General features: G+C 74.2%; 52 protein-coding genes (1 of these 52 cut by a window edge). 36 read left to right on the top strand and 16 right to left on the bottom strand.

Annotated features, from left to right (window positions below):
* Together F9B16_RS11865 and F9B16_RS11860 are read right to left on the bottom strand one after the other, a co-directional pair.
* Positions 1-1,101, bottom strand: the 5' portion of a protein-coding gene (locus F9B16_RS11865; protein ID WP_151540073.1) for an alpha/beta hydrolase family protein. 63 nt of this gene lie to the left of the window's left edge; the window shows 1,101 of its 1,164 coding nt (coding positions 1-1,101); its start codon is at positions 1,099-1,101; its stop codon lies beyond the left edge, outside the window.
* On the bottom strand, positions 1,098-2,624 hold the full coding sequence (locus F9B16_RS11860) for an FAD-dependent oxidoreductase (protein ID WP_151540072.1): 1,527 nt from the start codon (positions 2,622-2,624) through the stop codon (positions 1,098-1,100). Before F9B16_RS11860 ends, F9B16_RS11865 begins: the two co-directional genes overlap by 4 nt.
* A 164-nt stretch (positions 2,625-2,788) precedes the next feature.
* Here F9B16_RS11860 and F9B16_RS11855 point away from each other — a divergent pair, with 164 nt between their 5' ends.
* From F9B16_RS11855 to F9B16_RS11845, 3 genes are all read left to right on the top strand, one after another.
* Positions 2,789-3,451: a TetR family transcriptional regulator gene (locus F9B16_RS11855; protein ID WP_151540071.1), complete on the top strand. Its 663-nt coding sequence runs from the start codon at positions 2,789-2,791 to the stop codon at positions 3,449-3,451.
* Between the two features lie 61 nt (positions 3,452-3,512).
* Positions 3,513-4,259: an SDR family NAD(P)-dependent oxidoreductase gene (locus F9B16_RS11850; RefSeq protein WP_151540070.1), complete on the top strand. Its 747-nt coding sequence runs from the start codon at positions 3,513-3,515 to the stop codon at positions 4,257-4,259.
* 56 nt (positions 4,260-4,315) lie between these two features.
* A complete protein-coding gene (locus F9B16_RS11845) occupies positions 4,316-5,092 on the top strand; it encodes an SDR family oxidoreductase (RefSeq protein WP_151540069.1) in 777 nt (258 codons plus the stop codon).
* A 93-nt stretch (positions 5,093-5,185) separates the two neighbouring features.
* On the opposite strand, the gene F9B16_RS11840 is transcribed toward F9B16_RS11845, so the two are convergent.
* A complete protein-coding gene (locus F9B16_RS11840; protein ID WP_151540068.1) occupies positions 5,186-6,106 on the bottom strand; it encodes a 3-oxoacyl-ACP reductase in 921 nt (306 codons plus the stop codon).
* Between the two features lie 172 nt (positions 6,107-6,278).
* On the opposite strand from F9B16_RS11840, the gene F9B16_RS11835 reads away from it, so the two are divergent.
* From F9B16_RS11835 to F9B16_RS11815, 5 genes are all read left to right on the top strand, one after another.
* On the top strand, positions 6,279-7,988 hold the full coding sequence (locus F9B16_RS11835; RefSeq protein ID WP_151540067.1) for an acyl-CoA synthetase: 1,710 nt from the start codon (positions 6,279-6,281) through the stop codon (positions 7,986-7,988).
* Between the two features lie 82 nt (positions 7,989-8,070).
* Positions 8,071-9,231 (top strand): steroid 3-ketoacyl-CoA thiolase, encoded by a 1,161-nt coding sequence (locus F9B16_RS11830; RefSeq protein WP_151540066.1) that lies wholly within the window; start codon positions 8,071-8,073, stop codon positions 9,229-9,231.
* A 12-nt stretch (positions 9,232-9,243) separates the two neighbouring features.
* Positions 9,244-11,526 (top strand): acyl-CoA dehydrogenase, encoded by a 2,283-nt coding sequence (locus tag F9B16_RS11825; protein WP_151540065.1) that lies wholly within the window; start codon positions 9,244-9,246, stop codon positions 11,524-11,526.
* Positions 11,526-12,137 carry a PaaI family thioesterase gene (locus F9B16_RS11820; protein ID WP_151540064.1) on the top strand — a complete coding sequence of 204 codons (612 nt, stop codon included), beginning with the start codon at positions 11,526-11,528 and terminating at the stop codon, positions 12,135-12,137. Before F9B16_RS11825 ends, F9B16_RS11820 begins: the two co-directional genes overlap by 1 nt.
* A gap of 70 nt (positions 12,138-12,207) precedes the next feature.
* Positions 12,208-13,635 (top strand): AAA family ATPase, encoded by a 1,428-nt coding sequence (locus F9B16_RS11815; protein ID WP_151540063.1) that lies wholly within the window; start codon positions 12,208-12,210, stop codon positions 13,633-13,635.
* A 7-nt stretch (positions 13,636-13,642) separates the two neighbouring features.
* Here the strand turns inward: F9B16_RS11815 and F9B16_RS11810 are convergent, their stop codons facing one another.
* The gene (locus F9B16_RS11810) at positions 13,643-15,271 is read right to left on the bottom strand and encodes a class I adenylate-forming enzyme family protein (protein WP_151540062.1); all 1,629 of its coding nucleotides are present in this window, start codon (positions 15,269-15,271) and stop codon (positions 13,643-13,645) included.
* A gap of 190 nt (positions 15,272-15,461) precedes the next feature.
* Here F9B16_RS11810 and F9B16_RS11805 point away from each other — a divergent pair, with 190 nt between their 5' ends.
* The 15 genes from F9B16_RS11805 (at position 15,462) to F9B16_RS11735 (ending at position 31,527) form a co-directional block, all read left to right on the top strand.
* The gene (locus F9B16_RS11805; RefSeq protein WP_151540061.1) at positions 15,462-16,223 is read left to right on the top strand and encodes an SDR family NAD(P)-dependent oxidoreductase; all 762 of its coding nucleotides are present in this window, start codon (positions 15,462-15,464) and stop codon (positions 16,221-16,223) included.
* A gap of 158 nt (positions 16,224-16,381) precedes the next feature.
* The gene (locus F9B16_RS11800; protein ID WP_151540060.1) at positions 16,382-17,800 is read left to right on the top strand and encodes an ABC transporter substrate-binding protein; all 1,419 of its coding nucleotides are present in this window, start codon (positions 16,382-16,384) and stop codon (positions 17,798-17,800) included.
* Between the two features lie 34 nt (positions 17,801-17,834).
* Entirely contained in the window at positions 17,835-20,087 is a 2,253-nt protein-coding gene (locus F9B16_RS11795) for a branched-chain amino acid ABC transporter permease (RefSeq protein WP_151540059.1), read from the top strand.
* A complete protein-coding gene (locus F9B16_RS11790; RefSeq protein ID WP_151540058.1) occupies positions 20,074-20,802 on the top strand; it encodes an ABC transporter ATP-binding protein in 729 nt (242 codons plus the stop codon). Before F9B16_RS11795 ends, F9B16_RS11790 begins: the two co-directional genes overlap by 14 nt.
* Positions 20,799-21,512 carry an ABC transporter ATP-binding protein gene (locus tag F9B16_RS11785; protein ID WP_151540057.1) on the top strand — a complete coding sequence of 238 codons (714 nt, stop codon included), beginning with the start codon at positions 20,799-20,801 and terminating at the stop codon, positions 21,510-21,512. Before F9B16_RS11790 ends, F9B16_RS11785 begins: the two co-directional genes overlap by 4 nt.
* 2 nt (positions 21,513-21,514) lie before the next feature.
* Positions 21,515-21,865, top strand: coding sequence for a hypothetical protein (locus tag F9B16_RS11780; RefSeq protein WP_192808736.1), 351 nt, complete (start codon positions 21,515-21,517; stop codon positions 21,863-21,865).
* A 117-nt stretch (positions 21,866-21,982) separates the two neighbouring features.
* Positions 21,983-23,182 carry an NADH:flavin oxidoreductase gene (locus F9B16_RS11775; RefSeq protein ID WP_151540055.1) on the top strand — a complete coding sequence of 400 codons (1,200 nt, stop codon included), beginning with the start codon at positions 21,983-21,985 and terminating at the stop codon, positions 23,180-23,182.
* Complete coding sequence (locus F9B16_RS11770; RefSeq protein ID WP_151540054.1) at positions 23,175-24,830, top strand: AMP-binding protein; 1,656 nt, start codon at positions 23,175-23,177, stop codon at positions 24,828-24,830. The genes F9B16_RS11775 and F9B16_RS11770 overlap by 8 nt, the downstream gene beginning before the upstream one ends.
* A gap of 73 nt (positions 24,831-24,903) precedes the next feature.
* On the top strand, positions 24,904-26,067 hold the full coding sequence (locus F9B16_RS11765) for an acyl-CoA dehydrogenase family protein (protein ID WP_151540053.1): 1,164 nt from the start codon (positions 24,904-24,906) through the stop codon (positions 26,065-26,067).
* Complete coding sequence (locus F9B16_RS11760; protein ID WP_151540052.1) at positions 26,064-27,059, top strand: bifunctional MaoC family dehydratase N-terminal/OB-fold nucleic acid binding domain-containing protein; 996 nt, start codon at positions 26,064-26,066, stop codon at positions 27,057-27,059. The genes F9B16_RS11765 and F9B16_RS11760 overlap by 4 nt, the downstream gene beginning before the upstream one ends.
* Positions 27,059-28,129, top strand: a complete 1,071-nt coding sequence (locus F9B16_RS11755; RefSeq protein WP_151540051.1) for an acyl-CoA dehydrogenase family protein — start codon at positions 27,059-27,061, stop codon at positions 28,127-28,129. The genes F9B16_RS11760 and F9B16_RS11755 overlap by 1 nt, the downstream gene beginning before the upstream one ends.
* Entirely contained in the window at positions 28,126-28,560 is a 435-nt protein-coding gene (locus F9B16_RS11750; protein WP_225991565.1) for a MaoC family dehydratase, read from the top strand. The genes F9B16_RS11755 and F9B16_RS11750 overlap by 4 nt, the downstream gene beginning before the upstream one ends.
* Positions 28,557-29,732: a lipid-transfer protein gene (locus tag F9B16_RS11745; RefSeq protein WP_151540050.1), complete on the top strand. Its 1,176-nt coding sequence runs from the start codon at positions 28,557-28,559 to the stop codon at positions 29,730-29,732. Before F9B16_RS11750 ends, F9B16_RS11745 begins: the two co-directional genes overlap by 4 nt.
* A complete protein-coding gene (locus F9B16_RS11740) occupies positions 29,729-30,529 on the top strand; it encodes a MaoC/PaaZ C-terminal domain-containing protein (RefSeq protein WP_151540049.1) in 801 nt (266 codons plus the stop codon). Before F9B16_RS11745 ends, F9B16_RS11740 begins: the two co-directional genes overlap by 4 nt.
* A gap of 11 nt (positions 30,530-30,540) precedes the next feature.
* Positions 30,541-31,527: a threonine ammonia-lyase gene (locus F9B16_RS11735; RefSeq protein ID WP_151540048.1), complete on the top strand. Its 987-nt coding sequence runs from the start codon at positions 30,541-30,543 to the stop codon at positions 31,525-31,527.
* 54 nt (positions 31,528-31,581) lie between these two features.
* Here the strand turns inward: F9B16_RS11735 and F9B16_RS11730 are convergent, their stop codons facing one another.
* A complete protein-coding gene (locus tag F9B16_RS11730) occupies positions 31,582-32,337 on the bottom strand; it encodes an SDR family NAD(P)-dependent oxidoreductase (protein ID WP_151540047.1) in 756 nt (251 codons plus the stop codon).
* Positions 32,338-32,419: 82 nt separating this feature from the next.
* On the opposite strand from F9B16_RS11730, the gene F9B16_RS11725 reads away from it, so the two are divergent.
* Positions 32,420-33,034: a TetR/AcrR family transcriptional regulator gene (locus F9B16_RS11725; RefSeq protein ID WP_151540046.1), complete on the top strand. Its 615-nt coding sequence runs from the start codon at positions 32,420-32,422 to the stop codon at positions 33,032-33,034.
* A gap of 6 nt (positions 33,035-33,040) precedes the next feature.
* Here F9B16_RS11725 and F9B16_RS11720 read toward each other — a convergent pair whose 3' ends face one another.
* A complete protein-coding gene (locus F9B16_RS11720) occupies positions 33,041-33,757 on the bottom strand; it encodes a MerR family transcriptional regulator (protein ID WP_151540045.1) in 717 nt (238 codons plus the stop codon).
* A 63-nt stretch (positions 33,758-33,820) separates the two neighbouring features.
* On the opposite strand from F9B16_RS11720, the gene F9B16_RS11715 reads away from it, so the two are divergent.
* Positions 33,821-34,270 (top strand): DUF6194 family protein, encoded by a 450-nt coding sequence (locus F9B16_RS11715; protein WP_151540044.1) that lies wholly within the window; start codon positions 33,821-33,823, stop codon positions 34,268-34,270.
* Between the two features lie 19 nt (positions 34,271-34,289).
* Here F9B16_RS11715 and F9B16_RS11710 read toward each other — a convergent pair whose 3' ends face one another.
* Genes F9B16_RS11710 through F9B16_RS11700 form a run of 3 tightly spaced genes read right to left on the bottom strand, consistent with a single transcriptional unit; the run spans position 34,290 to position 36,767 of the window.
* Entirely contained in the window at positions 34,290-35,501 is a 1,212-nt protein-coding gene (locus F9B16_RS11710) for an MFS transporter (RefSeq protein ID WP_151540043.1), read from the bottom strand.
* Between the two features lie 53 nt (positions 35,502-35,554).
* Positions 35,555-36,031, bottom strand: a complete 477-nt coding sequence (locus F9B16_RS11705) for an RrF2 family transcriptional regulator (protein WP_151540042.1) — start codon at positions 36,029-36,031, stop codon at positions 35,555-35,557.
* Between the two features lie 25 nt (positions 36,032-36,056).
* Positions 36,057-36,767, bottom strand: a complete 711-nt coding sequence (locus F9B16_RS11700) for a TetR/AcrR family transcriptional regulator (protein ID WP_225991564.1) — start codon at positions 36,765-36,767, stop codon at positions 36,057-36,059.
* A gap of 85 nt (positions 36,768-36,852) precedes the next feature.
* Between F9B16_RS11700 and F9B16_RS11695 the strand changes: the two genes are divergently transcribed.
* Genes F9B16_RS11695 through F9B16_RS11685 form a run of 4 tightly spaced genes read left to right on the top strand, consistent with a single transcriptional unit; the run spans position 36,853 to position 39,735 of the window.
* Entirely contained in the window at positions 36,853-37,968 is a 1,116-nt protein-coding gene (locus F9B16_RS11695) for an MFS transporter (protein ID WP_225991563.1), read from the top strand.
* A complete protein-coding gene (locus F9B16_RS52610; protein ID WP_225991562.1) occupies positions 37,965-38,246 on the top strand; it encodes a hypothetical protein in 282 nt (93 codons plus the stop codon). The genes F9B16_RS11695 and F9B16_RS52610 overlap by 4 nt, the downstream gene beginning before the upstream one ends.
* Complete coding sequence (locus F9B16_RS11690; RefSeq protein WP_192808735.1) at positions 38,243-38,575, top strand: nuclear transport factor 2 family protein; 333 nt, start codon at positions 38,243-38,245, stop codon at positions 38,573-38,575. Before F9B16_RS52610 ends, F9B16_RS11690 begins: the two co-directional genes overlap by 4 nt.
* Positions 38,572-39,735: a GDSL-type esterase/lipase family protein gene (locus F9B16_RS11685; protein WP_151540041.1), complete on the top strand. Its 1,164-nt coding sequence runs from the start codon at positions 38,572-38,574 to the stop codon at positions 39,733-39,735. The genes F9B16_RS11690 and F9B16_RS11685 overlap by 4 nt, the downstream gene beginning before the upstream one ends.
* A 49-nt stretch (positions 39,736-39,784) precedes the next feature.
* On the opposite strand, the gene F9B16_RS11680 is transcribed toward F9B16_RS11685, so the two are convergent.
* The gene (locus F9B16_RS11680) at positions 39,785-41,644 is read right to left on the bottom strand and encodes a CocE/NonD family hydrolase (protein WP_151540040.1); all 1,860 of its coding nucleotides are present in this window, start codon (positions 41,642-41,644) and stop codon (positions 39,785-39,787) included.
* A gap of 175 nt (positions 41,645-41,819) precedes the next feature.
* On the opposite strand from F9B16_RS11680, the gene F9B16_RS11675 reads away from it, so the two are divergent.
* Positions 41,820-43,388, top strand: coding sequence for a FadD3 family acyl-CoA ligase (locus tag F9B16_RS11675; protein ID WP_151540039.1), 1,569 nt, complete (start codon positions 41,820-41,822; stop codon positions 43,386-43,388).
* Between the two features lie 105 nt (positions 43,389-43,493).
* Here F9B16_RS11675 and F9B16_RS11670 read toward each other — a convergent pair whose 3' ends face one another.
* The 3 genes from F9B16_RS11670 to F9B16_RS11660 all read right to left on the bottom strand — a co-directional run bounded on the left by F9B16_RS11670 (position 43,494) and on the right by F9B16_RS11660 (position 46,168).
* On the bottom strand, positions 43,494-44,396 hold the full coding sequence (locus F9B16_RS11670; protein WP_151540038.1) for an acyl-CoA dehydrogenase family protein: 903 nt from the start codon (positions 44,394-44,396) through the stop codon (positions 43,494-43,496).
* On the bottom strand, positions 44,393-45,523 hold the full coding sequence (locus F9B16_RS11665) for an acyl-CoA dehydrogenase family protein (protein WP_151540037.1): 1,131 nt from the start codon (positions 45,521-45,523) through the stop codon (positions 44,393-44,395). The genes F9B16_RS11670 and F9B16_RS11665 overlap by 4 nt, the downstream gene beginning before the upstream one ends.
* Before the next feature lie 183 nt (positions 45,524-45,706).
* A complete protein-coding gene (locus F9B16_RS11660; RefSeq protein ID WP_151540036.1) occupies positions 45,707-46,168 on the bottom strand; it encodes an SAM-dependent methyltransferase in 462 nt (153 codons plus the stop codon).
* A gap of 63 nt (positions 46,169-46,231) precedes the next feature.
* Between F9B16_RS11660 and F9B16_RS11655 the strand changes: the two genes are divergently transcribed.
* A complete protein-coding gene (locus F9B16_RS11655) occupies positions 46,232-47,398 on the top strand; it encodes an acyl-CoA dehydrogenase family protein (RefSeq protein ID WP_151540035.1) in 1,167 nt (388 codons plus the stop codon).
* Positions 47,395-48,411, top strand: a complete 1,017-nt coding sequence (locus F9B16_RS11650; protein ID WP_151540034.1) for an acyl-CoA dehydrogenase family protein — start codon at positions 47,395-47,397, stop codon at positions 48,409-48,411. The genes F9B16_RS11655 and F9B16_RS11650 overlap by 4 nt, the downstream gene beginning before the upstream one ends.
* Here the strand turns inward: F9B16_RS11650 and F9B16_RS11645 are convergent.
* Entirely contained in the window at positions 48,408-49,121 is a 714-nt protein-coding gene (locus tag F9B16_RS11645) for a TetR/AcrR family transcriptional regulator (RefSeq protein ID WP_151540033.1), read from the bottom strand. The genes F9B16_RS11650 and F9B16_RS11645 overlap by 4 nt on opposite strands.
* 76 nt (positions 49,122-49,197) lie before the next feature.
* Here F9B16_RS11645 and F9B16_RS11640 point away from each other — a divergent pair, with 76 nt between their 5' ends.
* Together F9B16_RS11640 and F9B16_RS11635 are read left to right on the top strand one after the other, a co-directional pair.
* Positions 49,198-51,036 (top strand): ABC transporter ATP-binding protein, encoded by a 1,839-nt coding sequence (locus tag F9B16_RS11640; RefSeq protein WP_151540032.1) that lies wholly within the window; start codon positions 49,198-49,200, stop codon positions 51,034-51,036.
* The gene (locus F9B16_RS11635) at positions 51,033-52,811 is read left to right on the top strand and encodes an ABC transporter ATP-binding protein (RefSeq protein WP_151540031.1); all 1,779 of its coding nucleotides are present in this window, start codon (positions 51,033-51,035) and stop codon (positions 52,809-52,811) included. The genes F9B16_RS11640 and F9B16_RS11635 overlap by 4 nt, the downstream gene beginning before the upstream one ends.
* 21 nt (positions 52,812-52,832) lie before the next feature.
* Here the strand turns inward: F9B16_RS11635 and F9B16_RS11630 are convergent, their stop codons facing one another.
* On the bottom strand, positions 52,833-53,441 hold the full coding sequence (locus tag F9B16_RS11630; protein WP_151540030.1) for a TetR/AcrR family transcriptional regulator: 609 nt from the start codon (positions 53,439-53,441) through the stop codon (positions 52,833-52,835).
* Between the two features lie 73 nt (positions 53,442-53,514).
* On the opposite strand from F9B16_RS11630, the gene F9B16_RS11625 reads away from it, so the two are divergent.
* Complete coding sequence (locus F9B16_RS11625) at positions 53,515-54,966, top strand: MFS transporter (RefSeq protein WP_151540029.1); 1,452 nt, start codon at positions 53,515-53,517, stop codon at positions 54,964-54,966.
* Here F9B16_RS11625 and F9B16_RS11620 read toward each other — a convergent pair.
* Entirely contained in the window at positions 54,961-55,980 is a 1,020-nt protein-coding gene (locus F9B16_RS11620; protein WP_151540028.1) for a DUF5954 family protein, read from the bottom strand. The two genes, F9B16_RS11625 and F9B16_RS11620, sit on opposite strands and share 6 nt — an antisense overlap.
* Positions 55,981-56,198: 218 nt before the next feature.
* Here F9B16_RS11620 and F9B16_RS11615 point away from each other — a divergent pair.
* Positions 56,199-56,590: PAS domain-containing protein (locus tag F9B16_RS11615; RefSeq protein WP_151540027.1), on the top strand; the 392-nt coding region annotated here is incomplete at its 3' end.

Here is a 56,590-nt window from a genome sequence, read left to right as displayed (position 1 = left end):
GAAGGACGCGTTGATGGAGGCACGGTGGTCGGCGCCCGCGTATTCGCGGTACGCGATGGCCGGGGACCGCTTGCACAGGTCGGCGACCAGGGCCTTCGTCGCGGCGGGGGAGACCGACGTGTCGGCGGTGCCCTGCGCGACGAGGGTCGGGACGCGCAGGTCGAGGCCGGTGGCCTCCTGCGCGTTGAAGTAGGTCTCGAACGCGGTCAGGTCGGCGTCCGGGCGGAAGACCTGGTCCAGCGGGATCGCCGACCCGGCCTCCCTCAGCTGGGCGAGGCACGCGTCGCGCTGCCCGGATTCGAGGACCTTCGCGGCCGCCGGGGTCAGCAGGTCCTCCGGGTGGAACGACGGGTTCGCCGCCTTCGCCCCGTTGAGCAGCACGAACAGGAACGGCACCGCCAGTTCGGCACCGGGGTACTGCGCCTGGACGTACGTCGCCGTCTCCGCCATGTGCGACCCGGGCGCGATCGCCACGGCGCCCTTCAGCCGGACGTCGCGGGTCTTCTCGGCGGCCGTGAACAGCGTCGCGTGGCCGCCCTGGCTGTGCCCGGCGACGTAGAAGGTCCGCCCGATGTGCGGGTCGACGCCGTGCGCGGCCCGGACGATGTCGATGACGGTGTTCGCCTCGCTCGCCCCGTTCATGTACGGGTGCCCGCCCGGCGTGCCCATGCCCTCGTAGTCGGTCTGGACGACGGCGAAGCCGCGCGCCACCCACTTGTCGAGGTAGCCCTCGGTGATCGACAGGTAGTCGTGCGCCGGGCCGGTGGCGGTGTCGCGGGACGGCGCGCACGCGTCGGCGGTGCCGGTGGTGCCGTGCGCCCAGCTGAGCACGGGCCAGCCGCCGCGCGGCGCCTTGCCCTTCGGGACGGCGACGGTGCCCGTCACCGCGATCCGCCTGCCGCCCACGCCCTCCGAGACGTACCGGATCGCGCGGGTGAAGGAGGCGGACGGCAGCGCGGCGGCGGTGTGCAGCGGCGCGCTCGCCAGCAGCGTCCCGCGATGCCCGGGATCGGCGTGCGCGGGCACGGCGGTGCCGGCGAGCCCGGCGGCGGCCACGGCGGCCGTGGCGGCGGCGGTCAGGCGCCCCCTGGCGAATCTCACGTGCGGTTCCTCCTCATGTCCTGGACGGCGCGGTAGGCGAAGGCCATCGCCGATCCGATCGGGATGCCCGGCCCGGGGTAGACGGGGCCGGTGAACGATGCGCTGGTGTTGCCCGCGGCGTACAGCCCGGGGATGGGGCGGTCGGCGCCGTCGAGGACGCGGCCGTCGGGGTCGGTGCGCAGCCCGCCCTTCGTCCCGAGGTCGCTGAGCACGATCTCCGCGGCGTAGTACGGCGGCTCATCGACCGGGACGAGGCCGGGCTTCCCGCCGGTGAAGAACAGGTCGTACGGGTCCTCACCGCGGTGGAAGTCCTCGTCGGCGCCCTTGGCGGCGAGACCGTTGAAGCGTTCCACGGTCGCGGCGAGCGTGCCGGCGGGCAGGCCGGTCTTCGCGGCGAGGTCGGCGAGCGAACCCGCCTCGACCCACGTGCCGGACGCCACCTGCTCCTCCAGCGCCACGGGCGGGACGGAGATCGCCGGCAGGCCCTTCGAGCGGGCGTCGAAGATCAGGTGGAACGGTCCCTCGGCCGCCGCGAGCCGCCGCCCCATCTGGTCGTACGGGAGGGACTCGTTGGCGAACCGGCGGCCCGAGCCGTCCACGACGAGCCCGCCGCGGAACCCGAGCGTGAACGCGGGCAGGCCGTCCGGGGTCAGCACGCCGGGGCAGAACCACGCCTGGTCCAGCAGGCCGGTGGACGCGCCCGCCGCGACGGCGGCGGTGATCGCGTCGCCGGTGTTGGCGCCGTCCGGGGCCATCGTCCAGGCGGCGCCGCCGGGGACGCCGCGCTCGCCGCGCAGCGCGGCCGACGACTCGAAGCCCCCGGCCGCGAGCAGCACGCCGTGCCGGGCGCGGAGCCGGCGCGGGCCGTCCGGCGTCGCCGCGACGACGCCGGTGACCTCGCCGTCCTCGACGACCAGGTCCGTCAGCGCGGTGCCGGTGCGGACGTCGCCGTTGCCCGTCGCGGTGATCGCCAGCAGCAGCCGGCCGATCAGCGCGCGGCCCTGCACGAGCGGCTTGGACGCGGAGTGCCCGCGCCCCGCCCGGTCCCGGTCGACCGGCGGCCGGACGAGCCCGGCCAGGTCGCCGAGCCGCTCGGCGGGCAGCGGCAGCGGGACGAACGACCGGCCCATGTCCATGCGGCCGGGCGCGTCGTAGTAGTCGGGGAACGGCTGGAACTCGAACTCGATCGCGGGGTCCTGCTCCAGGAAGTCCACCAGCTCCGGCGCCGTCTCCAGGAACGCCTCCCGGTGCGCGGCGGTGCCGTCGCCGATCAGCGCCCGCAGGTAGGTGCGCGCCGACTCGGCCGAGTCGCCGATCCCGGCCCGCTCCTGCACCTTCGTGCCGGGCAGCCAGATCGCCGACCCCGAGTACGCCGACGTCCCGCCGAGCACCCCCGTCTTCTCCAGGACCGCCGTCCGCAGCCCGGCGGAGGCCGCGGCGAGCGCCCCCGCCATCGCGCCGGCCCCCGAACCGGCCACCACCACGTCGTATTCGTCGTCCCACGATTCCCCGGCGTTTCCCACGTGACGTCCCCTCCGAGCCTCGGGTGCTGGCGCGGCCACAAGGTAAGCGGGGGCGCGGCGCACCGGGACGCCCGGTCCCACTGACCGGTATCGACGATCGCGGGACGTGCCGGGACTCCGGATATTGTTCCTTGTCAGCACCGGAAAGGACGTGGGGGAGGATCGTGGCGAGGATCGCGTCGGCGAGGCTGTCCGCCGAGCCGAGCTCACCCGAGCAGCACGACCGCCGCCAGCGCATACTGCGCGCGGCGGCGCGCATCGGCGCGGAGAAGTCCCTCGAGCGCGTCCAGATGCACGAGGTGGCGAAGGCCGCCGGCGTGGCGATCGGCACCCTCTACCGGTACTTCCCGTCGAAGGTCCACCTGTTCACCGGCGTGATGGCCGCGCAGGTCGACCGGCTCCGCGACCAGGTCACCGAGCCCGACCCGGACACCGCGCCCGAGGAGGCCGTCGCCGACCTGCTGGTGCAGGCCAGCCGGTACCTGATGGCGCAGCCGGTGCTGTCGACGTCGATGCTGCACGCGTCCAACACCGCGCACGTCGCGACCGTCGCCGACACCGTCCACATCGACAACACCTTCCGCGAGATCCTGCTGCGCGCCGTGGGCATCGAGGTGCCGACCGCGCAGGACGTCACGCTCGTCCGGCTGCTGATGCAGTGCTGGTACGGCGTGCTCCAGTCGAGCCTGAACGGGCGCGCGTCCATGGCGGACGTGGAGAGCGACATCCGGCTGGCCTGCAAGCTCCTCCTCGCGCCGCGCTCGAACGCCCCCGGGAACGCGCCTGGGAACGCCGCGGGGAACACCTCCGGGAAGGCCCCCGAGTAGGCGCTCCCGTTCATCGGGATCGTCCCGGCGGGGCGTACCGGGCCGCGGTTAGCGTTCCGGCATGAATCGCTACGACGGCGTGAAAGTGCTCCTCACCGGGGCCGCGTCGGGCATCGGACGGGCCACCGCGCACCGGCTCGCCGCCGAGGGCGCCGCGGTCTACGCCGTGGACCGGTCCGCGGACGGGCTCGCCGAGACCGCCGCCGGCGCCCCCGGCCCGGGGACGGTCGCCACGCGCGTCGCCGACGTCACCGACGAGCCCGCCGTGATCGCCGCGGTCGCCGACGCCGCGGACACGCTCGGCGGCATCGACGTCCTCGTCAACGTCGCGGGCGTGCACAAGACCACCCCGATCGGGACGCTGTCGGTCGCCGACCTGACGTGGATCTTCAACGTGAACCTCGTCGGCACCGCGCTGTTCTGCCGGGAGGCCCTCAAGCACCTCCCGGACGGCACCGGCGTCATCATCACCACCTCGTCGCTGTCGGCGACGCAGGGCAACCCGTACATGACGGCCTACTCGGCGTCCAAGGGCGCCGTGCTGGCGTTCTCGCTGAGCCTCGCGGCCGAGCTGTCCGCGCGCCGCATCCGCGTCGTGCCGATCTCCCCCGGAACCGTCGACACCCCGCTGACCAGGGCCGACATGTTCCCCAAGGGGACCGACCTCAGCTACTTCGCGCGGATCGTGGCGCCGTTCGGGGTCGCCGATCCCGCGCAGATCGCGTCCGTCATCGCGTTCGCCGGGTCGTCCGACGCCGGCTACCTGACCGGCGCCGAGCTGCGCGTCGACGGCGGCTCGCACCTGTAGCCCCCGGCACGTCCGGCCTCGCGGCCCTCGTCCGGGACATCGAAAGGAAGACGTACATGGGACGCACCATCGCCGTGAGCGGGTCGGCCTCCGGCATCGGGAAGACGCTGGCGGAGCTGCTGCGCAAGCAGGGCGACGAGGTCGTCGGGGTCGATCTGCGCGACGCCGAGGTGTGCGCCGACCTGAGCACGGCCGAGGGCCGGATGCAGGCCGTCGCGGAGGTGCTGGAACGCTCCGGCGGCGCGCTCGACGGCGCCGTCGCCTGCGCCGGGGTGACCGGCCCGACGCCGCTGACCGTCCAGGTCAACTACTTCGGCGCGGTCGCGCTGCTGGACGGGCTGCGCCCGGCGCTCGCCGAGGCGGAGGCGCCGCGCGCCGCGGTGGTCGGCTCGATCTCCGGGACGCAGCCGGTGGACGACGCGGTGCTGCGCGCCTGCCTGGAGGGCGACGAGCCCGCCGCGCTCGCGGCGGCGGACCGGGTGCTGGCGGCGAAGCAGGGCAACCGGCTCTACCCGTCGTCGAAGTCGGCGCTCGCGCAGTGGCTGCGGCGCGTGTCGGTGACGCCGGAGTGGGCGGGCGCCGGGATCCCGCTGAACGCGGTCGCGCCCGGCGTCGTCCGGACCCCGATGAGCGCGCCGCTGTTCGAGGACGAGAAGATGTTCAAGATCATGAACGAGGCGGTGCCGATGCCGCTGAACGGCTACGCCGACGCGATCGTCATCGCCGAGGCGCTGGCCTGGCTGGTATCGCCCGCGAACTCGCACATGGCGGGCCAGGTCATCTACGTGGACGGCGGCGCCGAGGCGACCCTCCGGGGCCCGTCCGTCTTCTGACCTGTACCGTCTTCCGAGCTGTACGGTCGTGTGACCGGCAGACGCCGAAGGCCGCCCCTCCGCGCCGGGGGCGGCCTTCGGGCGTCCGCGGGGTCAGCCGGCGTTGGTGCCGGTGGTGTCCAGCTTCGCCACGCTGTAGGCGGCGTAGGTCCGGTGCGGGTCGCGCTCCGCGAAGTACGGGGTGACCTGCGCGCCGAACTCCTCGACGGAGAACACGCCGTCCGCGGCGGTGAACTTCTGCTCGACGGTCGGCGCGGCCATCAGCGCGACCATGTCGCCGTACACGATGAACACCTGGCCGCTGATCTTCTCCGCGGCGGGCGAGGCGAGGTAGCCGACGAACGTGCCGACGCGCTCGGGCGCCATCGCGTCCAGGCCGCCGGGGGAGGTGCCCTCGCCGAAGGTCGCCTCGGTCATCGAGGTGCGCGCGCGCGGGCAGATCGCGTTGGCGCGGACCCCGTAGCGGCCGAGCCCGGCGGACGTGGACAGGGTGAGCGCGACGATGCCGGCCTTGGCGGCGGAGTAGTTCGGCTGGCCCGCCGACCCGAACAGGAACGCCTCGGACGCGGTGTTGACCACGCGGCCGTAGACGGGGCCGCCCGCGGCCTTGCTCGCCGCCCGCCAGTACACGGCCGCGGCGCGCGACACCGCCGCGTGCCCCTTCAGGTGGACGTGGATCACGTCGTCCCAGTCCGGCTCGGACAGGTTGAACAGCATCTTGTCGCGCAGCACGCCGGCGTTGTTGACCAGCACGTCCAGCGAGCCGTAGGTGTCGACGGCGGCGGAGACGAGGGTGTCGCCCATGGACCAGTCGCCGACGTCCCCGGTGACCGCGATCGCGCTGCCGCCCGCCCCGGTGATCTCGGCGACGACCTTCTCGGCGGCCGGGCCCACGTCGTTGACGACGACGTTGGCGCCCTGCGCGGCCAGCGCGAGGGCCTCGGCGCGCCCCAGCCCGGCGCCCGCGCCGGTGACGATGGCGGTGCGGCCCGCCAGGGAGAGGTCAGCGTTCATCGGTGCTCCCGGTATGTCCGTGCGTTTCGGCCGGACCGGAGACTAGTACGTATTCTAGTTGGCCTGCGGCGACGGTCCCGCTCAGCGGGCCCAGCCCGTCCTCGTGGTCAGCGCGGACCGGTGAGTGGGACGGCGTTTGCCAGCAACGAGAACGAATTCTAGTCTCGCCGCCATGACACTTCAGCTGGCGACCCTGTTCGAGGCGGTGGCCGCGGCCGTGCCGGACCGCCTCGCCGTGGTCTGCGGCGCGCGAAGGCTGACCTTCGAGCAGCTCGACGCGCGCGCTGACACCGTGGCGCGCGCGCTGCGCGCCGCGGGCATCGGCCCAGGGGAGCACGTCGGCGTCCACATGCCGAACGGCACCGAGTACGTCGAGACGATGCTCGGCTGCCTGAAGGCCAGGGCCGTCCCGGTCAACATCAACTACCGGTACACCGACCGCGAGCTGCACCACCTCTACACCGACGCGGGGCTCGCCGCCCTCGTCGTCGACGAGGAGTACGCGCCGGCCGCCGCGCGCGTCGCGCACGACTGCCCCGCCCTCCGCCACGTCCAGATCGTCCGCCCGGACACGACCGCCGGGAACGAGGCCGCCGGAAACGAAACCGCCGGAAACGCGGCCGCCGGAAACGAGGCCGCAGGCAGCACGGCGGGCGCGGCGACGGACGACGTGGCAGGCGGCGCTGCAGGTGGCGGGCTGGAGTGGCCGTCGCGGATCAGCGTTCGCGACTACGACGCCGAACCGGGCGAAGCCGACCCGTCCCTCCGCGAGGGCCGCAGCCCCGACGACCACTACGTGCTCTACACCGGCGGGACGACCGGGCTGCCCAAGGGCGTCGTGTGGCGGCACGAGGACTTCTACATGGCCGCCGTCAGCGGCGGGAACCCGTACGGCGACCCGCACCTCACCGCCGAGGACCTGGCCGCCGCCGCGAAGGCCGGCACCGGGTTCGGCTACCTGCTGACGATGCCGCTGATGCACGGCGCCGCCGCGTACACGCTGCTCATCGCCCTGTTCACCGGCTCCCACGTGATCCTGGCGCGCCGCTTCGACCTGGTCGCGACGCTGCGCCGGATCGAGCGTGAGAAGCCGATGATCGTCACGGTGGTCGGCGACGCGATCGCCCGCCCGCTCGCCGACGCGATCCGCGCGCACGGCGCCGGGTACGACCTGTCCTCGGTGAAGGTCGTCGGCTCGGGCGGCGCGATCTTCTCGCGCAGCGTCCAGGAGGAGATCGCCGAGCTCATCCCCGGCGTGTACATCAACAACGGGTTCGGCGCGTCCGAGTCCGGGGTGGACGGCAGCATCCAGGTCGGCGCGGACGGGCTGATGCGGATCGCCCCGACCCCGCGCCTCACCGTCGTCGACGATGCGATGAACCCGATCCCGCCCGGCTCGGACGAGATCGGCGTCGTCGCCCGGTCCGGGCACGTCCCGCTCGGCTACCACAACGACCCGGAGAAGACCGCCCGCACGTTCCCGGTGATCGGCGGGACGCGGTGGGCGATCCTCGGCGACATGGCCCGTGTCGAGGCCGACGGCACCACCGTCGTGCTCGGCCGCGGCTCCGGCTGTATCAACACCGGCGGCGAGAAGGTCTTCCCCGAGGAGGTCGAGCAGGCCCTCAAGGCGCACCCCGCCGTCATGGACGCGCTGGTCGCGGGCGTCCCGGACGACCGGTTCGGCGAGCGGGTCGCCGCCGTCGTCGAGCTGCGGGCCGGCGCGTCCGCCACCGCCGAGGACCTGCGGGCGCACTGCCGCGCGCACCTCGCCGGCTACAAGATCCCGGCGCTGGTCGCGTTCACGGACGCGGTCGTCCGCTCGCCGAGCGGCAAGGCCGACTACCGCTGGGCCAAGCGCTTCCTCACCACCTCCCGTTGAGTTGCGGCGTGCCGCCCTCGTTCAGGCGCGGGCGAGGGCGGCGCGCCGCAGCTCGACGACGAACCTCGAGAAGGAGATCCTCATGGCCGAGGCCGTGATCGTCGACGCCGTCCGGACGCCGGTCGGCAAGCGCTACGGCGCGCTGTCCGGGCTGCATCCGGCGCAGCTGCTCGGCCTGGCGCAGAAGGGGCTGCTGGAGCGCGCGGGCGTCGACCCGGCCGCGGTCGGGCAGGTCGTCGGCGGCTGCGTGACGCAGGTCGGCGAGCAGTCCAACAACGTCACCCGCAACGCCTGGCTGTACGCGGGCCTGCCGTACGCGACGGCCTGCACGACGATCGACTGCGCGTGCGGGTCGTCGCAGCAGGCGGTGCACCTGGTCGCGGGGCTGATCGCGGCCGGCGCGATCGACGCCGGGATCGGCTGCGGCGTCGAGGCGATGAGCCGGGTGTTCCTCGGCCAGGCCCTCGCGCCCGGCACCGGCAGCCCGGCGCCCGACGGCTGGGAGATCGACTACCCGGACCAGTTCACCGCCGCGGAGCGGATCGCGAAGAAGCGCGGCATCACCCGCGCGGACGCCGACGCGCTCGGCGTCGCGTCGCAGGCCAGGGCGCGGCGCGCGTGGGACGAGGACCGGTTCGCCGGGCAGATCGTCGAGATCGAGGCGCCCGTCATGACCAAGGAGGGCCCGACCGGCGAGACCGCCGTCGTGTCCCGCGACCAGGGACTGCGCGACACCACCGCCGAGGCGCTGGCGAAGCTGAACCCGGTCATCCCGGACGGCATCCACACCGCCGGGAACTCCTCGCAGATCAGCGACGGCGCCGCCGCGGTGCTGCTGATGTCGGCGGAGAAGGCCGCCGCGCTCGGGCTCCGGCCGCGCGCCCGGATCGTCGCGTCCGGCATGGTCGGCTCCGACCCGTACTACCACCTGGACGGCCCGGTCGAGGCGACCTCGCACGTGCTCGACCGCGCCGGGATGAAGCTCTCCGACATCGACCTCGTCGAGATCAACGAGGCGTTCGCGTCGGTCGTGCTGTCGTGGGCGTCGGTACACGAGCCGGACATGGACAAGGTCAACGTCAACGGCGGCGCCATCGCCCTCGGCCACGCCGTCGGCTCCACCGGCGCCCGCCTGATCACCCAGGCCGTGAACGAGCTGGAGCGCGCGGACAAGTCCACCGCGCTCGTCACGATGTGCGCCGGCGGCGCGCACTCCACGGCCACCATCATCGAACGGATCTGAGGACTCACGCACATGACCATCGGGCTGACCGAGGAGCACCGCGACCTGCGCGACGCGGTGCGGGCCTTCACGTCCCGGCAGGTGACGCAGGCCGCCGTCCGCGCGGCCGTCGACGCCGGGGCCGAGAAGGCGCCGGAGTTCTGGGCCGACCTCGCCGGGCAGGGACTGCTCGGCCTGCACCTGCCGGAGGACGCGGGCGGCGCCGGGTACGGGCTGGTCGAGCTGGCCGTCGTGGTCGAGGAGCTCGGCCGCGCGATGACCCCCGGGCCGTTCCTGCCGACCGTCCTCGCGAGCGCGGTGCTGCACCGGGCCGGGCACTCCGCGCACCTGGAAGGGCTCGCGTCCGGCGCGACGCTCGGCGCGGTCGGGCTGGAGGCGGGCGGGCTGACGCTGTCGCGCTCCGGCGGCGTCGTCACGCTGACCGGCGTCTCCGCGCCGGTGCTCGGCGGGCAGCTCGCCGACGTGTTCGTCCTGCCCGCCGCCGACGGCGACGCGACGGCGTGGGTCGTCCTGCCGCGCGACGCCGTCACCGTGGAGGCGCTGCCGAGCCACGACCTCACCCGGCGCCTGGCCAGGGTCGGGTTGGAGAACGCAACCGTCCCCGCGGAGTCGGTTGTGAATCTGGACTCGCAGGACGTCCTCGACCTCGCCGCCACGCTGTTCGCCGCCGAGGCGTCCGGCCTCGCCGACTGGGCGACCACCACCGCCGCCGAGTACGCCAAGGTCCGCGAGCAGTTCGGCCGCCCCATCGGCCAGTTCCAGGGCGTCAAGCACCGCTGCGCCCGGATGCTCGCCCACGCCGAGCAGGCCCGCGCCTGCGCCTGGGACGCCGCCCGCGCCCAGGACGAAGCCGGCACCCAGGGCGAAGCCGGTGCCCAGGGCGAAGCCGGTGCCCAGGGCGAAGCCGGTGCCCAGGACGAAGCCGGTGCCGAGGACGAATCGGGCGCCAAGTCCGGCGAGGCGTCCCTCGCCGCCGCCGTCGCCGGCGCCACCAGCGTCCAGGCCGCATTCCAGACCGCCAAGGACTGCATCCAGACCCTCGGCGGCATCGGCTTCACCTGGGAGCACGACGCGAGCCTCTATCTGCGCCGCACCCAGACCCTGCGCGTCCTGCTCGGCTCCACCGCGTCCTGGCGGCGCCGCGTCGCGTCCCTCACCCTCGCCGGCGTCCGCCGCGAACTCGGCGTCGACCTGCCGCCCGAGGCCGAGGCCGTCCGCGCCGAGATACGCGCCGAACTCGAACCCGCGAAGGCCCTCACCGGCAAGGAACGCACCCGCTACCTCGCCGACCGCGGCTACACCGCCCCGCACCTCCCCGCCCCCTGGGGCAAGGGCGCCGACGCCGTCACCCAGCTCGTCATCTCCGAGGAGATGCGCGCCGCCAACCTGCGCGCCCACGACATGATCATCGGCAACTGGGTCGTCCCGACGCTGATCGCGCACGGCTCGCCCGCCCAGCACGAGCGCTTCCTGCCCGCCTCGCTGCGCGGCGACATCCGCTGGTGCCAGCTGTTCTCCGAGCCCGGCGCCGGCTCCGACCTCGCCGCCCTGTCCACCCGCGCCGAGAAGGCCGACGGCGGTTGGAAGATCACCGGGCAGAAGGTCTGGACGTCCATGGCCCGCCAGGCCGACTGGGGCATCCTGCTCGCCCGCACCGACCCGTCCGTCCCCAAGCACAAGGGCCTGTCCTACTTCCTGCTGGACATGACGTCGCCCGGGATCGACATCCGCCCGCTGCGCGAGCTGACCGGCGACGAGCTGTTCAACGAGGTGTTCCTCGACGGCGTCTTCATCCCCGACGACCTGCTCGTCGCAGGGCCCGGCGACGGCTGGAAGCTCGCCCGCACCACGCTCGCCAACGAGCGCGTCTCGCTGTCCAACGACTCGTCCCTCGGCAGCGGCGGCGAGGCCCTCCTCGAACTCGCCGCCGGGAACGCCGACGACGAGCGCCTCACCACCCTCGGCGGCATCCTCTGCGACGCCCAGTCCAGCAGCCTGTTCGGACTGCGCACCACGCTGCGCTCCCTCGCCGGCGGCCAGCCCGGCGCCGAGTCCAGCATCGGCAAGCTGATCGGCGTCGAGCACATCCAGCAGGTGTGGGAGACCGCCGTCGACTGGATCGGCGCGGACGCGCTCACCGGCGAGGGCCCCGGCGGCATGGGGGACCCGACCTGGATGTTCCTCAACTCCCGCAACATGTCGATCGCGGGCGGCACCACCGACGTCCAGCTCAACATCATCGGCGAGCGGCTCCTCGGGCTGCCCCGCGACCCGCAGCCCGCCGGGAGGGCCTGATGCCGATGGACCTGCAGGCCGGCCGCCGCTCCTGCGGCGTGGACGGCGCCGCCGCGGCGGCCCGCCGGGTGATCGGCGCGCTCGTCCGGGCCGGGGACATCTCCGGCGCCGACATGGCCGACATCGCCGACCGGCTCAACGCCGTCGCCGACGACCTCGAGGCCCAGGCCCCGCCCCTGCGCGACCGCCTGGTGAACATGTGGCGCGGCGACGGCAACACCCGCCACGACCCGGCGACCGGCCCGGAGAACCCGATCGCGCCGCCGCTCGCCTACGTCGGCCGCCCCGACGGATCCATCGAGAGCACCGTCACGCTGGACCTGCCCTACCAGGGCCCGCCGTCCAGCGTCCACGGCGGCGTCTCCGCGCTCATGCTCGACCACACCCTCGGCGTCGCGAACGGGTGGGCCGGCACGTCCGGCATGACGGCGGAGCTGACCCTCCGCTACCACCACCTGACGCCGCTGTTCGAGCCCCTGACGGTCACCGCCCGCCAGGTCTCCGTCGACGGCCGCAAGATCCGCACCACCGGCGCCATCAGCGCGAACGGCCGCCCCTGCGTCACCGCCGAAGGCCTGTTCATCGCCAAGTACCCGCCCCGCCCCCGCTGACCGGCGGCCCGTCCTCATGCGGGTATTGGGCTAATCTATGTAGATGCCATCTACGTAGAGTGGAGCTACCTTGGCGGGGTTCATCGGGCGGGACGCGGAGCTCGCCGTCCTGCGCAAGCGGCTGGAACGGGTCGCCAGGACCGGGACGGGAGCGGCGCTCGCGCTGCGCGGGCGGCGGCAGGTGGGCAAGTCCCGGCTCGTCCAGGAGTTCTGCGACCGCGCCGGTGTGCCGTACGTGTTCTCCACCGCCACCAAGGGCGCCTCTCCGATCGAGGCGGTGGACGCCTTCCTCCGGGACGTCCGGGAGTCGGCGCTGCCGGCGGACTCCGAACTCGTCCCGACGCTGCAGAACGGCAGCTGGCCGGACGCCTTCCGGGTGCTGGCCTCGGTGCTGCCGGACGCACCGTCCATCCTCGTCCTGGACGAGCTGCCCTGGCTGGCCGAGCAGGACGCGCTGTTCGACGGCGCGCTGCAGACGGGCTGGGACCGGCTCCTGTCGTCCAAGCCCGTGCTGCTCCTGCTGCTCGGCAGCGACGTGCACATGATGGAGCGGCTCACGGCCTACGACCGGCCGTTCTACGGGCGCGCCGACACCATGGCCCTCGGCCCGCTGAACCCGGCGGACCTGAGCGATGCCCTCGGGCTGGGGGCGGCGGACGCCATCGACGCGCACCTGGTGTCGGGCGGGCTGCCCGGGATCGTCCGCACCTGGCCGCACGGGACGCCCGCGCTGGAGTTCCTCGAGGAGGAGTGCGCCGACCCCGCGGCGGCGCTGTTCGGCGTCCCGGAGGCGTCGCTGCTCGCCGAGTTCCCCAACCCCGACGTCTCCCGCCGCGTCATCGAGGCGGTCGGGTCCGGCGACCGCACGCACGCCAACATCGCGGCGTCCGCCGGCAGCCGCGACGGCGCGCTCCCGTCGGGGACCCTCTCGCCCCTCCTGCGGCGCCTCACCGAGGAGAAGCGGATCATCGCGGTGGACGAGCCGCTGTCGGCGCGGCCCGGCAAGCCCGCCCTCTACCGCATCGCCGACAGCAACCTGCGGCTGTACCTGGCGGCGCTGCGGGCGGCGCACGAGCAGGCGCGACGGGGCCGCCCGGAGGCGGGCTTCCGGATCGTCCGGCGGCGCTGGACCTCGTGGCGCGGGCGCGCCGTCGAGCCGCTGGTGCGGCAGGCCCTCGAGCGCGCGGACCTGCCCTGGCCGGAGGTGGAGGCGGTCGGCGGGTGGTGGAACCGGCGGTTCGATCCCGAGGTCGACCTGGTCGGGGCCGACCGCGCGCCCGTCGCGGGCCGCATCGCGTTCGCCGGGTCGGTCAAGTGGCTCGCCGGCCCCTTCGACGACCACGACCTCGCCGGGCTGCGGCGCGCGGCCGTCCAGGTCCCGGGGCTCGACCCGGCCACGGCCGGGCTCGTGGTGGTGTCCCTGTCCGGCGTCCAGGCGCGCGACGGCGTCGACCTCGTCTGGACGCCGGAGGACGTGGTGGCCGCCTGGCGCTCCTGATCCCGGGTCAGCCGAGCGCCTTCTCCACCTCGCGGCGGATGACCTTGCCGGTGGCGTTGCGGGGGAGGGGGTCGGTGGTGATCTTCCAGCGGGACGGGACCTTGAAGTAGGCGAGGCGGTCGCGGGCGAACGCGGCCAGGTCCGCCTCGGCGGCGGGGGTGCCGCCGAAGACGACGACGGCGAGGACCTCCTGGCCCAGGTCGGGGTGCGGGACGCCGAGGACGATGCACTCGCGGACGCCCGGGTACTCGGCGAGGGCGTTCTCGATCTCGGCCGGGTAGACGTTCTCGCCGCCGCGGATGATCAGGTCGGAGCGGCGGGCGGTGAGGCGGAGGCGGCCCTGCTCGACCGTGCCGATGTCGCCGGTGCGCAGCCAGCGGTCCGGGCCGATGGCGCGGGCGGTGGCCTCCTCGTCGCGCCAGTACCCGAGCATGTTGTAGGCGCTGCGGACGCAGACCTCGCCCTCCTCGCCCTCGGGCAGCGGCTTGCCGTCGGCGTCGCGGATCTCCAGCGCGACGCCGGCGACGGGGCGGCCGAGCGTGCCCGGCGCCTCGGCGAGGTCCATGGGGGACGCGACGGCGACGCCGGTGCAGGTCTCGGTGAGGCCGTAGCTGTCGACGAGGGCGTTCGCGGCGGGCGGGAACGCGGCGCGCAGCTTCTCCTTGAACGCCGGGGAGGACGGCGCGGACGCCAGCGCGAACCCGGTGAGCGACGACGTGTCGTAGCGGGACAGGTCGCCGTGCTCGATCATCCGGTTCGCCATCGTGGGGACGGCGCCCCAGTTCGTCACGCGCTCCTTCTCGATCAGCCGCAGGACCTTGTCGACGTCGAACGCGCCCTCGTGCATGACGACGGCGGTGCCGGTGGCGAGCCGGGGGACGGCGAGGTTGTGCAGGCTGGCGATGTGGAAGAGGGGGAGCGCGAGGAGGTAGCGGCGGGACGCGGGGTCGGCGGGGTCGCCGAACGCGGTCAGCAGCGCGTCGTTCAGCCGGTGGTACTCGATCACCGAGGTCAGGTTGCGGTGCGAGTGCACCGCCCCCTTCGGGCGCCCTGACGTGCCGCTGGTGTAGAGGATGACCGCGGGGTCGTCCTCGGCGACGTCCGGCAGGTCGAAACCGGCGGACGGGTACCGGGCGGCGAGCGCCGGGACGTCCTCCTCGACCGTCAGCACGCGGGTGCCTGCCGGCATCTGCGCGGCGCGCTTGGCGTCGGCGATGACGAGCTTCGGCTCGGTGTGGCCGAGGGCGTACTCGATCTCGCGGGGCGCCCACCAGGCGTTGTAGCCGACGGCGATGGCGCCCGCCGCGATCGCGCCCCAGAACGCGACGATCCATTCCGGGGTGTTGGCGGCGTCGATGGCGACCCGGTCGCCGGGCCGCACGCCGTGCTCGTCGCGCAGCGCCTTCGCCAGCGACGCGGCCTGCGCCGCGTGCTCGGCGAAGCTCAGCCGCCGGGCCGCGGTGACGATGTAGTCGCGGTCGCCGAGGGCGGCGGACCGGGCGAGCACCTCGCCGAGGCTCCGGGCCCGTCCGGCGAACACCGGCAGCCGGGTGCCGAGCACCTCCTCCTCGCGCAGTTCGAACTCGCCGCCGGGGCCGGTCAGCCGCTGCATGATCTCCATCGCCGTCGTGGGCATCAAGCCTCCTCCTCGCGTGGCCGAAGGCTCTCACCCCGGCCGCGGGGACCAGCGGGTCTTTCCGCTGAGCGAGACCGGACCGCAGGGTACCCGGCCTGCTTGGAGCGTTCCCGGTGAGCGGGACTGCGGCTATTGCGTGGGCCGCGTCACATCACCATGACCGCACCAGGACGGATGCAGGGGGGATGACATGGGAAGCCTCGACGGCAAGGTCGCGATCGTCACCGGTGCGGGCCAGGGCGTCGGCCAGGGCATCGCGCTGGCGCTGGCGTCGGAGGGCGCCGCGATCGCCGTGCTCGGCCGGACGCCCGCGAAGCTGGAGACGACGTGCGCCCTGGTCCGGGAGCGGGGCGCGGACGCCGAGCCGTTCGCCTGCGACGTGGCCGACACCGGGGCGATCCCCCGCGTGGTGGACGCGGTCGCGGCCCGGTTCGGCGGCGTCGACATCCTCGTCAACAACGCCTATTCGGGCGGGTACGGGCCGCTGCTGGAGATGAGCGACGAGAAGTTCCAGCGGGGCTTCGTGTCCGGCCCGTTCGCGGCGTTCGCGTTCATGAAGGCGTGCCATCCGCTGATGAAGGCGCGGGGCGGCGGCAACATCGTCAACCTCGTGACGTCGGCGATGGTGCGCTGGGACCCGACGACGTACGGCGCGTACGCGGCGGCCAAGCAGGCGCTGCGGTCGCTGACCCGGACGGCCGCCGCCGAGTGGGGGCCGGACGGGATCCGCGCCAACTCGATCGCCCCGCATGCCCTCTCACCTGGGCTGAAGCGGTGGACGGAGGCGTTCCCCGAGGCGGCGGAGGAGTTCCGCAAGACGATCCCGCTCGGCTACATCGGCGACTGCGAGGCCGACATCGGCAACGCCGTCGTCGCCCTCGTCCAGCCGGGCCTGCGCTACCTGACCGGCGCGACCGTCCCCCTGGACGGCGGCCAGGCCTATTTCGGCTGAGAGAGCGTCTTTTCCCGGCTGAGAGAGCGTCTTTCGGCCCGGCACGGCCGGCTCCGGCCGGTGCGCCGTCCCGTTCCTGGTGAACCGGGACCACGCCCCCCGCCGCACAACCCCACCCCACTCGCCGCCCGTGCGGCCGGTGAAAGGAGACCGACCGAATGAAGGTCGAGAAGATCGGGCGCCTCGCTGCGGGCGCCCTCGCGGTGACGCTGCTGGCGTCCTGCGCCAGCTCGCGTTCCGGTTCGGACGCGACGTCCGGCGGCGGCGGTTCGCGGGACGGCGGTTCGACCGCCGGCGCGAGCGCCACGTCGTTCGGGACGCTGCCGTCCCCGTGCGGCAAGGGCGACGCCAAGGGCTCCACGGACCAGGGCGTCACGGACAACGAGATCCGCATCGGGTTCGGCGACGACCGCGGGTCGACGACCGCGCCGGGCCTGTCCAAGGAGATGGGCGACGCGGTCAGCGCCATGATCGACTGGTGCAACCAGCAGGGCGGCATCAACGGCCGCAAGATCAGGGGCGACCAGTACGACGCCGCCTACACCCAGTCCGTGAAGGTGGTGCAGCAGGCCTGCAAGCAGGACTTCATGCTGGTCGGCCAGGGCTTCGCCATGGACGACGCCGCCGAGCAGTACCGGGTCGGCTGCAAGCTGCCGACGGTCGCCGGCTACACCGTCGGCCCGAACGCGGCGATGGGCCCGATGAAGTTCGAGGCGGTCCCGTACCCGGTGGACCTGTACAACATCGGGGCGCTGCGGATCGCGGAGAAGGAGTTCCCGAACTTCAAGGACAAGACGGACCTGCTGCACACGACGTCGCCGGCGGTCGAGACCGGCAACGCCAAGGTCGAGGCCGCGATGAAGCAGATCGGCGTGAAGCCGCTGGACTGCGGCGTCAAGACCAACACCGCCGGTGAGAGCAGCTACACGCCGTTCGCGCTGAAGCTGAAGGACTGCGGCGCGCGGAACCTGTGGACGTCGGGTTCGCCGACCCCGGCGGCGCTCGGGCTGCTGGAGGCCGACGACCGGGCGGGGCTGAAGCCGACGTACCTGTTCGAGGCGACCTGGTACAGCTCGCTCGTCTCGCAGTGGAACAAGGCCGGTATCGGCGACGACATCAACATCGGCATGATCTTCCAGCCGTTCGAGAACGCGGCCAAGGTGCCCGCGGTCAAGCAGTACATGGACATCGTCAACGCCCACAAGGGCAAGATCGCGCTGCTGGGCATGCAGGCGACGTCGTCGTTCCTGCTGTGGGCGCAGTCGGCCAAGGCGTGCGGGTCCGACCTGACCCGCCAGTGCATGGTCAACGAACTGGCGAAGGTCCACGAGTGGACGGGCGGCGGGCTGCACGCGCCGACCGACCCGGGCGCCAACAAGCCCGCGTCGTGCGCGCTGATGGTGCGCCTGCACGGCGACAAGTACGAGCAGGTCTTCCCGAAGAACGTCGGCGAGTTCGAGTGCGGCGGCGACTTCGTCATCAAGACCGACCCGAAGACCTGGGGCACCACGCTCGACGGCGACCGCACGTCGACCAAGTTCCTGACCGGCGACGTCATCAAGCCCCAGTCCTCCTGATTCCGCCGGAGGCGCGACACATGGCGGTGAATCAATGACGACGTTCCTGACCTACACCATCCTGGGCCTCGTCCTCGGCGCGGTGTACTCCATCGCGGCGTCCGGGCTGGTGCTGACGTACAACACCTCGGGGATCTTCAACTTCGCGCACGGCGCGCAGGCCATGTTCGGCACGTTCCTGTACTGGCAGTTCCAGCAGTGGGGCTGGCCGGTGTGGCTGGCGCTGGTCGCGGTGATCGGGGTGGTCGGCCCGGCGATGGGCGCCGCCCTGCACGCGGTGATCATGAAGGGCCTGCGCGGCACCGCGGACGTCACGAAGATCATCGTGACGGTGTCGGTGCTGCTCGGCACGGTGTACCTCGCCCAGTGGGTGTGGGACCCGGACCAGGCCCGCACCGTGGACATGTTCTTCGGCACCGGCGCCAAGGTCTCGCTCGGCGGGGTGGAGGTCCGGTACCACGAGATCGTCTGCCTGGTCGCCGCCGTGGCCATCGCCGCCGGGCTGCGGGTGCTGTTCACCCGCACCCGCGCGGGCGTGGTGATGCGCGGCTCGGTCGACGACCCGGACCTGCTGCGCCTGAACGGGCACGACCCGGAGCGCGCCGCGATGCTGTCGTGGGCGCTCGGCTCCACCCTCGCGGTGACCGCGGGCGTGCTGATCGTGCCGATCAGCGGCGGCGCGCTGGACGCCAACCACCTGACGCTGCTGGTCATCGACGCGTTCGCGGCGGCGATGTTCGGCCGGCTGCGCAGCATCCCCCGCACCTTCGCGGGCGCGATGGTGCTGGGGCTCGCGGCGAACTACGTGCTGGCCTACCTGCCGTCCGCCGGGACCTTCACCGGCAACCTGCGGGTCTCGCTGCCGATGATCATCCTGTTCGTGGTGCTGGTGGTGCTGCCGCAGGACCGGCTGCGCGGCGCCGCCGTCCGCACCCGCGAGCGGTACCGGCCGCCGACCGTCCGGTCGGCGGCGGTGTGGGGCGCGGTCCTGGTCGCCGGCGTGTACCTGTACAGCCTGCTGCTGTCGGACGCGGGCGTCACCACGCTCGCGCTCGGCATGACGTTCGCGATCATCGCGCTGTCGCTGACCGTCCTCACCGGCTACGCGGGCGAGCTGAACCTCGCGCCGCTGGCGTTCGGGGCGGTCGCGACGGTCGTCGCGTTCCACTTCGGGGTGCAGGGCAGCGGCCTCGCGGCGCGGCTGAACGTGCAGGGCGTGCTGCTGGCCGTCGTCGCGGCGGCGCTGGCCGGCGGGCTCGTCGCGCTCCCGGCGCTGCGGCTGCGCGGCCTGTACCTGGCGCTCGCCACGCTGGCGTTCGGGGAGTTCCTGTCGAACATGGTGCTGCGCGACACCACCGAGCACGAGCTGCTCGGGATGAGGTTCACGCTGTTCCCGGACGGGTCGCTGGTCGTCCCGCCGCTGAAGGCCGGCCCGCTCGACCTGCGGAACGGGACGTCCTCGTTGATGACCGCGACGGTGCTGTTCGCGCTGATCGGCATCGGGCTCGCCGCGCTGCGGGGCAGCGGGTACGGGCGGCGGCTCGCGGCGATGAAGGACAGCCCGGCCGCGACGGCGATGCTCGGCCAGAACCTCGTCCGGCTGAAGCTGAGCGTCTTCATGATCTCGGCGGCGATCGCCGGGCTCGGCGGCGTGCTGATGGCGTCGGCCAGCGGCACCGTCTCGCAGGAGAACTTCACCTTCGTCGGCAGCCTCGGCCTGCTGATGCTCGTCGTCGTCGCCGGCATCGGCTACATCAGCGGCGCGCTGGTCGGCGGGCTGATGGCGGGCGCCGGGTCCGCGGTGCTGGTCGCCACGTTCAACGACCTGGCGCTGGCGCACGAGGGGATGGCGAACGTCTACACCCTGCTCGGCCACCTCGTCCTGGTCCTGACCGCGCTGGTCGGGATGGGCGTCGGACGCAACCCGAGCGGGTTCGTGCACGACATCGCCGACGGCTACCGGCGGATGCGCGACGGCGCCAGGCCCGTCCTGTACGGGGGCGGCGCGGTGGGCGCGGTGCTGTACGTCCTGGCGGTCACCGGCGTGATCGGCGCCTGGACGTTCGGGATCGCCGCGCTCTGCGTCGCGATGTTCCTGCCGCTCGCCGGCGACATGTACCGGGCGGAGGGACGCGTCCGGCGGACGCCGCCGGAGCTGGCCGGTGTGGACGAGCCGTACACCGACGAGCTGCGGACCGAGCTCGACCGCGCGCTCGGGCTGCCGGCCGCGCACCGGCCCGCCCGTCTCGCGCCCGCCCTGAGGGGAGAAGCGAATGCCCCTGCTTGAAACCCGGGACATCACCGTCCGGTTCGGCGGCAACACCGCGGTCGACGGCGTCGGCCTCACCATGGACGAAGGGCAGATCACCGGCCTCATCGGCCCGAACGGCGCCGGCAAGACGACGATGTTCAACACCATCACCGGGCTCCAGAAGCCCGCGTCCGGGCAGGTGCTGCTGGACGGCGCCGACATCACCGGGCTGTCCCCGGCCAAGCGCGCGCGGCGCGGCATGGCGCGCACCTTCCAGCGGCTGGAGCTGTTCCTGTCGCTGTCGGTGCGCGACAACGTCCGCGTCGCGGGCGACGTCCTGCGCAAGGGGTCCCGCAAGCAGCTCGACGAGGCCACCGACGCGGTCCTCGAACGGACGGGCCTGACCGACATCGCCGGCCGCGACGTGTCGGACGTCCCGATCGGGCGGGCCCGCGTCGTCGAGGTGGCGCGGGCGCTGATGACCTCGCCGCGCGTCCTGCTGCTCGACGAGCCCGCGTCCGGGCAGACCGAGCGGGAGACCGAGGCGTTCGCGGAGATGCTCACCGGCCTGGCCGCCGAGGGTCTCGCGATCTGCCTGGTCGAGCACGACCTGCCGCTGGTCATGCGGCTGTGCTCGGCGATCCACGTGCTGGACTACGGCGAGCTGATCGCGTCCGGGACGCCGCGGGAGATCCGCGAGTCGCCGAAGGTCATCGCCGCCTACATCGGCACCGAGGAGGCGGCGTCATGACGGGGACGGAGGCGGAGCCGCTGCTGGAGCTGGCCGGGGTCCGCGCCGGGTACGGTGCGATCGAGGTGCTGCACGGCGTCGACCTCGCCCTCAGGCCGGGCTCGCTGCTGGCGCTGCTCGGCCCGAACGGCGGCGGCAAGTCCACCACGATGCGTGTGTGCGCGGGCCTGCATCCGGCGACGGGCGGGGAACTGCGGCTCGCCGGACGGAAGGTGAACGGCATCTCCGCGCAGGACGCCGCGAAGCTCGGCGTCTGCTCGATCCCGGAGGGCCGGGGCGTGTTCCCGAACCTGACCGTCCGGGAGAACCTGTGGGCCGCCACCGGAACTGGCGCCCGGCTCGCCGACCTGGAGGAGAAGGCGTACGGCCGCTTCCCGATCCTCGGGAAGCGGCGGGACCAGCTCGCCGGGTCGATGTCCGGCGGCGAGCAGCAGATGCTCGCGCTGTCGCGGGCGCTCGGCACCGACCCCGCGGTGCTGCTGCTCGACGAGCTGTCCATGGGCCTCGCGCCCATGATCGTGACGCGGATGTACGACACGGTCGCCGGACTGGTCGAGGAGGGCCTGTCGGTGCTGGTGGCCGAGCAGTTCGCGCGCGCCGTGCTGCCGATCGCCGACACCGCGGCGCTGATGCTGAACGGGCGGGTCGTGGCGACCGGCGCGCCCGCCGAGATCGAGGGCCGGATGGCCGGCGACTACCTGGGAGGTTGACGATGCTCACCGAGGAACGACGCGAGAAGTTCAAGGACGACGTGGCCCGGCAGAGGCTGAGGGCCGACGGCCCACGCTTCGACGGGGCGCTCCGCATCGCCGGCGCGCTCGCGATGGTCGTCGGGGTGGTCGGTGCGTTCGTCGCCTACAACGTCTCGCTCACGCGGGACGACATGCGCGACGTCGGGTCGCTGCAGACGCTCGCCACCGGCTTCCTGGCGGTGACGGTGCTCGGCGCCGCGCTGTACCTGGCGTCCGCCGTCACCCGCGTCCTGCGGCTGTGGCTCCTGCGCCAGCTCATGGAGCAGCAGTCCCACACCGACCAGATCACCGCGGCGCTCGAATCGCGCTGAGGCCCATCGCTCCCAGTCAGCGGGATGTCCGGAACGTCCGGGCATCCCGCTGATTAACGTCGAGTGGCCACCCACCTCGGGCCCGCGGCGACCCGCAAGACTCACCCAGGGAACTCGATGACCAAGGAAACCCCCGATGTGTTCACCCCGGCGAAGCTGGGGCCGATCACGCTGCGCAACCGCACCATCAAGGCGGCCACCTACGAGGGGCTGACCAGGAAGGGGCAGGTCACCGACGCGCTGATCGACTTCCACGTCCGGCACGCGCGCGGCGGCGTCGGGATGACGACCGTCGCGTACTGCGCGGTGGCGCCGGAGGGCCGGACCGACAGCCGGCAGATCCACTGGCGGGACGAGGCGATGCCCGGCCTGCGCAAGCTGACCGACGCCGTGCACGCCGAGGGCGCGGCCGTCCAGGCGCAGATCGGGCACGCGGGCCCGGTCGCCAACCCGAAGAGCAACAGGCTGCCCTCGCTCGCGCCGAGCCGCCACTTCCACCTGACGACGCAGACCGTCGCGCGGGCCGCCACGCACGCGGACATCGCGCGGGTCGTCGACGCGCACGCCCGCGCGGGCCGGATGGCGATCGAGGCGGGGTTCGACTCGATCGAGATCCACATGGGGCACAACTACCTGACCAGCTCGTTCCTCAGCCCCAAGGTCAACCACCGCAAGGACGAGTACGGCGGCTCGCTGGAGAACCGGGCCCGGCTGGCGCGCGACATCGGCCGCGCCGTCCGCGACGCCGTCGGCGACCGCATCGCGATCACCGCGAAGCTGAACATGGACGACGGCGTGCCCGGCGGCTTCTGGATCGACGAGGCCATCCAGGTCGCGCGGTGGCTGGAGGAGGACGGCTCCGTCGACGCCCTCCAGATGACCGCGGGCAGCTCGCTGCTCAACCCGATGTACCTGTTCAAGGGCGACGCGCCGCTGCACGAGTTCGCCGCCGTGATGAAGCAGCCGACGAAGCTCGGCATCAAGCTGATCGGCAAGCACTTCCTGAAGTCGTACCCGTACCAGGACCTCTACCTGCTGAAGGACGCCCGGCAGATCCGCGCCGCGGTGAAGCTGCCGATGATCCTGCTCGGCGGCGTCACCGACCGGGCCGGGATGGACACGGCGATGGCGGAGGGCTTCCAGTTCGTCGCGATGGCCCGCGCGCTGCTCCGCGAGCCCGACCTGATCAACCGGATCAAGGACGAGCCCGCCACCGGGTCGCTGTGCATCCACTGCAACAAGTGCATGACGGCGATCTACGGCGGCACGCACTGCGTCCTGTCCACCGAGCCGGCCTGGGGTGCCGCGCGTGCGTGACGAGACGATCGCGGACCTGCTGCTGGAGAAGCTCGGCGACGAGCGGCCCGGCCTGCGCAGCCGCGAGCGGACGTCGACGTGGGACGAGGTCGTCCGGGAGAGCGCCGCACGGGCCTCGCTGGCCCGGGAGCTGCGCCGGGACGGACCGTTCCACATCGGCGTGCTGCTCGACAACGTGCCCGAGTACGTGCTGTGGCTGGGCGCGGCGGCGCTGAGCGGCGCGACGATCGTCGGGATCAACCCGACCCGGACCGGCGCGTACCTGGAGCAGGAGGTCCGGCACACCGACCTCCAGCTCCTGATCACCGACGCGGCCGGCGCGAAGCTGCTGGACGGCCTGGACATCGGCGTCCCCCGCGACCGCTTCCTCCTGATCGACGACCCCGGCTACGCGCCGCTGGTCGAGGACCACGCCTGCGAGCCCGAGCGCGACCCGTCGATCACCCCGAAGACGCAGATGCTGCTGCTGTTCACGTCCGGGACGACCGGCGCGTCCAAGGCGGCGCGCTGCTCGCAGGGACGGCTCGCCGAGCTGGGCCGCAACAACAGCGCCAAGTACGACATCAAGCGCGACGACATCAGCTACTGCCCGATGCCGCTGTTCCACGGCAACGCGCTGATGGCGCTGTGGGCGCCGTCGCTGGCCGCCGGCGCGTGCGTCGTGCTCACGCCGAAGTTCTCCGCGTCCGGGTTCCTGCCGGACGTCCGCTTCTATGGCGCGACGTTCTTCACCTACGTCGGCAAGGCGATCGGCTACATCCTCACCACGCCCGAGCGGCCCGACGACGCCGACAACACGCTCACGCACGGGTTCGGCACCGAGGCGTCCCCGGAGGACAAGGCCGCGTTCCTGCGCCGCTTCGGCGCGCGGCTCGTCGAGGGGTACGGGTCCAGCGAGGGCGCCGGGATGATCAAGCGGGTGCCGGACACGCCGCCGACCGCGTTCGGCGTCCCGATGCACGGCGGCGTCCGCATCGTGAACCCCGAGACCCGCGAGACGTGCGCCCGCGCCGTCCTCGACGGCTTCGGCCGCGTCGTCAACCCGGAGGAGGCGGTCGGCGAGATCGTCGACGTCGACGGCGCCGAGAAGTTCGAGGGGTACTACAAGAACCCCGAGGCGGACGCCGAGCGCGTCCGGCACGGCTGGTACTGGACGGGCGACCTCGGCTACATCGACGAGGCCGGGTTCCTGTACTTCGCGGGACGGTCCGGCGACTGGATCCGCGTCGACTCCGAGAACATCTCCGCGCTGCTCACCCAGACCGTGATCCGCCGCCACCCGAAGATCGTCGACGCGGTCGCGTTCGGCGTCCCGGACCCGCGCTCCGGCGACCAGGTGATGGCCGCGATCGAACTGCCGGACGGCGTGGAGTTCGAGGACCTGGACTTCGCCGCGTTCCTCACCGCCCAGGACGACCTCGGCAGCAAGGGCGCGCCGCGCTTCGTCCGCGTCTCGCACGCGCTGCCGACGACCGGCTCCGGCAAGCTCAGCAAGAAGCAGCTGCAGCTCGAAGGCTGGCGCACCACCGACCCCGTCTACCGCTGGGCGGGCCGGGGCGCGCCCGATTACCGTCCGATGACCGAGGCCGACAAGGCGGCGCTCCGCGAGGAGTTCACCGCCAGCGGCCGCGAACGCTTCCTGCCCTGACCCGCCCGACCAGCCCCGACCCGCCCGACCCCCGGACACGGCCGAACCGACCCGACGACCACGAGAGGCGTACATGGATCTGCGTGAGTCCGCAGCGCACCAGGAACTGCGCGCGGAACTGAGGGCCTACTTCGCGGGCCTGCTGCCCCCGGACGTCCGCCGCCGGGCCGGCGAGGAGGGCGTCGGCGGCGGCACGTTCCGCGAGATCGTCAAGATGCTCGGCCAGGACGGCTGGCTCGGCTACGGCTGGCCCGCCGAGTACGGCGGGCAGGGCAAGTCGATCGCCGAGCAGTACGTGTTCTTCGACGAGGTGCAGCGCGCGGGCCTGCCGTTCCCGTTCGTCACCGTGAACACCGTCGGGCCGACGCTGATGCGGTACGGGACCGAGGAGCAGAAGAAGAAGTTCCTGCCCGGCATCCTCGCCGGCGACATCGTCTTCGCGATCGGCTACTCCGAGCCCGACGCCGGCACCGACCTCGCGTCGCTGCGCACCAAGGCCGTCCTGGACGGCGACCACTACGTGGTCGACGGCAACAAGGTGTTCACCAGCGGCGCCAACACCGCCGACTACGTGTGGCTCGCCGCGCGCACGAACCCGGACGTGCCGAAGCACAGGGGCATCTCGATCATCATCGTCCCGACCAGCGCGGACGGGTTCTCCTGGAGCCCGATCCAGACGGTCGGCGGGATGGTCGTGACCGCCACCTACTACAACGGCATCCGCGTCCCGGCGACCGAGGTCGTCGGGGAGGTCGACGGCGGCTGGCGGCTCATCACCACCCAGCTCAACCATGAGCGGATCGGGCTCGCCGCGCTCGGCGGCCGGATGATCCGGCTGTGGGAGGACGTCCGGGACTGGGCCCGCGAGAACGGCGTCATCGACCTGCCGTGGGTCCGCGCCGACCTCGCCCGCACCTACGCCCGGCTGGAGGCGATGCGGCTGATGAACTGGAAGATGACGATGGCGGTCGAGGCCGGGGAGCTGACCGGCGCGCAGGCGGGCGCGGCGAAGTCCTACGGCACCGAGACGCACATCTTCGTGCAGCGGACGCTGACCGGGATCCTCGGCGCGGCGGGCCGGATCCGCCCCGAGTCGCCGGGCGCGGTGCTGTACGGGCAGATCGAGCAGCTGTCCCGGCAGGGCATCGTCAACACCTTCGGCGGCGGCGTCAACGAGGTGCTGCGCGACATGGTCGCCGTCCAGGGGCTCGGGCTGCCGAGGGTGAAGCGGGCATGAGCGGCGCCGGCGTGAGCGACGACTACGAGGAGCGCCTCCAGGCGTGGGTCGGGCGCGAGCTGGTCGCGCGGCGCCCCGGCCAGGACCCGGTGAACGTCCCGATGATCCGGCACTGGGTCGAGGCGATGGAGGACGCCAACCCCGTCTACCTGGACGAGGACGCCGCGAAGGCCACCGGGCGCGACGGCGTCGTGGCGCCCGCGTCGATGATCCAGGCGTGGACGATGCGGGGGTACGCCGCGACCGTCCGCCCGCCCGCCGAGCGCAGCGGGTTCGACGAGCTGGTGGCGCTGCTCGCCGAGGGCGGCTACACCTCCGTCGTCGCGACGGACTCCGAGTTGGAGTTCGAGCGGGAGCTCGTCCCCGGCGACCACGTGTCCGTCGAGGAGCACGTCGAGTCGATCTCGCCGGAGAAGAAGACCGGGCTCGGCGCGGGCCGGTTCGTCAGCACGGTGAAGACGTACCGGGACGCGTCCGGCGAGGTCGTCGCGACGCAGCGGTGGCGGACGCTCCGCTTCCGCCCCGCCGAGAAGCCCGCGCCCGACAAGGCCGCGCCCGAGAAGCCGGCGGAGGAGAAGCCGAAGGCGCTGCGGCCGCGGCCCGCGATCAACCCGGACAACGCGTTCTGGTTCGAGGCCGCCCGCGAGCACCGCCTCGTCATCCAGCGGTGCGCCGACTGCAAGTCGCTGCGGCACCCGCCCGGCCCCTGCTGCCCCCAGTGCGGCTCGTTCGCCTGGGACACCGTCGAGTCGTCCGGCCGGGGCCACGTCTACACCTTCACGGTCAACCACCACCCGCGGCACCCCGCGTTCGACTACCCCCTCGTCGTCGCGGTGATCGAGCTGGCCGAGGGCACCCGGCTGATCGCGAACATGGCCGGCGTCGAGCCGGCGGACGTCGAGGTCGGCCTGCCCGTCGTCCTCGACTGGATCGACCCCGACCCTGACCTTTCGCTGCCGGTGTTCCGCCCGGCCGCACACGAGGAGCGCTGATGGACTTCACCCTGGGCGAGGAGCTGGAAGCGGTCAGGGACCTGGCCCGGCAGATCTTCACCGACCACGCCACGCAGGAGCGGATCCGCGCCGCCGAGCAGTCCGGCACCGGCACCGACCAGGCCCTGTGGGCCGAGCTCGCGTCCGCCGGCCTGCTCGGCGTCGCGCTGCCCGAGGACGCGGGCGGCGCCGGCCTCGGCGTCGAGGCGATGTGCGTCCTGCTGGAGGAGCAGGGACGCACCGTCGCGCCCGTCCCGCTGTGGCCGTCGCTCGCCGCCGCGCTCACCCTCGCCGCGCACAACACCTCCGGCCTGCTGGTGTCCGGCGTCGCCGACGGGACGGCCCGGCTGACGCTCGCGCTGGAGGAGTTCGCGCCCGCCGACCCCGCGCACCCGCGCTGCGAGGCCGTCCGCGACGGCGACGGATGGCGGCTCACCGGCACCAAGGCCTGCGTCCCGTACGCCGACGGCGCCGACTTCATGCTCGTCGCCGCCGGCACCCCGGGCGGCCCCGGCCTGTTCCTGCTCGGCACCGGCGTCGACGGGACGAGCTGGGAGCACATCGGCACCACCGCGCACGACGGCGCCGGAACCCTCGTCCTCGACGGCGCGCCCGCGCAGCAGCTCCCCGCAGGGTCCCTGGACACCGCGCTGCGGCTGGCGCGCGTCGCGCTCGCCGCCGTCCAGACCGGCGTGGCCGACGGCGCGCTCCGGCTCGCCGCCGACTACCTCTCCACCCGCGAGCAGTTCGGCCGCCCGCTCGGCACCTTCCAGGCCGCCCAGCACCAGCTCGCCGACTGCTACATCGAGATCGACGCGCTGCGCGTCTGCGTCTGGCACGCTGCCTCGCTGATCGCCGCGGGCGAGGACGCCGACACCGCCGTCCTCGTCGCCAAGTGGTGGTCGGACGAGGGCGGGCTCAACGTCGTCCACCGCGTCCAGCACCTGCACGGCGGCATCGGCGTCGACGTCGACTACCCCGTCCACCGGCACTTCCTGTGGGGCAAGCAGATCTCCGGGATGCTCGGCGGCGCGTCCGCCGGCCTCGAGACCCTGGGCGCCGCCCTGTGAGCCGCGCCTTCGACCAGGTCGCCGTCGGGGAGGAGCTCCCCGAGCTGCCGATCCCGCTGACCCGCACGATGATCGTCGCGACCGCCCTCGCGAGCCGCGACTACCAGGACGTCCACCACGACCCGGCGCTCGCCGCGGACCGCGGCTCCAAGGACGTCTTCATGAACATCCTGACCACCAACGGGCTCGTCGACCGGTACGTCACCTCCTGGGCGGGACCCGCCGCCCGGGTCAAGGCGATCAGGATCCGGCTCGGCGCCCCCAACTACCCGGGCGACACCATGGTCCTCACCGGCACCGTCTCCGGAAAGCACGACGACGGCCACCGCGTCGAGATCGCCGTCCGCGGCGTCAACGCGATCGGCCCGCACGTCACCGGGACCGTCGTCGTCCAGCTCCCGGCCGGCCACGAGCAGGAGGGCGGGGAATGAGCGTGCTGCCGGGCGCCGCCGCGATCGCCGGCATCGGCGCCACCGAGTTCTCCAAGGAGTCCGGCCGCAGCGAGCTGCAGCTCGCCTGCGAGGCCGTGCTCGCCGCCATCACCGACGCCGGGCTGGAACCGTCCGACGTCGACGGCCTGGTCACCTTCACCGCCGACACCAGCAGCGAGATCCACATCGCCCGCAACCTCGGCATCGGCGAGCTGACGTTCTTCTCCCGCGTCGGGTACGGCGGCGGCGCCGCCTGCGGCACCGTCCAGCAGGCCGCGATGGCCGTCGCGACCGGCGTCGCCGACGTCGTCGTCTGCTACCGCGCGTTCAACGAGCGGTCCGGCGAGCGCTACGGCCTCGGCCAGGCGAACCGCCCGATGGACGTCAGCGCCGACCGCGCCGCCTACTCGTGGATGACCCCGTTCGGGCTGTCGACCCCCGCCCAGTGGGTCGCCATGTTCGCCACCCGCTACATGCACGAGTACGGCGCGACCAGCGAGGACTTCGGACGCGTCGCCGTCGTCGACCGCGCGCACGCCGCCACCAACCCCAAAGCGTGGTTCTACGAGCGCCCGATCACCCTCGAAGAGCACCAGGCGTCCCGCTGGATCGCCGAACCCCTCCACCTGCTGGACTGCTGCCAGGAGAGCGACGGCGGCCAGGCCCTCGTCATCGTCTCCGCGCAGCGCGCCCGCGACCTGCCGCACAAGCCCGCCCTCATCTGGGGCGCCGCGCAGGGCTCGGGCAACGACCAGCACATGATGACGAGCTACTACCGCTCCGAGATCTCCGGCATCCCCGAGATGGGGCTCGTCGGCCGCCAGCTCTACGCCCAGTCGAGCCTGACGCCCGCCGACATCCAGGCCGCGATCCTCTACGACCACTTCACCCCGCTCGTCCTGCCGCAGCTGGAGGAGCTCGGCTTCTGCGCGAAGGGCGAGGCGAAGGACTTCATCGCCGACGGCAACCTCTCCCTCACCGGCCGCCTGCCGTTCAACACCCACGGCGGCCAGCTCGGCGAGGCCTACATCCACGGCATGAACGGCATCGCCGAAGCCGTCCGGCTGCTGCGCGGCACGTCCGTGAACCAGCCGGGCGACGTCCACAACGTCCTGGTCACCGCCGGAACCGGCGTCCCGACCAGCGGCCTGATCCTCGGAGCGGACCAGTGAACGCCGGCGACTGGAAGGGCCGCCCCCTCGGCACCCGCACCGTCTCCTACGACGAGACGCGCCCCATCCTCTACGCGCTCGCCGTCGGCGCGCACGCCACCGACCTCGACCTCGTCTTCGAGGAGCGGCTGCGCGTCCTGCCGACGTTCGCGCTGACGCTCGCGCAGTGGGCGCCCGACGCGCTCGGCTCCGCCGGCGCCTTCGACGTCCGGACGGCGGTGCACGGCACGCAGCGGCTCCGCGTCCTGGCGCCGCTGCCGCGCTCGGGCGCCGTCGAGATGTCGGCGCACGTCTCCGACGTCTGGGACAAGGGCCGCGCCGCCGTCTTCGACGTCACCGTCACCAGCGAGTACTTCGAGGCGACCTGGTCGCTGTTCGCGCCGGGCTCCGGCGGGTTCGGCGGCGAACGGGGCCCGTCGGCGCGGCCCCGGCCCGACGGAGCGCCCGACCTCTCCCTGCCCGTCCGGACGGACCCGGACCAGGCGGCGCTCTACCGCCTGCTGGGCGACCGCCACCACATGCACATCGACCCGGACGCGGCCAAGGCCGCGGGCATGCCGCGCCCCTTCATGCACGGCCTGTGCACCCTGGCCGCCGTCACGCTGCCGCTGGCCGCCGCGGCCGGCGCCCACCCCGCCGACCTGCGGGAACTCGAAGCCCGCTTCGCCTCCCCGGTCTTCCCCGGCGACGAGCTCGCCGTGGACGCCTGGAAGGCCGGCGACGCCACCGCCTTCGAAGCCGCGGTGGACGGCACGACCGTCCTCTCCGCCGGCCAGGCGACCTTCACGGCGGGCTAGGGTGCTGTGTCGTGGCGGGGACGAGGATCGATGTCGGGCGGGTCCGGGCGGCTCGCGAGGTGATCGATCCGGTCTTCCTCGATACCCCGCTCTATCGCTGCGAGGCGCTCGAACCTGAACTCGGGTGCGCGGTGAGCATCAAGCTCGAGACCGCGAACCCGGTCCGCAGCTTCAAGGCGCGCGGCACCGAGCTGGTCACGAGCCTGCTCGCCGGCTCCGGCGCGCGGGCCGCGGTGTGCGCCAGCGCGGGCAACCTCGGCCAGGCCCTCGCCTGGTCGGGGCGCGGGCGGGGGATCGACGTCACCGTCGTCGCGTCGCGCTCCGCGCCCGCGGCCAAGCTCGACCGCATCCGCGCCCTGGGCGCCGAGCTGGAACTGGTGGACGGCGACTTCGACATGGCCCGCGACCGGGCCGCGGCCATCGCGGCCCGGGACGGGATCCGGCTCGTCGAGGACAGCCTGGACATCGAGACCTGCGAGGGCGCGGCGACCATCGGCCTGGAGCTCGCGGCCGCCGCGCCTCCGTTCAACGCCACGCCTCCGCTCGACGCCGTCCTGATCGCGCTCGGCGGCGGGGCGATGGCCACCGGCGTCGGGCACGTGCTCAAGGCGCTGGCGCCCGGCGTCGAGGTGATCTGCGTCCAGCCGCTGGGCGCTCCGGCGATGACGCTCTCGTGGCGGCGCGGGAGCGTCGTCACCACCGGCTCGACCGACACCATCGCCGACGGCGTCGCGGGCCGGCGGCCCATCCCGGCCGTGCTGGACGACCTCCTTCTGGTCGCCGACGACGCCGTCCTGGTCCGGGAGGCGTCGATCGTCGCGGGGATGCGGATGCTCCTCGACCACGCCGGCCTCGTCGTCGAGCCGTCGGCGGCGCTGGGCGTCGCGGCGGTCCTCGAGGACCGCGACCGCTTCGCCGGACGGCACGTGGCCACGATCGTGTGCGGGGGCAACGTCGACATGGACGCCTATCGCCGCTGGGTCGGCATGGCCCTCTGACCTGGCCCGCGTCGGCCTCGGGCGCCGGCCTCGGGCGCCGGCCTCGGGCGGTGGTCAGAGGGCGGAGCCGCCGGTGGCGTCGACGACGCGTCCGGTCACCCAGCGGGCGTCGTCGGAGGCGAGGAAGGCCACGACGTCCGCGACGTCCTCGGGGGTGCCGACCCGGCCGAGCGCGGACAGGGACGACGCGTGCTCCCACGCCTCGGCGTTCCCGCGCAGCCAGCCGGCGTTGACGTCGGTGTCGATGATCCCGGGGGCGACGGAGTTGACGGTGATCCCGCGCGGGCCGAGCGCCTTGGCGAGGTTGAGGGTGAAGGTGTCCAGGGCGCCCTTGGTCGAGCCGTAGGCGATCGCTTCGGGCATCGCGAGGCGGGCCGCGCCGCTGGAGACGTTCACGATCCGCCCGCCGTCGTTCAGCTGGGGCAGCGCCTGCTGGACGATGAAGAACGGGGCGCGGACGTTCACCGCGAACACCTCGTCGAACGCCTCCTCGGTGAGGCCGGCCAGGTCCGCGCTGCGGCCGATGCCGGCGTTGTTGACGACGATGTCGACGCGGGCGCCGCCGGTCCGCTCGTCGAACGCCTCCCAGAGCGCCGCCGCGTCGCCGTGCCGGCCCAGCTCGGCGTGTAGGGCGACCGCGCGCCCGCCGTCCTTCTCGATGGTCCGGACGGTCTCGTCCGCGGCGGCGGCGTCGCGCCCGTAGGTCAGCGCGACGGTCGCCCCGTCGGCCGCCAGCCGCCGCGCGACGGCCCGTCCGATGCCGCGGCTGCCGCCGGTGACCAGCGCGACCTTGCTCGCGAGACGTTCCATGACGATGCTCCGTCCACTTGTTGAGTGATCGTTCAAGAAGAACGTAGCACGGTTTGTTGAGTGCTTGCTCTAGAATTCGGCCATGACCGAGAGCCGCCGGGGACGTCCCCGCGCCTTCGACCGCGACCGGGCGCTCGCCACGGCCGTCGAGATGTTCTGGGAGCGCGGCTACGAGGCCACCTCCGTCGGCGACCTGACGGCGGCGATGGGCATCCGGCCCGCGAGCCTGTACGCCGCCTTCGGTGACAAGAAGGCCCTGTTCAAGGAGGCCGTGGCCGCCTACCAGGCGTCCGAGCCGGCGGGCTTCGCGGGCGCCGCCGTCCGCGAGGAGCGCACCGCCCGGGACGTCTTCGCGCGCATCGTGCGCGAGGCCGCCGAGATCTACACCGACCCGTCCCACCCGGCGGGCTGCCTGATCATGCGCTCGGCCACCAACGTCACCCCCAAGGACACCGACATCGAGGCGTTCCTGCGCGACATCCGCAACGCCAACGTCGACGCCTTCACCCGCCGCTTCGACGAGGCCGTCCGCGCGGGCGAACTCCCCGGCTCCACCGACACCCGGGCGCTCGCCCAGTACCTGGCGACCGTCCTCCAGGGCTTCTCCCAGCGGGCCGCCGACGGCGCGACGGCCGCGGACCTGCGGCCGGTGGCCGAACTCGCCCTCGCCGCCTGGCCCCAGGCCCCCGCGCCGTGATCCACCTCATGTTTCCTCAGCTGGGAGCAGGGGGTCGAGGGCGGCGGCGGCCCGGACGAGGGCCCTGGAGCGGGCGTCGATGTCTGCGTCCCGGGCGGCGAGGGCGGCGGCGAGATCGTCCCATCGGCGTGCGCGGCGCAGCTCCGGCATGAGGGCCTGGAGTGGGGCGATGCGGTGGCCGGCCAGGCGGAGCTGGTGGACGATCCGCGCGTCCCGGACGTCGGCGGGGGAGTACCTGCGGGCGCCGCGCGGGGCGGTCCGGGCGGGGACGACGAGGCCCTCGGCGTCCCAGTGGCGCAGGGTGGAGGCGCGGACGCCGAGGGCGGAGGCCAGCTCGGACACGGTCATCGCGTCGGACGGTCGGACGTCGCCGATGGGCTCGGCCGTGATCGCCGCCGCGGCCTCCCGGGCGAGGGCGAGGTCCCGGCGCTCGGCGGCGAGGCGGGCGTGCGCGGCGTCGAGGAGGGCGAGCAGGCCGGAGCGGGGGCCGGCGTGGGCGGCCCGCATGATCCGCTTGGCCTCGACGGGGCCGGCGCCGGCGGCGAAGGCCCGGTACGCGACGGCGGAACGGACGTGTGTCTCGGTGTAGCGCCGGTAGCCCGAGGCGGTGCGCGACGCGGGCGGGAGCACGCCGTCGCGTTCGAGGTTCCGCACCTGCTGGACGGAGCATCCCGCACGGCGCGCGACATCGACCGTGCGGAGAGCTGATTGGAGACTTGCCACGCCTCTACCTTGGACGCTGCCGCGCCAAGTCTCCACGAGCACTTGAATGAAACGCTCGAATGCATGGACATCGACGAGATCATCGACTTCGTGGGCGGCTTCGAGGGCGTGCTGGTTCTCCGGCCCCAGGCGGGCGACGGCTCGCCGGAGATCGCCTGGGGTGACGTGTTCTTCTACTACGCGCCCGACGGGAACGTCCCGACGACGACGCAGCCGTTCGCGACGATCGTGACGAAGGACTATCCCGGCGACGAGGAATCGCGGCTGGACCGGCCCGGCGCGTTCCGGGTGAACATCGCCGCCGGGAAGGGCGCCTTCGCGCGGTGGACGGCGCCCGCGGACCCGAGCGCCGCGGACGTCCTGCAAGCGCATCCCGTCTACGGGGACGCGGGCTGGCTCGCCGTGGTGAACCCGGGGCCGGTGACCGAGGCGGCGCTCCGGGACCTGCTCCGCACGGCGCACGGTCGGGCCCGGCAGCGCAACGAGCGGCGTTCCGCCCTCCGGCAGCCCTGAGCGGTGCCGGCGGCGCGGGTCAGTGGCGGCGCGTGAAGAACAGGTGGACCAGGCAGAGGACGGCCAGGGCGGTGCAGGCGGCGAGGGCCGCCGTGGCGCCGTGGGGCAGGAGGGCGCCGCCGAGGACGGTGCCGACGCCGATGCCGGCGTAGAGGGCGGAGGCGTTCAGGCCGACGACGACCGCGGTCTCCTGCGGGGCGGCGTTGATGAGGCGGACCTGCTGGGCCGGGGTCTGGAACCAGGTGGCGGCGCCCCAGGCGATCATCAGGAGCGCGGTGGCCGGGAGCCAGGACGTGCCCGCCGCGGCCGCGCAGGTGAGCAGCGCGAGGGTCGCGGCGAGGGCGGTGTAGCCGGCGGCCTGGACGCGGACGGGCCCGTGGCGGTCGACGCGGGCCCCGGCCGTCAGGTTGCCGGCGACCGCTCCGGCGCCGTAGAGGAACAGGAGCCAGGGCTCGGCGCCCTCGCCGGCGCCGAGGGCCCGCATGATCGGGACGGCGTAGGCGTACAGCCCGTACCCGGCGGCCATGCCGAGGACGGTGAGCGGCAGGACGGCGACGACGCCGGGGTGGCGCAGCGCGGCGAGCCGCCGGCGGAGCGGGATGCGGGGGCCGCCGGGGAGCGCGGGCATCGCGCGGAGCACGCCGGCGGCGGCGACCGCGCACAGCGCCGCGACCAGCGCGAGCGCGGCGTGCCAGTCGAGGGCCCGGGCGGCGAGGCTCCCGAGCGGGACGCCGAGGGCGGTCGCGACGGTGAGCCCGCCGACGACGACGGCGAGGGCGCGGGCGCGCTGGGCGGGGGCGACGAGCGAGGCGGCGACCGCTCCGGCGTTGGGGGTGAAGGCCGCCGCGCCGGACGCGGCGGCGATGCGCGAGACCATCAGGACCGCGAAGTCCGGCGCGAGCGCGGAGCCGAGGTTGGCGGCGGCGAGCACGGCGAGGGCGCCGACGAGCAGGGCGCGGCGGGGGACGCGGGCGAGGACGGTCGCGAGGACCGGGGACAGGACGGCGTAGGTGATCGCGAACGCGGTCGCGGACAGCCCGGCGGTGCCTTCGGAGACGTGCAGGGAGGACGCCATGTCGGGCAGGAACCCGGCGACGACGTAGGCGTCCGTCCCGACGGCGAAGGTGCCGAGCCCGAGGATCAGAGTCGAGCCGAGCCCGCGCGGGGCGCCGGCGCCGGCCGCTCCGGGTCGAGCCGCCGCCTCTTGGCGATGTATCGGGGTATTCAACATCCCTGTTTCCTCTCCAAAAAAGGCCCGGTGGCCGGGCGGCGGTGGGCGGTCGGTCAGTCGTTCAGGCGGGCGTAGTTGCGCCGCGTGCGGGCGGCGCCCTCGGGGGCGCGTTCCATCAGGTCGGCGATGGTGGTGCCGGCCAGCTCGCGGCGCCACGCCAGCTCGGCGCGGCGCATCAGGGCGGAGATGCCGCAGGGGCCGTCGAACTCGCGGCCGGCGTCGCGCCCGCCCGCTCCGCGCTGCCGGATCTCGGTGCAGCGGAACGCCTCGAGCGGCCCTTCGAGCGCGGTGACGACCTCCATCACCGTGATCTTCTCGGGCGGGCGGGCGAGCGACCAGCCGCCCCGCACGCCCGGCGCGGAGGTCAGGATCCCGGCGCGGGCGAGCGGCTGGAGGCGCTTCTTGAGGTACTCCTGCGGCAGGTCGAACCGGGCGGCGAGCCGCCGGATCGAGACCGGTGCCGCGTCGTCCAGCCAGCCGAGCGTCACGCAGCAGTGCAGTCCCCACTCGACGCCCTCGCCCATCCGCATGAACCGGGACTATACACGTCCCGGTTTACGCGGTCAGCCCGAGGGCGGCGATCAGGTCGCGCATCTCGTCCCGGTAGACGGCCGCCGGGTCGTGGACGAGCGGGCGCAGGTGCCCGTAGATCTCCAGGGCCATCAGCCCGTGCATCCGCCCCCACACCCGCAGGGTCAGGGCGAGCGCCTCGGGCGGCAGGCCGGGGAAGTCCTCCCGGACGTGGCCGACGAGCCCCGGGTCGAAGTCGTCCCAGGCGTAGCGGCGGCCGTCCCGCTGGAGCGCGGCGGCGGACGGCCAGGCGGCGGCGACGAGTCCGACGAGGCCGGCACAGGCGCGCAGCTCGGCGGCCTTGCCGGGGCCGTCGTCGGGCGCCTGGTAGCCGGGCACCGGGTCGCCGTAGACCAGCCGGAAGCCCTCGGGGTTCGCCACCGCCCATTCCCGTACGGCCTGCGCCCAGGCCAGGATCCGGCCGCCCGGGTCGGACTCCGGGACGGCGTCGCGGGCGGCCTCCGCCGCGTCGACCAGCGCGCCGTACACGTCGCCGATCAGCGTCGTGACCAGGTCGTCGCGGGTGGCGAAGTAGCTGTAGATCGCGCCGGCGGTCATGCCCATCTCGCGGGCGATGGCGCGCAGCGAGATCGCGTCCGGGCCGCCCTTCGCCATCAGCTCGAGCGCGATCGCCTTGATCTCGTCGCTGGTCTGGGCGCGCAGCCGGGCGCGGCGGCTCGGGGTCGGGTCGTTCACGCTTGACACTCTACAGCGTTGGACTACTGTACGGCGTGCTCACTTTGAACGGTGTGTAGTAAATCAACGGCATGCAGGAGATGGCATGGAACGGCATCGGGCACGCCTCGCGCTGCTCGCATCGACGCAGCTCATCGTGGCTCTCGACTACAACATCGTGTACGTGGCGCTGCCCGGGATCGGGACGGCGCTCGGCTTCGGACCTTCGTCCGTCCAGTGGGTGGTCAGCGCCTACTCGGTCGGGCTCGGCGGGCTCCTGCTGTTCGGCGGCCGGGCCGTGGACCGGCTCGGCGCCCGCCGGATGTTCATGACCGGCCTCGCGCTGTACGGCGCCGCCTCGCTCGCGGGCGGCCTCGCGTCCGGCGCGGGGATGCTCGTCGCCGCCCGCGCGGTGCAGGGCGCGGGCGGCGCCCTGCTGACCCCGGCGACCCTCACCCTGATCTACCGGGGATTCGCCGAGGGGCCCGCGCGCAACAAGGCACTCGGCGCCTGGGGGATGGCGGGCAGCGCCGGGCTCGCCGCCGGATCCCTGCTGGGCGGCGTGCTCACCAACTACCTCGGCTGGGAATGGGTGTTCTTCGTCAACGTGCCGCTGGCGCTCGCCTGCGCGCTCGCGGCGCCGCGGCTGCTGCCCGCCGACCCCGCCCGCGCGCCCGGCTCGTTCGACGTGCCCGGCGCGGCGCTGGCCACCGCGGCGTCGGCGCTGCTGGTGCTCGGGCTGGCGAGCGGGCCGGACGCCGGATGGGCGTCCGCGCGCGCCGCCGGGTCGCTGGCCGCCGGGGCCGTCCTGCTCGCGGTGCTGATCGCGGTGGAGGCCCGCACCCGCGACCCGCTCATCCCGCTGCGGCTGGCCCGCGGCCGCGGCCTCGCCACCACCATGATCGTGATCGCCGTCTTCCAGGGCACGCTCGGCGGCGGCTACTACATCCTGACCTCCTACCTGCAGCCCGTCCTCGGCTACAGCGCGCTGGAGGCGGGGCTGGCGTTCCTGCCGCTGACGCTCGTCTGCATGCTCGCCGCGCTCACGATCACCCCGGTGGTGCTCGGACGCTGGGGGATCCGCACCACCCTCGCCGTCTCGACGGCCGGGACCGGCGCGGGCATCGCCGCGATGGTCGCCGGCACCACGGCGGGCGGCGGCTTCTGGACGCTGCTGCCCGCAGCGTCGTCTGGGGCCTGTTCGGCGGCGTCGCGTTCGTGACGCTGTTCGCCTCCTCCGGCGCGGGCGTCCCGGCGGACCAGCAGGGCGTCGCGTCCGGGCTGGCCAGCAGCGCCAAGGAGATCGGCGGCGCCCTCGGGCTGGCGGTGTTCGTCGCGATCGCCAACGGCCCGGGCGACCTCCTGCACGGTCTGCACGCCGTCGGCTGGGTCGCCGCGGCCGCCACCGCGGCGGGCGGCCTGGCCGCCCTTGCCCTCAAGCCCTCCCGTCCCGGCGGCACGGAACGGGAGTCCCTCCCTCTCGAAGGAGCCCTCAAGTGACCACGACCGACCTGATCAACGCCTACCTCGACATCTGGAACGAGCGGGACGCCGCGGCCCGGGAGGCGCTCATGAAGTCCGTCCTCACCGACGACTCGCTCTACAGCGACCCCGACCACGCGGGCCTGCGCGGGCACGCCGAGCTGTCGGAGGCGATCGGGCGCGCCCAGGCGAACTTCGGCGACCTGCGGTTCGCGCTCGGCGACGTCATCGGCGCCCACCACGACCGTGCGCTGTTCACCTGGCGGCTCGGCACGGCCGCGACGGGATACGACGTCGTCGAGTTCGACGGCGACCGCATCCGCGCCGTCGTCGGGTTCTTCGGATGACCGGCGACCGCCGCTGGTCCGCCGCCTGGACCACCGCACCGCAGCGTCCCGGCCCCGGCTTCGCCCCCAACTGGTCGGAAGAGGGCTTGGGCGGGTGGACGGTCCGGCAGACCGTCCGGCTCGGCATCGGCGGCGACGCGCTGCGGATCCGCCTGTCCAACCGCTATGGCGCCGCGCCGCTCCGGATCGCGGGGGCCACGGTCGCGGCGTCCGCGGGCGGCGCCGCGGTGAAGCCCGGCACGGTGCGGGAGCTGACCGCCGGCGGCGCGCCCTCCTTCGCCGTCCCGCCCGGCGCGGACCTGGCGACCGACGGCGTGCCGTTCCCGGCCGGGCCGCTGGACGCGGTGACGATCACGCTGGCGCTGGACGAGCCGTCCGGGCCGGTGACGTTCCACGCCCAGGCGCTCGCGACGACGTACCGGGCGGCGGGCGATCGCCGCGGCGACGGCGGCGGCGCCGCGTTCACGGAGCGGTCGCAGTCCTGGTACCTGCTCGCCGGCGTCGACGTGGCCGGGACCGGGGTCGCGGGCGACGGCATCGTGGTCATCGGCGACTCGCTCACCGACGGGACGGGCGGCACCCCCGGCACCGACCAGCGGCTCCCCGACCTGCTCGCCCGGCGGCTGGTCGCGGCGGGCCGGCCGCGCGCCGTCCTCAACCAGGGGATCGGCGGCAACCGGGTGACGGTCGACTCGCCGTGGCTCGGCGACGGCGCCACCACCCGGTTCGACCGGGACGTGCTGGCCCAGCCGGGCGTCGGCACCGTCGTCGTCTTCGCCGGGATCAACGACGTCGGGATCGGCGAGGTGGCGGACGACCCGCCCTTCCCCATCCTCGCCCCGTGCACGGTGGTGCCGGCGGCGGAGGTCGTCGCCGGCCACCGGGACATGATCCGGCGGGCGCGCGCCGCGGGCCTGCGGACGGTCGGGGCGACGCTCGGGCCCATGCGGGGCTCGGCCTTCTCCACCGCGCGCAGCGAGGCCGCGCGAGCGGAGGTCAACGCCTGGATCCGCGGGTCGGGGGAGTACGACGCCGTGCTCGACTTCGCCGCGGTGCTGGGCGACGCGCTCGACCCCGTCCACGACTCGGGCGACCACCTGCATCCGGGCGACGCGGGGTACCGGGCGATGGCCGCCGCCGTGGACCTCGGCGTGCTGTGACGTCCGGCCCGGGCCGGCCCCCGGGACGGTCCCGGCCGGGCGCGCGCGGTCAGGGGAGGGTGGACAGGTCGATCGCCGACACGGCCGCGGCGTCGTGGTGGATCGTGTACCGGCCGCCGGCCAGCGACGGCAGGTCGGCGAGCGGGACGAGGTGCGGGAAGTCGGCGGTCGCCACGCGGACGCGGAGCCGGTGACCCGCGGGCACGGTGGCGAACGCCGGCCGGATCTGGATGTCGTATCGGGTCAGCTTCCCCGGCGTGACCGGGGTCTGCGCGGCGCGGGTGAGCGGGTGGTACGGGTACACCCAGCCGCCTGACGCGCCCTTCCAGCTGCGCTTGGTGTCGACCGCGCGCATTGAGCCCATGAGCGCGCCGCCGCTGAGGTCGGTCGACGTCCCGTCGGGCGCGACGTCCTCGATGGTGAGCGCCCACAGCGTCTCCGGGCGGGTGGACGCGGCGCGCAGCGTGACGCCGATCGGCCCGGCGAGCTGGAGCGGCTTGGCCAGCGCGGGTGAGGTGTAGGTCGTCTCGCCCGGCCCGTTGACGGGCTTGCGCTGCGAGCCCGTGCAGGGCGAGGCGATGCCCGCGCCGGCGAAGAGCTGTGACAGGAGCCCGGCGGCGAACTGGTCGGTGGAGCGGGTGCAGGGGTTCGACAGGCCGGTGAACGCGATCGAGTCGGCGGGTTCGGCGCCCGTGGGCGCGGTGGAGGTCAGGCGTCCTTGCGAGCGCAGGAACATCCGGGTCGGGCGCGCTTGCGCGAGGGGGTAGCGGGCGGTGTCGTAGCGCCGTCCGCCTGGCTCGATCACGTGGAGGGGCGTGGTGGTGGCGACGGTGCCGCGTCCCTTGAGCCAGTGGTCGAACCACGCGAGCTGGATCGCGTCGAGGTCCTGCCCGCTGCCCATGTCGCCGTGCGTCCACGGTCCGTAGAGCAACTGGTACTTGGCGGAGACGGGCTGGCCGGGCGTCATCGGGGCGGTCACTGGACGTCCCGCCGCCGCGTTCTGCAACCCGCTGTACAGCAGCGGTTCGCCGCGCTGGAAGACGTCGTAGAGCCCGCCGACGAGGTAGACCGCGACGCCGTTCGCGACGATCCTGCGCAGGACGCCTTCCGGCGCCCGCGCCTTCCACCAGGCGTTGTCATACCTGCGCGGGCCGTTGGCGAGCATGTCGCGCGCGATCGTCAGCTCGAACGGCCCGGCCTGCATGAGGTGCTCGTAGGACAGGAGCAGCGCCGCCGCCGGGTCCTTGGGCAGTTCCACGAACGGCGTGGTGACGCGCGTGACGCCGTAGCCGAACACCAGGCCGAGCGGCGACTCGACGTTCAGCGCGCCGCCGCTGACGAACAGGTCGCGGTAGGGGTCGGCGGACGCCGCCATCGGGAAGATCGCCTTGAGCGGGGAGTGCGGGCCGACCGCGGCGGCCGTGAACAGCTGGTCGATCGCGAGGTACGACAGGCCGAGCATGCCGACCTTCCCGCTGGAGTTCGGCAGGCGCGCCGCCCAGTTCACGATCTGCGCGCCCGCCTGCGCCTCGGACGGCTCGAACAGGTCGAACTTCCCCTGCGAGCCGCCGGTTCCGGGGACGTCGACGACCAGCCCGAGGTAGCCGCGTTCGATGAGGTACGGGTTGAGGCCGCCGGTGCCGGGGGAGCCGGTCTGCGCCGACGGCGTCTTGCCGTACGGGGTGAACCCGACGATGACCGGGAACGGGCCGCGCGCCGGCTTCCCGGTGGCGCGGTCGGCGGGCATGTGCAGGTCGGCGCGCAGCAGCGTCCCGTCCTTGAGGCGCAGCGTCAGGTTGCGCTGCACGGTGACGCCGTAGGGCGCCGCGGGCGCGGGGGCCGCCGAGGCGGGGGCGGTCAGCGCGGCCAGGACCAGGATCAGGGAGCACACAGCTGCGAGGCGGCGCATGGCGCGACTCCTGGGGTCGGAGGTGCTTGGGCGGGACGCTAACAACCCGCGCGCCCGCCGGGAACCCCAAACGAACAAAAATGTTTATTTGATAGGTCGCACGAACGTCTCGCCGAGTACCGGTGAGCGGGACGGCCTAGCCGGCCCGTGGTGACCGGGGCCACCATGGGCTGTCATGGGCGAACTGACGATTCCGGCGGTGTTGGCACGGGCGGCGGAGGCGTTTCCGGACGCCGAGGCCGTGGTGGACGGGGACGTCCGGGTGACGTTCGCGCAGCTGCGGGACCGCGTGCGGGAGGCGACCGCCGCGTTCGCCGGCGCCGGCATCGAACCGGGCGACCGGATCGCGATCTGGGCGCCGAACGGGCTGCCGTGGATCGTCACCGTGCTCGGCGCCATGGGCGCGGGCGCGACGCTCGTCCCGCTCAACACCCGCTACAAGGGCGACGAGGCGCGCTGGCCGCTCACCCGCGCGCGCGTGAAGATGCTGTTCGTCGCCGACGGGTTCCTCGGCATCGACTACCCCGGCATGCTCGGGGTCGACGCGACCGGCGCCTACCCCGGCCTGCCCGACCTGAAGGCCGTCGTCACGTTCAACGGCGAGGAGCGGCCCGGCGTGACGTCGTGGGCCGGGTTCGCCGGCAAGGCCGTCCCGCTCGCGGAGGCGGACGCGCGCGCCGCCGCCGTCCGCCCCGGCGACGTCGCCGACATCCTGTTCACGTCCGGCACGACGGGCAAGCCCAAGGGCGTGATGTGCACGCACGAGCAGAACGTCCGGACGTTCGAGGCGTGGGCGGCGCGGACCGGCGTGCACGCCGGCGACCGCTACCTGATCGTGAACCCGATGTTCCACTCGTTCGGCTACAAGGCGGGCGTGATCGCGTGCGTGCTCAAGGGCGCCACGATGGTGCTGCAGCCGGTGTTCGAGGTGGCGGAGACGCTGCGGATCATCGAGGCGGAGCGGATCACGGTGCTGCCCGGCCCGCCGACGATCTACACCACGCTGCTGGACGCGCCGGGCCGCGCCGAGCGCGACCTGTCGTCGCTGCGGCTCGCGGTGACCGGCGCCGCCGACGTGCCCGTCGCGCTCGTCCGGCGGATCCGCGAGGAGCTGTTCCCGCAGGTCATCACCGCGTACGGGCTGACGGAGTGCTCCGGCACGGTGTCCGCCTGCTCGCTGGACGACGATGACGAGACGATCGCGACGACGTGCGGCCGGGCCATCGACGACGTCGACGTGAAGATCGTCGACGACAAGGGCGACGAGGTCCCGGCGGGCACCGACGGGGAGATCCTCGTCCGCGGCTACAACGTGATGAGCGGCTACCTCGACGATCCGGAGGCGACCGCGGAGACGATCCGGGACGGCTGGCTCGACACCGGCGACCGGGGCCGCCTCGACGAGCGCGGCAACCTGACCATCACCGGCCGGACCAAGGAGATGTTCGTCGTCGGCGGCTTCAACGTGTACCCGGCGGAGGTCGAGGACGTCCTCGCCGGGCACGGCGCGGTCGCCGAGTCCGGCGTCGTCGGCGTCCCGGACGCCCGGATGGGCGAGGTCGGCCGCGCCTACGTCCGGCTGCGTCCCGGCCGCACCGCGACCGCCGAGGAGCTGATCGCGTTCTGTCGCGAGCGGCTCGCGAACTTCAAGGTCCCCAAGGAGGTCGTCTTCGTGGACGACCTCCCGAAGACCGCGTCCGGCAAGGTCCGCCGCGTGGAGCTCAAGCAGCAGGCCGGCGCCTGACCCTCGTCGAGCCGTGGCGTGCCGCACACCCCCCCGCCCGGCCCCCCCCCCCCGCCGCGCCGGGCCGGGCCCCCCTCACGAAGGCGGCACGCCACGAGCCGACGGTCAGAAGGCGGCGACCACGCGGGCGCGGTGGTGGGCGGGGGTGCCCCAGGCGGAGTGCAGGGCGCGGGCCTTGCGGATCCACAGGGACGGGTCGTACTCGTCGGTGTAGCCGATCGCGGCGTGCACCTGCAGCGCCGTCTTCGCCGCGAGGTACGCGGCGTCCGACGCGGCGACCTTCGCGGCGGACGCGTCCCGCGCGAAGTCGCCCGACCCGTAGGCCAGGGCCGCACCGTAGACGAGCGGCCGCGCGAACTCCAGCTCCACCAGCGCGGTGGCGAGATGGTGCTTGACCGCCTGGTACTCGCCGATCGCGCGCCCGAACTGCTGCCGCGTCTTCGCGTACTCCACCGACACGTCCAGCAGGGCGCGGCCGAGGCCGATCTGCTGCGCGGCGCACAGCATCACGCCGAGGTCGGTGAGGCCGGACGGCGCGCCGTCCACCCGGAACAGGCGGCGGGCGGGGTCGAGGGACGCGACGCGCTCGCCGGCCCGCACGGCGGTCCCGTCGGCGGCGATGACCAGGTCGGCGACGTCGGCGTCCAGCGCGTGCGGGACGGCGACCGACACCAGCGCCTCGCCCTCGGCGATCCTCGCCAGGACGTCCCCGTCGGAAACGATCCCGGCGGCGGCGAGCGTCTCGACGTACGGGCCGGGCGCGGCGGCGCGTCCGAGCTCCTCCATCGCGACGGCCAGCTCGACCGGCAGCGGCCCGATCCCGCCGTGCTCCTCCGGAACGGCCAGCGCGAACACGCCCGCCTCGGCGACCTGCGACCACAGCGCCCGGCCCGGCGCCGCGTCGCCCGCCGCCCACGCGCGGACGGCCTTCGCGGTCTGCGCGCCGGCCAGCAGCCGGCGCAGCGTCTCGCCGAACATCCGCTGCTCGGCGGAGAGAACGAACTTCACCGGGACCCCCTCGGCAGGCCGAGCAGCCGCTCGGCGATCACGTTGCGCTGGATCTCGTTGGTGCCCGCGTAGATCGGGCCGGCGAGCGAGAACACGTAGCCCTCCAGCCAGTCGGAGTCGAGCTCGCCGTCCGCGCCGAGCAGGTCCAGGGCCGTCTCGTGCAGCGCCACGTCCAGCTCCGACCAGAAGACCTTGTTGAGGCTGGACTCGGCGCCGATGTCGTCGTCCCGGGAGATCGTCTCGAAGCCCTTCAGCCGGTACGCGCGGGACCGGATCCACGCGTCGGCGACCCGGTCGCGCAGCGCGGTGTCGGCGGGGTCGGCGCGCTCCTTCCACAGCTCGACGAGCCGCTCGGTCGCGGCGGTGAACCGGCCGGGGCTGCGCAGGGTGAGGCCGCGCTCGTTGCCGGCGGTGCTCATCGCGACCCGCCAGCCGTCGCCGGGCGCGCCGATGACGTCCTCGTCCGGGACGAACACCTTGTCCAGGAACAGCTCGGCGAACGCGGGCTTGCCGTCGAGGCGCCCGATCGGCCGGACGGTCACGCCCTCCGCGTCCAGCGGGAACATCAGGTACGTCAGGCCCTTGTGCCGCGACGACTCCGGGTCGGAGCGGAACAGGCCGAAGCCCCGGTCGGCGAACGCGGCGCGGGAGCTCCACGTCTTCTGGCCGTCGAGCAGCCAGCCGCCGTCGGTGCGGGTCGCGGTGGAGCGCAGCGCGGCGAGGTCGCTGCCCGCGCCGGGCTCCGACCACGCCTGCGCCCAGATCACCTCGCCGGCCGCCATCGGCGGCAGGATCCGGGCGAGCTGCTCGGGCGTGCCGTGCTTGAGCAGCGTCGGCGCCAGCAGGTTGATGCCGTTCTGGCTGACCCGGCCCGGCGCGTTCGCCGCGTAGTACTCCTCCTCGAAGATCAGCCACTGCAGGACGGACACGCCGCGCCCGCCGTACTCCTCCGGCCACGACACCACGCCGAGCCGCGCCTCGCCGAGCCGGCGCTCCCAGTCGCGGTGGAGCGCGAAGCCCTCCTCGGTCTCCAGCGACGGCAGCGGCTCGGCCGGCACGTGCGCGCGCAGCCAGCCGCGCACCTCGGCGCGGAACTCCTCGTCCGCCGCCCCGAATTCAAGATCCATGCGAAGCCTCCTCCAGGGTCCTCATCACTGCCGCGCCGCCCCTTCTTTCTAACAACTGTTTGGTAGAGTAGAGGGCGGACAGGGAGAAGGGCGACCCGCCCCTCCCACCGACCGGGACGGGACGGATCGCCCGAAGATCGCAGGAGCGCCCGGAGATCGGGAAGGCCGCGGCGCCGGGCGCGGTCAGTAGTACTCGGCCATCAGCTCCGCGGACCAGGCGGGCTGCCGGACCTCGCCGCGCGGCCCGAACTCGCGCATGTACGGCTTGACGTCCAGGACGGGCGTCCCGTCGATCGCGTCCAGCTCGGCGACCTCCAGCCGCAGCCCGTCCACCGCCAGCAGCCGGCAGCGCGACACCCCGATCCGGTTCGGCCGGTTCTTGCCGCGCTGCGCGAAGATCCCGACCAGCGGCCAGTCCGCCCGGTTCCGCGGGTGCCGCGCCCCCGCCTGCACCTTCTCCTCCGGGACGCGGTGGAAGTGATAGACGACCTCGAGGTGGGAGAACTCGGCCAGCCCGGCGACGGCGTCCGGCGCGAACCGGGACGCGTCCAGCACGATCGCGGCCGACACGGCGCCCCAGCCGTCGTCGAACGCCTCGTCCCGGCCGCCGGCGACGTGACCGATGGGTTCCAGGGTCAGTGACATGGCCGGAATCCTAGGTCCGATGCCGCCGAATCCCGTTCTGTGGGCATCCGGTAAGAAGGTGCCGTGCCCGCACTGAGACTGGACGCGGCGGCCCTGCCGCCCGAACTGGACGGCCTGCGCCGGGACGTCCGCGCGTTCCTCGCCGGGGAGATCGCCGCCGGGCGGATCGTCCCGCACGCCGACAACTGGCTGGCGGGCTGGGACCCCGCGTTCAGCCGGCGGCTCGGCGAGCGCGGCTGGATCGGGATGACGTTCCCGCCCGAGTACGGCGGGAGCGGGGCCGGGTCGCTCGCCCGGTTCGTCGTCACCGAGGAACTGCTCGCGGCGGGCGCGCCGGTCGCCGCGCACTGGATCGCCGACCGGCAGTCCGGGCCGTCGCTGCTGAAGTTCGGCACCGAGGAGCAGCGCCGCGCCTACCTGCCCGGCATCGCGCGCGGCGAGACGAGCTTCGCGATCGGCATGTCCGAACCCGACTCCGGCTCCGACCTCGCGTCCGTCCGGACGAAGGCCGAGCGCGCGGACGGCGGCTGGCTGGTCAACGGCGCCAAGATGTGGACGAGCGGCGCGCACGTCGCGGACGCCATGATCGCGCTGGTCCGGACCGGGCCGCCCGGGGAGAGCCGGCACGAGGGCCTCACCCAGCTGATCGTCGACCTGCGCGCGCCCGGCCTGGAGATCCGCCCGATCCGGCTGCTGACCGGCGAGCACCACTTCAACGAGGTCGTCCTCACCGACGTGTTCGTGCCGGACGGCCGCGTCCTCGGCACGGTCGGCGACGGCTGGCGGCAGGTGACCGGCGAGCTGGCGTTCGAGCGCAGCGGCCCCGAGCGGATCCTCAGCACGTTCCCGCTGCTCGCGGCCGTCGCGGGGCGGCTCGCCGAGCGCGGCGCGGACGCCGCCGACCGGGCCCGGATCGGGATGGTCGCCGCGCGGCTGTGGGCGCTGCGGCGGATGTCCCTCGCGGTCGCGGCGCGGCTCGCCGCCGGGGACGCGCCCGCCGTCGAGGCCGCCGCCGTCAAGGACCTCGGCACCCGGTTCGAGGGCGCGCTGATCGAGACGGTCCGGCTGCTCGCCCGGGTCGAGCCCGACCTCGCGTCGTCCGATCCGCTCGCGCACCTGCTGGCGCAGTCCGTGCTGCACAGCCCCGGGTTCACCCTGCGGGGCGGGACCAACGAGATCCTGCGCGGCGTCGTCGCCAAGTCGCTGCTGCCGAGAGGGGACGCCCGGTGAACGACATCGTCCAGGACCTGGCCGGCACCGTGGACGCGGTCTGCGCCCGGCACGCCGACCCCGGCGAGGGCTGGAACCCGCGCCTCTGGGACGAGCTGGAACGGGTCGGCGTGACGCTGCTGCCCGTCCCCGAGGAGCGCGGCGGCGCCGGGGCCGACCTCGCCACCACCGCCGAGGTGCTGCGGGTGCTGGGCCGGCACGCGGCGGCCGTCCCGCTGGCGGAGACCGCGCTGCTGGCCGGGTGGCTGCTCGCGGAGGCCGGCGCGGACGTCCCGTCCGGGCCGCTGACCGCCGCCCTGGCCGGACCGGACGTCGCGCTCCGGCAGAACGCCGGCGGCGGGTGGACGCTGACGGGCACGCTGCCGCGTGTCCCGTGGGCCCGGCACGCGGAGGGCGTTGCGGTCCTGGTCGACGGCCGCACCGCCTTCGTCCCGCGCGGCGGCTACGAGGTCGGCGAGGGCGCGAACCTCGCGGGCGAACCGCGCGACACCGTCCACCTGCGCGACGCCGCTCCCGCCCAGGTGCTCGCCTCGTCGGCGACGGCGCAGGAGTTCCGGGAACGCGCAGCGCTCGGCCGGGCGGCGCTGATGGCCGGGGCGATGGAGACGGCCACCGACCTCGCGGTGCGGTATGCGGGCGAGCGCGTCCAGTTCGGCCGGCCGCTGGCGCGGTTCCAGGCCGTCCAGCAGCACCTCGCCGAGATGGCGGGCGAGACGCTGCTCGCGACCGTCGCGGCGCAGGCGGCGGCCGCCGAGGGCACCGGCTTCGCGATCGCGGCGGCGAAGGCGGCGGCGAGCGAGGCCGCCGGGACGGTGTGCCGCCTCGCCCACCAGGTACACGGCGCGATCGGGTTCACCGACGAGCACGGGCTCCGGCACGCCACCACCCGGCTGTGGGCGTGGCGCGACGAGTGCGGCAACGAGGCGGAATGGGGCGAGGCCCTCGGCGCGCGCGCCGTCGACGCGGGCACCGGAGGGCTCTGGCCCCTCATCACCGCAGGCGGGGACCTCTAGGGGATCCGGGGCCCGTCCGGTTCGGCCGCGTCGCGGAGCGCCGCCGCCGCGCGCTCCAGCGCGACTTCCCGAGGATCGCCGGGCTCCGGGTCGGGGCGCATCCCGCGCAGCAGCAGCTTGATGGTGAGGACGGTGAGCGGCAGGCCGGAGCGCTGCGTCGCGCCCGCCGCCCGCTCCATCGCCGCCTCCCGCCGGCCCGCGGCGATCGTCGCGTGGACCAGGACGGCCGCGAGCGACTCGGGCGGCTCCCCGGCGGCGACGTCGCCGCGCCGCTGCCCGGCCTCCAGCACCTCCGCCAGCGCGAGCACCGGGTTCGGGACGTCCTCGCCGAGGTGGTCCGACAGGCGTTCGGGCTGGTTCGCGATCCCGCGCATGATCGCGTCGCGGAACGGGCCGGGCGCGGGCGCGGCGCGGCGCAGCGCCGCGAAGGCGTTGCCGACGATGACCCCGGTGCCGGAGCCGGCAGCGAGGCCCTTGCGGCACGCGTCCGCGAACGCGGCGCAGGTGACGATCGCGGCCTCCAGCACCACGTCGTCCTTGCTCGGGAAGTAGGTGAAGAACGTCCCCCAGCTGACGCCGGCCGCGGTGACGATGTCCTCGATCCGGGCGGCCTCGACGCCGGACCGCTCGAACTCGGCGACCGCCGCCTCGTAGACGCGGCGGCGCGTCTCGATGGCGCGGGCCTGGCGGGGACGGCGGGCGGTCGGCATGGGGAACCCTCTGGTGCGGCGGGCCGGACGGTTCTATTCTGCCAAAGTTGATGCGCATCAACTTTTGGAGGCCGACGTGGTCATCGCAGGGCTGCCGGAACGGCTCGCCGGGTCCGGCCGGGTGCGCGCGCTGCGGATGCTCTGGGGCGCGGGCAAGGGCTGGTCGGCCGCGGTCGCCCTGCTGGTGCTGGCGAACGCGCTGCTGCCGAACGCGAGCCTGATCGCGCTCGGGTACGCGGTCGGGCGCATCCCGGCGGCAGCCGCCGCGCACCTGCACGGTGCCGCCGGGCGCGCCCTCGCCGTCGCGCTGCTGGTCGCGGGCCTGCTCTACGCGGCGACCCTCCTCACCGGCCCGTACCAGGAATGGCTGAGCGCGTGCGTGAAGGCGCGCCTGGTGGACGACCTGCAGAGCCGGCTCATGGCCGCCGTCAGCGGCCCGGCGGGCGTCGCGCACCTGGAGGCCCCGGAGACCCAGGACCGGCTGGAACTGGCCAGGGGCAGGCTGACGGGCCACATCCCCGCGGACGCGCCCGTCGCGCTCGCCTCCGCCGCCGGGTCCCGGCTCGCCGGGATCACGGCCTGCGCCGTCCTCGCCACGTTCCGGTGGTGGCTCGGGCTCGCGCTGCTCGCCGTGTGGCTGCTGATCCACCGCCCGCTGCGGAAGATCATCCTCGCCCAGATCGTCGGGTTCCGGACGAAGGCCGAGGTGCTCCGGCGCGCCTGGTACTTCCTCTACCTGGCGATCCGCCCGGCCGCCGCGAAGGAGCTGCGCGTCTTCGGCCTCGGCGACTGGACGATCGACCGGTACCGCGAGCACTGGGCGACGGGCATGGCCACGAACCGGGAGACCTACGCCCGGCTCAGCCGCCGCGCCTACCTGCTCGCCGGCGCCGTCCTCGCCGCGTACCTCGTCGCGGGCGGCACGCTCGCGTACGCGGCGCTGCACCACCGGATCGGCCTGCGGGAGCTGTCGGTCATGCTGCCGCTGCTGCCCGCCACCATGTACGCGGGCACCGTCACCACCGGCGACATCTCCGCCGAGTGGATGGTCTCGGCCCTGCCCGACCAGGCCGCGCTGGAGGCGCGCCTGCGCGCCGCCCGCGAGGACCTGAGCGGCGGCCGGGACCCGGCCGGGCTCCCCGAGCACGGCATCCGGCTGGACGGCGTCCGCTTCGCCTACCCCGGCGGCGAACCCGTCCTCGACGGCCTCGACCTGGAGATCCCGGCGGGACGCTCCACCGCGATCGTCGGCGTGAACGGCGCCGGGAAGACCACGCTGGTCAAGCTGCTCGCCCGCATGCACGACCCGACCGGCGGGACCATCACCGTGGACGGCGTGCCGCTCCGCGACCTCGACGCGGCGCGCTGGCAGCGCCGGTTCGCCGCCGTGTTCCAGGACTTCAACCGCTACCCGCTGCCGCTCGGCGAGAACGTCGCGCTCGGCGCCGTCGAGCACGCAGGGGACGTAGACGGCCGCGCCCGCGCCGCCGCCCGCGCCGGCGCACTCGACCTCGCCGCGGAGGTCGGCTGGGACACCGTCCTGTCCCGCCAGTACGCGGGCGGGACCGACCTGTCCGGCGGGCAGTGGCAGCGCGTCGCCCTCGCCCGGGCGCTGTTCGCCGTCGAGCACGGCGCGGCGGTGCTCGTCCTCGACGAGCCGACCGCGTGGCTGGACGTCCGCGCCGAGGCCGCCTTCTACGACCGGTTCCTCGACCTCACGCGCGGCCTCACATCCATCGTCATCTCGCACCGCTTCTCGACCGTGCGCCGCGCCGACCGGATCTGCGTGCTGGACGGCGGACGCCTCGCCGAGCAGGGCACCCACGACGAGCTGATGGCGCTCGGCGGGACCTACGCGGAGATGTTCCGCCTCCAGGCCGCCCGCTTCCGCGACGAGAAGGAGAGCGAGGCATGACGACGGTCCGCCGCACGTTCCGCGTCCTGGTCGCCGACGGGTTCCGGGCCGCGCCGCGCCCGATGACCGTCGCCGCGCTGACCACGCTCGCGACCGCGCTCACCCAGATCGCCTACCCGGTCGGCATCCGCACGATGGTCGACGCCCTGGCGCGGCACGACGCCGCCGCGGAGATCGCCGGGACCGTCACCGTCGCCGTCCTGTTCACCCTGTCCTGGACCCTGATGATCGTGTCCGCCGGACGGCTGACCGCGCTGACCGACGAGGTGTCGGTGTGGCTGTCCGCGCGGATCGCCGCGCTCGTCAACGCCGTCCCCGGCCTGGAGCACTTCGAGCGGCCCGGCTACCTCGCCGAGCTGGAACGGCTCGAACAGCGCCGCCCGATGCTCGCGTCCGGGCCCCGGCAGGCGCTCACGCTCGCGTCCGTCGTCGTCCGGACGGTCGGGATCGCGTTCCTGCTCGCGACCGTGTACTGGCCGCTCGCGCTGCTGCCCCTCGCCGGGCTGCCCCCGTACCTCGCCGACAAGCGGTCCGTCGCGCTGCGCGAGCGCGCGGACGCCGCCGTCGCGGACCAGCGGCGCCTCGCCGGGGAGCTGTTCGAGCTGGCCGCGACCGCCGGGCCCGCCAAGGAACTGCGGACCTACGGCCTCGGGCCCGAGCTGCGCGCCCGGCACGACCGGCTCAGTGCCGCCGCCCGCCGCGCCACCGTCCGCGCCGCGTCCGCCGGCGCCCTGTGGAGCGCGCTCGGCTGGTTCCTGTACGCCGCCGCGTTCTCCGGCGCGATCGCGCTCATCGCCGTCCGGGCCGCGCGCGGCGACGCGTCGGCGGGCCAGGTCGTCCTCGCGGTCAGCCTGCTGCGCCGCGCCCAGCTCACCGTCTCGCAGGCGTCCAACGCGATCGGGCAGATCGTCACCACGGCGTCCGCCGCGCAGAGCCTGCTGTGGCTGGAGGACCACGCGGCCGCGCAGCGCTCCGGCGGCGCGCCCGCCCCCGGCCGCCTCGACCACGGCATCACGCTGGAGGACGTCGCGTTCGCCTACCCGGGCACCGACGCGCCCGTCCTGCGCGGGGTGGACCTCACCCTGCCCGCCGGCGGCACCGTCGCGCTGATCGGCGAGAACGGCGCGGGCAAGACCACCCTGGTCAAGCTGCTGACCGGCATGTACGCGCCGACGAGCGGGCGGATCCTGCTGGACGGCACCGACCTCGCGGCCATCGACCGCGCCGCGTGGCGCGCCCGCACGTCCGCCGCCTTCCAGGACTTCGTGAAGTGGAACCTGCGCGCGGGCGAGGCCGTCGGCATCGGCGACCTGCCCCGCCTCGACGACGAGGACGCGCTGCGCACCGCCCTCGACCGGGCCGCCGGGACGAGCGTCATAGACGAGCTGCCGGACGGTCTCGACACCCCGCTCGGGAAGTCGTTCCAGGGCGGCGCCGACCTGTCCGGCGGGCAGTGGCAGAAGCTCGCCCTCGGCCGCGCGATGATGCGCGACCACCCGCTGCTGCTCGTCCTGGACGAGCCGACCGCGAGCCTGGACGCGCCCACCGAGGACGCCCTGTTCCGCCGCTACCTGGACGCCGCGCGCCGCACCGCCGCCGGCACCGGCGCGATCACGATCGTGGTGTCGCACCGCTTCTCGACCGTCCGGATGGCCGACCTCATCGTCGTCATGGACGGCGGGCGGGTCGTCCAGGCCGGGGACCACGCCGCGCTCCTCGCCGAAGGCGGGCTCTACGCCGAGCTGTTCGAGCTCCAGGCCCGCGCGTACCTGTAGGCGGCTCCGCAGACGCCGCCGCTAGGGGAGGCGGACGCCGACGAGCTTGGTGAGGAGCCGGTCGACCTGCTGCTCCAGCGGCTCCCACGGCAGGTTCGGCTCGTTGACGCGCATCGAGACCGCGCCGTGGACGGCCGCGCGCAGGTCGAGCGAGACGGCCGCCGCGTCGTCGGCGGGCGCCAGGCCCTCGTCCATGCACCGCTGGACGGCCGCCGTGGTGCGCTTGCCGAGCTCCATCTTGAACGAGGTGTCGCACCGCTGGTTGACCGCGCTCTCGTGCAGCACTTTGTAGAGACCCCGGTGCTCGTGCGACCAGGTGCCCATGACCTGCACGCGCGCGCGCAGCCCGCCCACCGGGTCGCCTGCGGCGGCCTCGGCCTCGTCGGCGGCCCGGACCAGGTCGGCGTGGCTGCGCTCCATCGCCGCGAGGACCAGCGCGTCCCGGTCGGCGAAGTGCAGGTACACCGACGTCGCCGCGATGCCGATCTCCCGGGCCACCGCGCGCAGCGACAGCGCCTCGTCGTCGCCCAGCTCGTCCAGGAGCCGCAGCGCGGTCGCCACGATCTCCTCGCGCAGCCGTTCGCCCTGGCCGCGCCGGTTCCGCCCGCGCGACGGCGATGCCGTTCCCATGCGGGCATTCTAATGCGACGGCCATTGCGCTACAGTCGTAGCGCTACAGCTGTTCACTCAACGAGAGGCCACCATGACCACCGAAACGGTTCCCGGAGAGCGCGAGGGCGCGGCGCGCTCCGAGCCCGACCCGCGGCGATGGTGGGCGCTGGCCGCCGTCGCCACCGCCCAGCTCATGATCGGCATCGACATGACGATCATGAACATCGCGCTGCCGTCGCTGCAGCGCTCCCTGCACCTGTCCGACCCGGGCCGGCAGTGGGTGATCACCGTCTACGCGCTCGGCTACGGCGGCCTGCTGCTCCTCGGCGGCCGGCTGTCGGACCTGATCGGCCGCCGCCGCGCGCTGCTGATCGGCCTGACCGGGTTCGCCCTGGCGTCCGCGCTCGGCGGCGCGGCCCCCGGCCCCGCCCTGCTGCTCACCGCGCGGGCCGCCCAGGGCGTCTTCGGTGCGCTGCTCACCCCGTCCGTGCTGGCGACGATGGCCGCCGCCTTCCCCGCCCCGGCCGAGCGCGGCCGGGCGTTCGGGATCTACGGGACCGTCATGGGCAGCTCGTCCGGGCTCGGCGTCGTCCTCGGCGGCGTCCTCACCGACTACCTCGACTGGCGCTGGTGCATGTTCGTCAACGTGCCGATCGCGGCCGCCGCCGGGGCCGGGGTGCTCTATGCCGTCCGCCCGGTGCCGCGCACGCCCGGCGTGAAGATCGACGTCGTCGGGGCGCTGCTCGCCACCGCGGGCCTGATGGGCCTCGTCCTCGGCTTCGCCCGCGCGGAGCCGGACGGCTGGGGCGCCGCGACGACCGTCGTGCCGCTCGCCGCCGGCGTCGCGCTGCTCGCGGCCTTCGCGTGGACGCAGACCCGGGTGGCCGGGCCGCTGCTGCCGCCGCGGGTCGTCCTCGACCGCCGCCGCGGCGGCTCCTACCTGGCCGTCCTCGGCCTGGCCGTCGGGATGTTCGCCGCGCTTTTCTTCCTCACCTTCTACCTGCAGAACGTCCTCGGGTACTCGCCCGTGCGGGCGGGCGTCGCGTTCCTGCCGCTCACGGCCGGGCTGATGATCGGCGTGCGGGGGGTGAGCCGGCTGCTCGTCCGGGCGCCGGTGCGGGCGCTGCTCGTCCCGGGCCTGCTGGTGATCGCCGCCGGGCTCGCGCTGCTCGGGACCGTCCGGGTCGACAGCGGCTACTGGACGCACGTGCTGCCGGTGTTCCTGCTCGTCGGGCTCGGCACCGGCTGGGTCCTCGTCACCGCCAACAGCACGGTCACGCTCGGCGCGGGACCCGACACCGCCGTGGCCGGCGCGGGCGTCATGACGTCGCAGCAGATCGGCGCGTCCCTCGGCACCGCCCTGCTCAGCACCGTCGCCGGGACGGCCGCCGCGCACTACCTGCGGGACCACCCGGGCGGGGCGGCGCGCGCGGCCGTGCACGGCTTCGACGTCGCGAGCCTCGGCGCGGCCGGCGCGCTGTGCCTCGTCGCGGCCGTCGTGTTCCTCGTCACCGGCCGGGCGGCCGCCGCCCGGCCGTCATGAGGTCTCCTCCTCTTCCTCTTCCTCCTCGTCGTACTCCTCGTACTCGTCTCCGTGGACGGCTCCGGACAGGCCGTAGCGCTCCTCGTCGGAGGGGCGCGGGCCCTCCGGGCCGTCCCGGCCGAGCCGCAGCATCCGCGAGATCCGCACGGTGCGGAACCGGCGCCCCGCCGCCGTGAACGCGTGCCCGGTCGCCGCCTCGATCTGCTCGGCGGCCCGCTCCCACTCCGCCAGCTCGGCCGGATCGGGCGGGTCGCCCTGGAACTCGCGCAGCCGCGGCAGCAGGTCGGCGAAGTAGCGGGCCAGCCGGCGGCGCGTCTCGTCCGGATCGTCGCCGCCGGTCAGCGGCGCCCAGCCGTTCTCCTTGACCTCGACCGCGACGAACGTCGGCGGCAGCAGCACCACGCCCGGGTACGCCTGCACCGCGTGCCGCGCCTCCGCCAGCACCACGTCCGGGACGGAGCCCGGCACCGGCATGAAGCCGACCAGGTTCAGCCGCAGCTGCGCCTCCCACCGCCCCGCCGGCGCCGCGGGCTCCAGCAGGTGGCCGCGGAGCATCCCGTCGCCGCAGGCGCCGGGCGTGTCGGTCGGCCGGGGCGGCTCCATCACCCGGTCGCCGAGCAGCGTGTACTTCTCCACCCGGATGATCCGGTAGCGCCGGTCGCCGATCTCCCACTCGTCCTTGGGGAGCTGGGCGCCCTCCTCGGGATCGAGCCGGCCCGCCGCCGCGAGCATCGCCCGCGCCATGCCCGGCGGGTGATCGCCGTCCGCCGCGTCCCGGCGCAGGTCCGCGGCCAGGCCGTAGCGGGCGGCGGACGGGTCGGTCGAGCCCAGGCAGCCGATCCGCCACTCGGCGCCGGCCTGCACCGCGTACCCGAAGTCGGGCGACCCGGCGGGGAGGAGCTTCGGGAAAGCGAGGATCGCGTCGCCGATCTCGCGGTCCCGCACGGCCGTGACGGGATCGAGGGAGGCGACCAGGTTGATGTGGTCGTACCCCGGCATCAACGGGAACGTCATGTCCTCATGTTCGGGACCCGCGCCGCGTCCCGCAGCGGAATCCGCGGAACCGGACCGCCGCTGACGTGCGACTTCTCCCAATCGACGGCTTATGTCCGACAGATGATGCGGGTCCGGCGGGCCGCATTCCGGGCGCCGGGCCCGGCTCCCGCGTCCTCCGCCTCCCGGCGGCGGGCGCGTCTAGACTGGTGGCCGGATCGACACCGGGGGATGAGGCGATGGTCCCGGATGCCCGCGACACGGCTCGCACCGACACGGCCCTGGCCGACGCGGCGCTGTTCGGCGCCCTGGTCACCGAGGTGCCGTTCGGCGTCGCGTTCCTCGACAGCCGGCTGCGCCTGCGCCGGGCCAACGCGGCCCTGCGCGCGCTGCTGCGCGGCGGCGGCGCCGGCGGCCGCAACGGCGTCAACCCCGTCGGGCGGCGGCTCACCGAGGTGCTGGACGGCGAGTTCGCGGCGGTCCTCGAACCGGCGCTGCGCGGCGTCCTCGACGACGGCCGCGCCGTCACCGGCCTGGAGGTCCGCGGCCCCGCCCCAGCCGACCCCGGCTCCGCGCGCGGCGGTTCCGCGTCCGGCGGTTCCGCGTCCGGCGCGCCGGACGCCGCCGTGCC

Source organism: Actinomadura montaniterrae (assembly GCF_008923365.1).
Lineage (GTDB): Bacteria > Actinomycetota > Actinomycetes > Streptosporangiales > Streptosporangiaceae > Spirillospora > Spirillospora montaniterrae.
Note: the sequence above shows the minus strand (reverse complement) of the source record. Positions and strands in the feature narration are given on the sequence as shown.

Bases quoted from the DNA above. Each gene is read 5' to 3' on its own strand.
- F9B16_RS11850 (WP_151540070.1), top strand. From the start codon at position 3,513: ATGAATCGCTACGACGGCGTGAAAGTGCTCCTCACCGGGGCCGCGTCG.
- F9B16_RS11845 (WP_151540069.1), top strand. From the start codon at position 4,316: ATGGGACGCACCATCGCCGTGAGCGGGTCGGCCTCCGGCATCGGGAAG.
- F9B16_RS11840 (WP_151540068.1), bottom strand. From the start codon at position 6,106: ATGAACGCTGACCTCTCCCTGGCGGGCCGCACCGCCATCGTCACCGGC.
- F9B16_RS11835 (WP_151540067.1), top strand. From the start codon at position 6,279: ATGACACTTCAGCTGGCGACCCTGTTCGAGGCGGTGGCCGCGGCCGTG.
- F9B16_RS11830 (WP_151540066.1), top strand. From the start codon at position 8,071: ATGGCCGAGGCCGTGATCGTCGACGCCGTCCGGACGCCGGTCGGCAAG.
- F9B16_RS11825 (WP_151540065.1), top strand. From the start codon at position 9,244: ATGACCATCGGGCTGACCGAGGAGCACCGCGACCTGCGCGACGCGGTG.
- F9B16_RS11820 (WP_151540064.1), top strand. From the start codon at position 11,526: ATGCCGATGGACCTGCAGGCCGGCCGCCGCTCCTGCGGCGTGGACGGC.
- F9B16_RS11810 (WP_151540062.1), bottom strand. From the start codon at position 15,271: ATGCCCACGACGGCGATGGAGATCATGCAGCGGCTGACCGGCCCCGGC.
- F9B16_RS11805 (WP_151540061.1), top strand. From the start codon at position 15,462: ATGGGAAGCCTCGACGGCAAGGTCGCGATCGTCACCGGTGCGGGCCAG.
- F9B16_RS11800 (WP_151540060.1), top strand. From the start codon at position 16,382: ATGAAGGTCGAGAAGATCGGGCGCCTCGCTGCGGGCGCCCTCGCGGTG.
- F9B16_RS11795 (WP_151540059.1), top strand. From the start codon at position 17,835: ATGACGACGTTCCTGACCTACACCATCCTGGGCCTCGTCCTCGGCGCG.
- F9B16_RS11790 (WP_151540058.1), top strand. From the start codon at position 20,074: ATGCCCCTGCTTGAAACCCGGGACATCACCGTCCGGTTCGGCGGCAAC.
- F9B16_RS11785 (WP_151540057.1), top strand. From the start codon at position 20,799: ATGACGGGGACGGAGGCGGAGCCGCTGCTGGAGCTGGCCGGGGTCCGC.
- F9B16_RS11780 (WP_192808736.1), top strand. From the start codon at position 21,515: ATGCTCACCGAGGAACGACGCGAGAAGTTCAAGGACGACGTGGCCCGG.
- F9B16_RS11775 (WP_151540055.1), top strand. From the start codon at position 21,983: ATGACCAAGGAAACCCCCGATGTGTTCACCCCGGCGAAGCTGGGGCCG.
- F9B16_RS11765 (WP_151540053.1), top strand. From the start codon at position 24,904: ATGGATCTGCGTGAGTCCGCAGCGCACCAGGAACTGCGCGCGGAACTG.
- F9B16_RS11760 (WP_151540052.1), top strand. From the start codon at position 26,064: ATGAGCGGCGCCGGCGTGAGCGACGACTACGAGGAGCGCCTCCAGGCG.
- F9B16_RS11755 (WP_151540051.1), top strand. From the start codon at position 27,059: ATGGACTTCACCCTGGGCGAGGAGCTGGAAGCGGTCAGGGACCTGGCC.
- F9B16_RS11745 (WP_151540050.1), top strand. From the start codon at position 28,557: ATGAGCGTGCTGCCGGGCGCCGCCGCGATCGCCGGCATCGGCGCCACC.
- F9B16_RS11730 (WP_151540047.1), bottom strand. From the start codon at position 32,337: ATGGAACGTCTCGCGAGCAAGGTCGCGCTGGTCACCGGCGGCAGCCGC.
- F9B16_RS11725 (WP_151540046.1), top strand. From the start codon at position 32,420: ATGACCGAGAGCCGCCGGGGACGTCCCCGCGCCTTCGACCGCGACCGG.
- F9B16_RS11715 (WP_151540044.1), top strand. From the start codon at position 33,821: ATGGACATCGACGAGATCATCGACTTCGTGGGCGGCTTCGAGGGCGTG.
- F9B16_RS11710 (WP_151540043.1), bottom strand. From the start codon at position 35,501: ATGTTGAATACCCCGATACATCGCCAAGAGGCGGCGGCTCGACCCGGA.
- F9B16_RS11705 (WP_151540042.1), bottom strand. From the start codon at position 36,031: ATGCGGATGGGCGAGGGCGTCGAGTGGGGACTGCACTGCTGCGTGACG.
- F9B16_RS11695 (WP_225991563.1), top strand. From the start codon at position 36,853: ATGGAACGGCATCGGGCACGCCTCGCGCTGCTCGCATCGACGCAGCTC.
- F9B16_RS11685 (WP_151540041.1), top strand. From the start codon at position 38,572: ATGACCGGCGACCGCCGCTGGTCCGCCGCCTGGACCACCGCACCGCAG.
- F9B16_RS11680 (WP_151540040.1), bottom strand. From the start codon at position 41,644: ATGCGCCGCCTCGCAGCTGTGTGCTCCCTGATCCTGGTCCTGGCCGCG.
- F9B16_RS11675 (WP_151540039.1), top strand. From the start codon at position 41,820: ATGGGCGAACTGACGATTCCGGCGGTGTTGGCACGGGCGGCGGAGGCG.
- F9B16_RS11665 (WP_151540037.1), bottom strand. From the start codon at position 45,523: ATGGATCTTGAATTCGGGGCGGCGGACGAGGAGTTCCGCGCCGAGGTG.
- F9B16_RS11660 (WP_151540036.1), bottom strand. From the start codon at position 46,168: ATGTCACTGACCCTGGAACCCATCGGTCACGTCGCCGGCGGCCGGGAC.
- F9B16_RS11645 (WP_151540033.1), bottom strand. From the start codon at position 49,121: ATGCCGACCGCCCGCCGTCCCCGCCAGGCCCGCGCCATCGAGACGCGC.
- F9B16_RS11635 (WP_151540031.1), top strand. From the start codon at position 51,033: ATGACGACGGTCCGCCGCACGTTCCGCGTCCTGGTCGCCGACGGGTTC.
- F9B16_RS11630 (WP_151540030.1), bottom strand. From the start codon at position 53,441: ATGGGAACGGCATCGCCGTCGCGCGGGCGGAACCGGCGCGGCCAGGGC.
- F9B16_RS11625 (WP_151540029.1), top strand. From the start codon at position 53,515: ATGACCACCGAAACGGTTCCCGGAGAGCGCGAGGGCGCGGCGCGCTCC.
- F9B16_RS11620 (WP_151540028.1), bottom strand. From the start codon at position 55,980: ATGACGTTCCCGTTGATGCCGGGGTACGACCACATCAACCTGGTCGCC.